Raw genomic sequence first — 57,671 nt, forward strand, 5'->3', positions numbered from 1 at the left:
TTCCCTGCATAGTCTTTTAGCCATTCCAGATAGACAAGATAATCTTCATCGGCAAAGAAACAAGCCTGACAATTATTACCCCGATGGATCAGATGCAGTGGGAAACCGGGTAGATAAACACGGGCGCGACGTGGCATAGGACATTCGAGTAAGTGAGCTCACTGGAAAAATAGACCATAAAACGTGGTCTGTCCCCTATTTTTGTCTATTTTTTTCTTTTTTTCCCCTATTTTTTGCCTATTTTTTGTTTTGCGTTAAACCGGATTTTTCGGTGACTTCAACGCCACCCTTTACGCTATGCTTGATCCTGCTTCCCAAGTTGCCGCGCCCCAACCCAAGTTGAATTGATATGAATGATCTGATCGAATTGTTGCCATGGCTATTCATCGCCCTGCTGTTTACGCCGCTACCGCTTTTGCTGGTGCTGTTTTATAACCTGCTGCAGGTGGTTGAGTACCCGTGCATCACGCAAATCGATGATCAGCCCCTCGTGCAGCAGGCCGACGAACAGGTTGCTGTGGATGAGTTGGCTGCGCTTGGCTTCAGCATCGTCCGGCACGGGTCATTTTCGCTGGCCAGCCTGTCGCGGCGCTGGGTGCTTTTTCGGCATGAAAATCAGATTGCATTCGCTTCGCTGATGTTCAGCCTTGGCCATGGCGGCAGCTATCCGGTTACATTTTGTAGTTTTACTGCAGAGGGTACTGCACTGCTTACCCATAACCGGTTGCTGCATTTGCTGGCAACACATCCGGCGGGGATCGAGGCTGCAGACCCGTATGCCGATAGCTTGCAAGCACATTGGCAAGCGCACCTGGCAAGGCTGGAGGGGCGTTCGCTGAAACGGCCCGATGATGAAGAAATCTGCCGGCTTGCGCTGCAACAATGGCAGGATGCCTTTCCCGCACGCGTTGCAGCAGGCATGCTGGTGCAGCGTGCTGGTGCATGGTTTTATACCGTCAGGCAGGCGTGGCGCATGGCGTGGAATACTGCGCGCGTACGCCGGAAAATGGCCAAACCCTATCTATCTGCATTGTCCGGTAGCCCGCACATCCCTGAGTTTTATACCTGTTGCTCGATGCAATTGGCCGAGCTGCAGCTGTTGCGGGGCAATCGGCCTTATTTGAATCTGCTGCTATTGCTTGGCACTGGCCTGGTGGCGTTGCTGGGCTGGGCACTGTACGCCAACTGGCAGACCGGTTTGGCGTTGATCATCATCCTGTTGGTGCACGAGGCAGGCCATGCGCTGGCAATGCGCCTGTTTGGTTACGGTGATGTGAAGATGTTCTTCCTGCCTTTCCTGGGCGCGGTGGTTACCGGGCAGCCCAAGTCGGTGGCAGCGTGGAAGCAGGCCGTCATGTATCTGGCCGGACCGTTGCCGGGGCTGATTGCTGGGGTGGTCTTGTTGCTGACGCTGGGCCCGGTCCAGCAAGCATTGCCAGCGGTGAACTGGCACCTGGTGGCCAGCATGGCGGTGTTCATCAATCTGTTCAATTTGCTGCCGGTTACACCGCTCGATGGTGGTCGCCTGGTCGAGCTGGCCCTGCTGCAGCGCTGGCCTTGGGCCAGGCTGGCATTCACCTTGCTCAGCGCCATCGGTATGGCGGTTGCTGCACGGTTCCTGCAGGCGCCGCTGTTGTGGGTATTACCAGTATTCCTGCTGCTGGGCATCCGGCAGCAATGGCGGCAGGTACAGCTGATGCGCATGGCTGACCGCAACCAGCCGGAAGATGCCCAGCTACTGAAGCTGTTTACCCACGCCCGCCAATTGGCGCCGCAGCAACCCTTTGCCAAGCTCAATGCGCTGGTGCGCGGGGTACTGGCCAGCCACAAGGTCCATACCGCGCGCTGGTGGGAAAGCTGCGCCATCGTACTGTTGCTGATCGCACCATGGAGCGTTGCCGCCTGGGCCGTTTACGATGCGATGTGGACGCGCACTGATGTTCCACAATTTACCGAACAGCCAGCGCCCAGGCAGCGTACCCAGCTGCAGCGGGAGTTCGATGCCTATTTCGAAGATGAAGAAGACAACTACGATCTTGAGCCGGCCAAATGGCGCGACCGGCATCAGCAACTGGCGAAAATAGCGGCCAAGCTGCCGGCAGATGATCCCCGTCAGGTTGATCTGGCGGTGGATCAGGTTGCAGGGTCGCCGGTGTCTGAACGTGTCGCCGCGCTCGATGCCATTCTCGCCTCGGGCAAACAGGGCGAGTTCAACGGGCGTGATGTGCTGGTCCAGATGGAGCTGCAATATGCCACCGCTTCCTATGGCCAGGAGCCAGCCCAGCAGGTGCAGACATTGCAGGCTGCCCTTGCCAACATCGAGCACCTCGCGCCCGGCCGGCTTTTGGCAACGCTGGATACGCGCATTGCGCTGGCACATGCCAAAGACCTGGCTGGCGATAGCCCCGCAGCGCAAAGCATGCTGGTGGATTTGCTGGGCAGGGCTGAAGTCAAACGTGACCCGGATGCTTATGACTTGGTTGGCAGCAAACTCACCTGGTTCCATATCGCCCACCAGCAATACGGCAAAGCGCAGCAACTGCAGCACCAGATCAGGCAGTTTGGGAACGCCCAGCCCAAGCCGTGGCGGCGATTCAATGCTGATCTGGATCTGGCATGGCTGCAGTTATTGTCTGGCGACAAAGCCACCGGCTTGGCCACTATGGGCAATGCCGCCTATAGCCACCCCAAGCCACCCCGCTTGAGCCAGCGCCTGTTGGGCGTCGGTTATGTGCGGCCACATTTGCGGTTGCCGGCCGATATGGCGTATGCGCTGGCAGCCAACGGCCAGACTGCAGAGGCACGTGCTTTGCTTGGCAAAACCGACTGGGAATGTCGGCTGTTCCAGGAGCATGAAACCTATCGCGATAGCGCGCCATGGCAACAGGCCCGTACCGGGGCGTTATTCAAAACGCTGAAAGAACTCTGCCCGCAGGCTGTAGCGGGCAAGGCAGTCGGGCCGGCCATCATGATGATGGCCGCTCGCTGCGCTGGCACGGCAACGCATTGATCGCAAATTGACGGCAGGCGCGCTGCATGTGATTCAAAGCCAGCCTGAATGGGGCAATGCCGGATCAACAATGCCCCGAACTTGGGGCGTTGTTGATGCAAACGCTGCAATGGCATTACCAGGCCAGCTTTTCCTCCTCCAGTAGCTTCTGCAATTGTGCGGCAATCAGCTCGTGGTCTTTGGCGGATGGGTGCCATTCACAACCCAGCGCATCCAGCCCGCCATATTCAAAGTAGCGCACCTGTTTGTCGCCAGCAGCTTGTGCTTCGGCCACCACTTCCTTTACCGCGGGGATGAAGTCATCGGCTTGCCAGATTGGTGTGGCACTGGGGATCAGCAGCGTTTGCGGGCCGTATTGCTGGCGCAGTTTGGCCAGAAAGGCGTGGTAGGCCGCCTTGTACTGCTGCTTGCGCGTCGCAGCAGTCCATGCTTCGCCGGTTTTTACCGGGCGTGAGAAATCGTTGATGCCAAGGCCGATCACCACCACTTGCGGTTTCCAGCTCGCCGGGCGTACCCAGGTGCTGCCGGGTGTGCCGGGCAGTGCCAGATCGTAATAGCTGCGGTAATGGGTTGGGGCCAATGCGCCATCGAAGTTGCGGATCATCCCCAAGCCGGAGTAGCCGTTGATCTGGAAATCTGCGCCATAGTGTTGTGCTGTGATTGCGCCAAAGCTGCGTGTGGCATCGGTGGTGGCAAAAATCTGCTGTGGCGTGCATTCGCGCCCGGCACTGCGGCTGCCATAGCCCACCGTGTATGAATCACCGATGAATTCCATCTGCCGCGCTGCCGCTGCGGGCGGTGCCAGCAGCTTGCCATCTTCCGCAGCCACAAAGCCCAGAAAGCGCGCTACGTAATCCGGCGCTTCGGTACGGCGTGCCACACGTACCGTGTGCTCGCCGGGCTGCAGGTTTTTCACCCACACCGTGGTGTTGCCCGGCTTGATCACGTCGGCAGCCAGTTTGCCGTCCACCAGCACGTCATAATGGTTGAGCGTATCGTTGAATTTGACCCCGATGCTGCTGCCACTGAAGCGGCCGTCAAAGTACACGCCCGGCCAGCCATGCTGCGCGCTCGTTTTCTCCAGCGCCACCTTGCCGGCGGTCCGCACGTAATCCATCGGGCTGATGCTCAGGCCATCGTGAATGATCTTCAGCAAATCCTGATCACGGTCGGCAGTGATCTCCCAGATCATTGCGCCGCCCAGCCGGTTTTCCTTCAGGAAAGCCACCTTGGTTGCAATCGATTGCGGGTCTTCGTAGCTGATCGATGCCTGCTTGGCCGCGTTGTACAGATACGGCACCTTGGCGCTGTCAGACCAGTAGCGTGTATAGCCGTTCTTGTTGATGTAGTTGGCTTTCAAATCCTGATAATCCAGGTTGCCCTCGGTATCGCCTTTCCAGGTGCCTGCGCCCATGCCGGTGCAATGCACATACATGCCGTTATTGCTGGCCGGGCAGCCGGTCCAGATATGGCCCGGTAGCTCGAACCCCATCACCAGCTTCTCTGGCGCCACGCCCAGCGACAGATACGTCTTGATCGAATTGGCAATGTTGAAGATACCGGCATTCGGGCCCGGGTTGGCGGCATCGGCATACAGCGGGGCGATATGGCCGCTATCCAGGTTCCATGCCCCGGCATATTCGTAGGTCATCACGTTCAGCCAGTCCGCCGATTGCAGTACCGCCTGCCAGTTGATCTTGGGCAGGTTGTGCGGGTTCACCTCGGTGGCCAGCGTCAGCAGGTAGGGCTTGCCGTCGGCCTTGCCGGCTTCATCCAGCCGCGCCCGCACGGTCTTGAACAGCAATGGAAAATTGGCCGGGTCTTCCGCGCGCATGGTGTTGCCCGGCCAGCCATAATGGGTAGGGAATTCCCAATCGATATCCGCGCCATCAAAGCCATATTTGCGGATAAACGCAACCACGCTGTCGGCAAACACGCTGCGGTTGGCTTCAGTCAGCGCAATGGTCGAAAAATCCTTGGACCAGGCCGCGCCGCCAATCGAAATCAGTGTTTTCAGATGCGGGTGTTTCCGCTTCAGCCGCAGCAAATCCGGAAAGTTCTTTTCGTCCGACCAGCGATCACCCAACACCACTTTGCCATCGACGATATTGGCAAAAGCGTAATTGATATGGGTGAGTTTTTCTGCAGGAATCGATAGCGGCGAGTAATCACGGTACATCGCCCAGGATACGTAATACGCTACCTTTTTGTATTCCAGCGGCGCGGCGGTTGAGGTTGCCGGTAACTGTGCTGCTTCTACCAACTGCCACAAGCCCGGTGCGCTCGCAGGGTTGACACCACTGTTTGCCTGCGTGGCCTGCAACGCAGCGTATTGCTTGCCATCAAACTCGACTTTCGCTGCTGCCGGATAGCTGGCGCCAGCTTGCCATGTTGCTGCCTGTGCGCCTGCAGCCAGCATCAGCCCGGCGGCCAGTATTGCAAGCAGCGCCCATCGCGTTCTTCCTGCGTTCATGTGGTCTCCCCGTGGATCGTTGTGCGAGCTATGCTGTCAATCCGTTTTTATCTGCCGCGCTATCAATGCAGCGGGGCTGATCGAGTATATGGAGCAGGCACGAAACGCAACAACAAGCTCAACAATGCACGAATTTAATTACATGCTTATCCGGGTGTTTGTTGTTGTCAGTTTACAAGGGGAAATGATTGGCGCCGCTCGACAAAAACAAAATGCCTTTCCTGGGTAATGAGTCGCATGGGGTCGTGCATGCGCTGCCCATCGGGATTCAAAGAAGAATTTTTACGATTGCCGCATAAACTTGCTTACCAATACCGAATGCTTTCCAGCAGGCCACCACTGTGAGTGGCAGGTGTTGTTTCAGCCCCCGATTGCCGGGCTGGAACGGGATTCAGACAAAATCTGCAATGGGATGCCCCCGCGCTGGCTTGCATTGGATCATTGCAAAGCAGAATACATGGGCGGGTAGGGGGCGGTATGCTCAGCGCCCCAGCAATGCATCCAGCTGCGCCAGACGGCTTGCCACGTCACCGGTCACTTGCACATAAGGGATGCCGCGTTCGGCCAACTCACGCTGGTACCACGCATGCTGCAACTGCCGGAATGCATCGCCTTGGCGGGTGCCATCCTGCACGAAGGGGAAATCTGCCGCGCATAGCACCACCAACGCATACGGGCGCAAGGCCAGCTCGAACAGCGCAGCCTCGGCCTGGCCGAAGTAGTGCAGGCAATAGAACAGCGTGGTCAGTGGCGAGGTATCGCATACCACGTAGCGGTGTGCTCGCCGGCTGGCCGCTTCTTCATGCCGGATTTGCGTTTGTGCGATCAGCAGCAGATCTTCATAACGCAGGTCTCCGGCTTTTTCTTCCCACAGTGTACGGCCATATTCCGCCACATACGTGGTGCCCAGGTGGACGGCTAGCGCGGCGCTCAGCGTGCTCTTGCCGGATGATTCACCGCCCAGCAGGCAGATTCGGCCAATGAAATCACCGTATACCTCGGGCGCAAGATGCTGGCGGTGCGCATGGATGTCCTGGCGCAGCAAGGTGCCGGAAACCCGGTCCGGTGCTTGCGGGCGTGGCAGGTAAACATGGGCAACGGCATGGGGCGCGCGCAGGTGCTGGCTGAAATCGGCAGCCAACACTGCGGCAAAGCCATCGCCATAATCCTCGCCGGTAAACACCGCATCCATCGTATTGTGCAGGACGTGCAGGCAAAGCTGCGCCACGAAATGCCGGTGCACATCGTCTGGCGCATCATTGTGCGGAAATGGTTCGATCTGCAGGCCGGCCGCGCGCCATTGCAAGACTTTCCCTGTCGTTACCACCAACCGCGTGGCAGCGGGGAAGCGTGCCGCCAGCCATTGTTCGCGCCGTTCCGGTTCATGGCCGGCAAACTCCGGCAGGGTATAGCTGATGATGAATAGCTGTTCGCACTGCGCTTGCGCGGCATGCAGCAGGCGTTCGTGCCCCGCATGCAGCGGTGCAAACTTGCCCACCACCAAGCCGTACCGGAAGCGCGTCATCATTGCAGCGCAAGCTCACGGCGCCAGCGGTACAGGCCGTACCACGCGTTAAACCAGAAAATCAGGTACAGCCCGGCAGTGATATACAGCCCCCGCGAGGCATACAGCGGCACTGCAATGGTGTTGACCAGCAGCCATGCATACCAGTTTTCCAGCCGTCGCCCCATCAACAGAAATTGTGCCAGCACGCTGAAGGTCAGCACCAGCGAATCCAGCCAGGGCGACCACGCATCGGTAAAGCGGTGCAGTATCGTCGCATAGGCCACGGCCACAGCAATCGCCAGGCCCGCCACTACCACAGCGTGTGGCCGGGAGGTGCGCCGTATCGGCGTCGGCGCCCCTTGGCTGCCACGCACCCAGTTGATCCAGCCCAGAATGCTGCTGACGATGAAAAACGCCTGCAAGGTCACATCGGCATAGAGTTTGGCCTCGAAGAACACCCAGCCATACAGTACACAGCCGAGCAGCCCTATCCACCAAGTGTGCACATTATTGCGGGCCGCCAGCCAGACGGATGCGGCATAGCTGATGCTGGCGGCGAGTTCGGGGGTGGAAAACATGGGTTTCAGTCCGGGTTGATGGTGGCGGCAGAACGTTCGTTGAACAGGCGCATTGCCAATTGACTGATTTCCTCTCCCATCACCAGCCTGGATAGCCAGTGTAGCGGGATGGCCTTTACGCCGTAATGCGCGCCAGCAATCTGGCCGCAGATTGCAGCGGTGGTATCCGCATCATCCCCAAGGTTCGCAGCGGCCAGAATGGCTGATTCAAAATCCGTGGTGTGCCAGAAGCACCACAATGCGGCCTCCAGCGAATCAACAACATAACCATTGCCACGTATTTCGTTGATGGACTTATCGCGCCAATCGCCCGCCGCGAGCGGGACCACTTTTTTGGCGATTGCCTTGTAGCCGGTGCCAAACAGTATGGTTTCCTTGCTTTCACCTGCAAGGCCCGCGCGCAATTGCGCTGCAAACAGGCGTGTGCATTCGATGGCTTCTTCCGCGCCATGTGTGGTCCTGGCGCTCTCCCCGGCATATCGAATGACTTGCGCCGGGTTTTCAAAGAAATACATGGGAACGGGGGCAAGCCGCATCAGTGAACCGTTGCCTGCCGTATCGGGCTCGATAGAACCGCTGAACGGATCGCCGCTGCTGCGATAGCGCTGCAATGCGCGTGCCACCGTCATGCCGATATCAAAGCATTCACCGGTGCTGCTCATATAGCCATAGCTGGCCCAATTGCAGTAGCGGTTCATCTGGTCTTCTGCATTGAACCCATGGCGGTGCAACAAGCTGTGTACCAAGCACAGTGCCATCGAGCAATCGTCCGTCCACGCCCCGGCGGGCAGATCAAACGGCCCCCCGCCTACCATGTCGGTAACAGGTGCAAACGTGCCGCGCGGGCTGAATTCAACCGTAGTGCCTACCGCATCGCCGCAGGCCAGCCCCAGCAGGCAGCCGCGGTATCGTTCCAGTTCTGTGGGCATGTGGTTCTCACACGGTCTTGTTGAACAACGCCAGCCGCGCATCATCGCGTAGCCGGTATAACTGCGCCGGGCGGTGCTTGCCCAGGCGCATGGCATCCGGGATGGCTTCCAGAAAATCCATCTCGCCCAGCTTGCGGCGGAATACGCTCTTGTCGAGCGAGATGCCCAGCACCTGTTCATAGGTATGTTGCAGCTCGGTCAGCGTGAATTGCCCGGGCAGCAAATGGCAGGGCAGGGAGGAATAGGTGGATTTGTCCCGCAGCCGTTTTACCGCATGCGTGGTGATGCGCTGATGATCGAACGGTAAATCCGGCAGTGCATCCACCGGCAGCAGCTCGAAGCGATGTTCGTCATCACTGATCAGCACGCTTTCATGCACCAATGCGTAATAGGCAATGCTGGCAGACCAGCCGCGCGGGTCGCGCACGCCGCCGGTAAAGGTGAACAACTGCTCCAGATAAGGGGAGATCAGGCCGGTTTTTTGCCGCAGCACGCGCTCGGCGGCTGCCAGGCTGTCGCGGTCTTCCTCCGGGTGAATATAGCCGCCCGGCAAGGCCAGCTGTTGCGCATACGGGTCGTGCTCGCGCCGCAGCAGCACGATCTTCAGCACTCCTGCGCTGAGTGTGAACAGGACGATATCAACAGTAACAATCAACGGTGCTTGCATGGCTGGCCTTTAGTTAGTTCGATAATAGAACTAAGTGTGCAGCGAGAGCAAGGCTGGCAGAAAGGTGCGTGATCCTGTGCGATATGCCGATCGTTCCCCGTTTGCAACAGCTGTTTTTCTTTCGTTTCTTGTTAGTTGCAAATCAAATATAAGTCTGCCAAGATGGCCTAACCGCATCACCCATACCGGGAGAACACCATGGCCAGCCAGCAAGCAAACGTGCAGCTCTTGATCATCGATCCACAAAACGACTTCTGCGATATTGCGGGCGCCGCGTTGCCGGTGCCGGGTGCCAGTACCGATATGAAATGGCTAACAACGCTGGTGAGGGATTACGGGGATGCATTGTCGGCCATTCACGTCACGCTGGATTCGCACAACCCGTTCGATATCGCGCATCCAGCGTGGTGGCGTGATCAGAATGGCCGGAACCCGACGCCATTCACTGTGATCAGCGTCGCCGATGTAGAGGAAGGCCTCTGGAAGGCCAGCGATCCAGCCCTGCAAGCTGCCAGTCTGAATTATGTGCAGGTGTTGGCGCAGCGCGGCCGTTATCAGCTCATCATCTGGCCGGAGCACTGCCTGATCGGTGGCTGGGGCCACAACGTGCAGCAACAGTTGGCCGATGAGCTCGCCGCCTGGAGCCGCCGCGAACTGAAGGCGGTGAACTATGTGGTTAAAGGCACCAATCCGCTGACTGAGCACTATTCGGCCATCCAGGCCGAAGTGCCCGATGCCGATGACCCGCGCACGCTGCCCGATCCTCGCTGGATCGCCCAACTGGCACAAGCCGATACCATTCTGATTGGCGGTGAAGCGCTGTCACATTGTGTGGCGAGTACGGTGCGCGATCTGGCCGAGCAATTGGGCGAAGCCAATGTGCACAAGCTGATACTGTTGACCGACTGCACCAGTCCGGTGGCTGGTTTTGAGGCATTGGGCCAAATCTTTATCGACGAAATGGTGGCGCGCGGGATGCGCATATCCAATGTCGTCGCGTATGTGAAATAAAGTACTTACGACCACTTGGATTGAAATCATGACCCAATTCGTACCCGTGATCGAGTCATTGCTCGATACCGATCTCTACAAGTTCACCATGATGCAGGAAATCCTGCATCACCAGCCTGAAACGCAGTCCGAATACGCATTCAAGTGCCGCAATCGCCCGGCCACGCCGTTATCTTCATTCAAGGACGAAATCGAAGCGCAGCTCGATCACCTGTGCCAGTTGCGCTTTGCCGATGACGAGCTCGCCTACTTGGGCAGCCTGCGCTTCATCAAATCGGATTTCGTCGATTTCCTGCGGCTGTTCCAGTTGCAGCGGCGCTTCATTACCGTATCGGTGGCGGCAGGGCGGCCGGATGATCTGGATATCCGCGTGAAGGGGCCGATGCTCCACTGCATGCTGTTCGAGATCTATCTGCTGGCCATCGTCAACGAAGTGTATTTCCGCCAGTTTCCGCAAGCGCCCGCGCTGGCTACCGGCCGCGCCAGGCTGGCGGCCAAGGTGGCGCAATTGCAGCAGCTGGGCGATCAGCCATTGCATCGCTTTCCGTTCGTGTTTTTCGATTTCGGTACCCGCCGCCGTTACTCGCGCACCTGGCATGAAGAAATGGTGCAAACGCTGGCGCGCGATGTCGGTCATTTCATGCGGGGCACCAGCAACGTGCTGCTGGCCAAGCGCCATGGCCTTACGCCCATCGGCACCATGGCGCACGAGTACCTGCAGGCGTTCCAGTGCTTTGGCTCCCGCCTGCGGGATTTCCAGAAGAACGCGCTGGAGCACTGGGTGCGCGAGTACCGCGGCGACCTTGGCATTGCGCTGACCGATGTGGTGGGCACCGATGCCTTCCTGCGTGATTTCGATCTCTATTTCTGCAAGCTGTTCGATGGCGTACGCCACGATTCGGGGGATCCATTCGAGTGGGGCGAGAAAATCATCGCCCACTACCAGAAGATGAAAATCGACCCCAGCACCAAGCAACTGGTGTTCAGCGACGGTCTCAACCTGGAGCGCGCCATTGCGCTATACCGCCGCTTTGCCGACCGCGCGCGCACCGGCTTCGGCATCGGTACCGATCTATCCAACGATTGCGGGCAGGAGCCACTGCAGATCGTGATGAAGCTGGTGTCTTGCAACGGCCAGCCGGTGGCCAAGGTCAGCGATACCCCCGGCAAGGGCATGTGCGAGGACGAAAACTTCCTCAACTATCTGTGTGATGTATTCAAGATCGAACGCCAGTAAGGCAATGAAGGGCAAATCATGAGTAAACACACCCTCAAGATCGCCATGGCACAGCTCAACTACAAACTGTGCGATTTTGCCGGCAACCTCGCGCAGATCCGCGCTGCTGTCACCACTGCCGCGGGCGCAGACCTGATCGTTTTTTCCGAGCTGTGCCTGTCCGGCTACTACCCACAGGATATGGTGGAGGAGCCCGATTTCCTTGCCCGCCAGCAAGTAGCGCTGGATGAGGTGCTGGCCATCTCGCGCGGTACGTCTGCCGCGCTGGTGATTGGCGCCGTTACCCGCAACAGCGGTATCGGCAAGCCGCTGCACAACAGCCTGCTGGTGCTGCAGCACGGCGCAATCGCGCTGCAGTATCACAAGCAACTGCTGCCTACCTACAACATCTTCGACGAGCGCCGCCACTTTGAACCCGGCCCCAGCCAGCCCGCATTGCTGACCGTGGGCAGGGTAAAGATCGGCTTCGTGATCTGCGAAGATGCCTGGAACAACAGCGGCGCCGATTACGCCATCGATCCGGTGCAGGGCGTGGTGGCGGCCGGGGCCGCGCTCATCGTCAGCATCAATGCCAGCCCGTCCAACGTCGGCAAGCTGGCGCAGCGCGATGAGCTGTTTGCCGGCATCAGCCAGCACTGGAACGTGCCGCTGGTGTATGTGAACCAGGTGGGCGCCAACGACCAGATCGTGTTCGACGGCGCCTCGTTTGTTGCCCATCCGCAGCACGGTATCGTCAAGCAACTGCCGCTGTTCGAACCCGCTGTGCAGCAGGTGGATTTCATCGCCGGCAGCGCAGTGCTGCCCGGCCATTTCGCCGATAACGGCCAGCCGCTTGCCAGTGCCGTGACGCAAACGCTGGCAGACAGCGAATTCTATTACCGGCAGATCGTGCTGGGCCTGCGTGACTACGCGGCCAAGATCGGCTTCACCAAGGTGGTGATCGGGAGCTCCGGCGGCATCGACAGCGCACTCACGCTGGCGCTGGCTGCCGATGCGCTGGGGGCAGAAAACGTCTGCGGCATCACCATGCCATCGCAGTATTCCAGCGCCGGCAGTGTGGGGGATTCGGTCGATCTGTGCCGCAATCTGGGTGTGCAGTTGCTGGAGCATCCGATTGCCGATCTGGTTGGCGGCTACCGCAGCAGCTTCGAGCGCGATTTTGGCGCCGCGCCATCCCGGCTGACGGTGGAAAACCTGCAGGCGCGCATCCGCGGCACCATCCTGATGGAGTACTCCAATCACTTCGGCCATCTGCTGCTGACCACCGGCAACAAATCGGAGATTTCCGTCGGCTATTGCACGTTGTATGGCGATACCAACGGTGGCCTCAACATCATCGGCGATCTGTACAAGACAGAGGTGTTCGCGCTGGCACGGCACTTCAATGCCCGCCACGGCCGCGCGCTGATTCCGCAAGTGATCATCGACAAGGAGCCCTCTGCCGAGCTATCGGAAGGCCAACGCGATACCGACAGCCTGCCGCCGTATCCGGTGCTCGATGAAATCCTCAAGCTGCATATCGAAGGCACGCGCCTGCGCGCGGATGAATACGCCACTGCCAATGCATTCGTGGCCGATCTGCAGGCCGCGGGCGAGCAAGCCACCATCAGCCGCATTCTGGGCCTCGTTGCCAAGTCCGAATTCAAGCGCCGTCAGGCCCCACCCATCATCCGCGTGCGCAACCGCGCGTTCGGCAATGGCCGGCAAATGCCCATCGCCGCGCAATACGCAACGCAAGGCCAGGGGGCATAGTGCAAACCGATACGCTGGTTTACATCGGCCGCTTCCAGCCTTTCCACAACGGCCACCTGGCCATGCTGCAACAGGCGTTGTCACTGGCCGGCAAGGTAGTGCTGGTGCTGGGTTCCGCAGGCGCTGCGCGCAGCAGCAAGAACCCGTTCAGCTTTGATGAGCGCAAGGCCATGATCACCGCCGCGCTTGCCGCGTGGGATGCCAGCCGCGTGGCGGATATCCGGTTTGTTGGCGTGCGTGATTACTACGACGGCCAGCGCTGGGTGGCTGCGGTGCAGCAGGCGGTGGCCGCCGTTGTGCCGGCCGTTGCAAGCGTCGGCCTGTTCGGGCACTTCAAGGATGCATCGTCCAGCTACCTGGGCGATTTCCCCGCCTGGCCGCTGGTGCATCAAGCCAGTTTTGGCCAGCTCAACGCCGCCGATCTACGCCGCCAGTGGTTTGAGGTCGGTGGCGATACGGCTGCCATCGCTACGCAACTGCCGGCGGCATTGGTGTCTTTCCTGCAGCAATTTGCCGGCAGTACTGCCTTTGCCGATCTGCAGGCGGAATACCGCTACCTGCAGCATTACCGGCAAGTATGGTCTGCCGCGCCGTATCCGCCGGTTTTCGTCACTGTCGATGCCGTCGTGCATTGCTGCGGCCACGTCTTGCTGATCCGGCGCGCCGGCCAGCCCGGCCGTGGCAACTGGGCGCTGCCCGGCGGTTTTCTCGACCAGCACGAGCGCGTGTTCGATGCGGCAGTGCGCGAGCTGAACGAAGAAACCCGCCTTGACGTTACGCCGGCTGCATTGCGCAGCGCATGTGCCGATCAGGCGCTGTTCGATCACCCGGACCGCAGCCTGCGCGGCCGCACGCTATCGCATGCGTTTTACTTCAAGCTGCCATTGGCGCAGTTGCCCGCCATCACCGCCGCAGATGACGCCGCCAGCGCGCAGTGGATGCCGGTGCAGCAGCTTGTCGCCATGGAAAGCACCCTGTTCGAAGATCACCTGATGATCCTCGACCGCTTTTTGCATTTATTTGATACGGCCTGAACCAGGTCTGTATCGCCATTGAAAGAGAATAAAAATGGAGCTGGAAAAAACCAGTAAATTCCTCAGTTATGTATTGCGCCACCGGCCTGACAGCATCGGCCTCACGCTGGATGAAAACGGCTGGGCCGATGTCGATGCGCTGATCGCTTGCGCGGCGCAAAACGGTACCGTGCTCACGCATGCGCTCATCCGCGAACTGGTCATCAGCAACGACAAGCAGCGCTTTGCGCTGGATGAAACACCCGGGCGCATCCGCGCCAACCAGGGGCATTCCGTTGCGGTCGATCTGGGCCTGCAGCCCATCACGCCGCCGGACACGCTTTATCACGGCACTGCCACTCGGTTTGTCGAATCAATCCGTGTCGAAGGCCTGCTGCCGCGTTCACGCCAGCATGTGCATCTGTCCGCTACCGTTGATACTGCCCGCAATGTTGGAGCGCGGCATGGGGTGGTCATCATCCTGCCAGTGCGTGCGGCAGCGCTGGCCGAAACCGGCATACATTTCTACCGCTCGGAAAATGGCGTGTGGCTGGCGGATCATATCCCGGCTGCCTTTATCGACTTTGCCGATGCCATTGCATGAAGCGGCCCAATCCCGACTGCTATTGGGTAGAGCCCGGCCGGTTGCTGGCAGGCGAATACCCGCGCAATGCCGACGACGCCAGCTCGCAAGCCAAGCTGCAGGCGTATCTGGATGCCGGAGTCAGTTGCTTCATCGATCTGACGGAAGAGGGCGAACTGGCACCCTATGCACAGATGCTGCACGCAGCCGTTTCGTCCCGTCCTCTCACGCATCACCGCTTTGCCATCAAGGATAAATCGGTACCGAATGGCCGCGAACAGATGCAAGCCATTCTGGCCACCATCCACAGGGCGCTGCTGCACGGTCAAATCGTCTATGTGCATTGCTGGGGCGGCATCGGGCGCACCGGTACGGTGATCGCCTGCCACCTGATCGAACAAGGCATGTCGCCACAGCAGGCGTTGGCAGCGCTCGATACTGCTGGGCGCGGTTGCAAGCGAAATGCCATGGCGATTGATCAGCCGACACGACGGGATAGTGCGTGCAAAGATCGACTGGCCCGCTGGTAGCGCATGCCAGTTGCGGGCCATGGACGATGCCTGCCTGATATTCGATCAGCAGGGGCGCGTGCTGTGCGTGGAGATGGCAAGCGGCCGTGTCAGCCAGTTTGCCGTGCACTGAGCAGCATCTTGGTGAATGGCAATTTCGCTGACTTTCTTTGTCAAATAATGGATTGGATTGCTTGTTGCAAATTTGCTTGCCGGGTAGGTTTCAGTCGCCGCCTATGCTAATTTCTGCCCTTTACCCAAGCACGCCCGCCGCAATGCAACTGACCGAACAACAAGTGCTGGCGCTCGCGCCCGACAACGGCGCTGCCAGCAATGGCAAGAAGCTTGCACAGGCCAAGAACTGGCCACTGCTGGGGCGCAGCCCGCGCGCGCTGTGGGGCGAATGCCAGGGCAGCGGGTCAAAACCGTATCAGGTGCGTGTGGATCTGGCGGATTTTGCCAGCAAGTGCTCTTGCCCCAGCTTCAAGTTCCCCTGCAAGCACGCGCTGGGCTTGCTGGTGCTCACCGCCAACCAGCCCGATCTGGTGCAGGAAAATGGTGAACCCGAATGGGTGGGCGACTGGCTGGACAAGCGCGTGGATACCGCCGCCAAAAAGGAAGCCAAGGCCATCGCCAAAGCGGATGCGCCGGTGGACGAAGCCGCCCAGCAAAAACGCGCGGAAAAGCGCAGTGAACGCGTGGCCGATGGCCTGGCCGCATTGCAGGTGTGGCTGGAAGACCTGGTGCGCAACGGCCTGGCTCGCCTGCCGGCCGAAGGTCCCGGCATCTGGGATCAACAGGCTGCCCGGCTGGTGGATGCGCAGGCCCCGGCGCTGGCGGCCCGACTGCGCGCGCTGGCTGATCTGCCCGGCAGCGGTGCGGATTGGCCCGAACAGCTGTTGGCAGAACTGGGCCGCATTGCAGTGGCGGTGCGCGCGTTCGAGCGCATCGATCAGCTCACCCCTGATCTGCAGCACGCGCTGCGCCAGTACATCGGCTACACGGTGCGCGAGGAAGACGTGCTCGCTGCTGGCCAGCCGGTGCAGGATACCTGGCAGGTGATCGGCCAGATGGTTGAAGACAACGAACGCGTGCGCGTGCAGCGCACGTGGGTCAAGGGGCAGCATACCGGCCGCCACGCGTTGTTGCTGCAATTTGCAGTGGGCGCCCAGCCTTTCGGGCAGAGCTGGCTGCCCGGTAGCAGTTTCAATGCGGAACTGGTGTTCTGGCCCGGCGCCGCCGCGCAACGTGCATTGCTCAAAGGGACGGCCAGCCCGGCGGCGGCCAGCAGCCAGTTCCTGCATGGCGTGGACTTTGCCCGCTTGCTCGATGCTGCCAGTACCACCCTTGCGCAATATCCGTGGGTAGAGCGCTGCGCCGCGGTGCTGACCGGCATCACGCCGGTGTTGCATGCCGGGCGCTGGTTTGCCGTGGCTGCGGACGGGCAGGCGTTGCCGCTGGCAGCCGGGGATCACTGGCACTGGCTGGCGCTATCTGGCGGGCAGGCCTTCGACGTGGCGGTGGAGTGGGATGGCACGCTGCTGCGACCACTGGGCCTGTTCATTGCCGGTTGCTATCAGCCGCTGAGTGGAGGCCAGCTATGGACGAACTGACCCGGCTGGCCTTGGTGGGCACGGCCAATCTGCCGGCTGATGCCGCCAGTATCGCCGCCATCGATGCGCTGCTGCCCGAAGCTACGCGTGAACAACGGCTGCTCTGGCAGGCGGGCGCGCAGGCGGTGTACCGCCAGGCCGGGCTGCAAACGCAGCCCATCATGCTGCCGCCAGCTGCACCTGTTGAATTGCAGCAGCAAGTTCCCGCCGCGCTGCACCCGTTGCTGGGCGATCTGCTGGCCGGCCAGCTGGACGAACTGTTGCCGTGGGCCACCGCACATTTTGCTGCCCGCCATTACCACTTGCCGGCAGTGCTGCTACCTATGGCACTCAGGCTGAACAACAAGGCCAGCCGGCAACGCTGGCTGCCGCTACTGGGCGAGCGTGGCCGCTGGCTGGCCGCGCAGAATGCCGACTGGCACTGGGCGATACAGCCACAACAAGCCCCGGCGGATGATGCGTTGCTCGCGGCGCATTGGCACGAGGGCACATTTGCCGTACGCCGCCGCGCGCTGGCGCAAACCCGCCAGCGTGATCCTGCGCTGGCGCGGGATTGGCTGGCCGCTGCGCTGCCGCAGGAAAAAGCCGAGCAGAGGCTGGCGCTGGCGGAAGTGCTGGCAGATGGCCTGTGCAACGATGACGAAGCCCTCCTCAGCAGCCTGCTGGCCGATCGCAGCCAGGCCGTGCGCCAGCTTGCCGCTGGCCTGCTGGCGCAGCTGCCGGAATCCGCATTTGCATTGCGCATGAGCGAGCGGGCACACGCCACCCTGCAATGGGCGCAGCCCGAAACGCAGGGCGCATTCGCCAAAGTGGCCAGTTGGCTGGGCAAGGGCAATGCGCCCCAACTGGTCGTAGATCCGCCGCTGGAGCTACCCAGGGATTGGGAGAAAGACGGCATTGTGGCCAACCCGTCTGCCGGGGAGGGCAAGCGTGCGTGGTGGTTGCGCCAGTTGCTGGCGCTGGTGCCCCCGTCGCGCTGGGGCCAGCTCACCGGCGCCACGCCGGCCACCTTGCTGCCGGTGCTGCAAAGGAGCGACTGGGCAGAGGCTTTGTTGTCCGGCCTGGCCGAAGCCAGCTGCCGCTTTGCCGATGCCGATTGGGCGGCGGTGCTGGTCGAGCAATCATTGCTGGCGCCAGGCGGCAGCATGGCCGATTACGGCGCGCGCCTGTGGCAAACGCTCGCCGTGGCAGACCAGCAAGCGGTGCTGCTGCGCCTGCTGGGCGCAGACCAGCTCGACATCGTGGTGGCGGTGCTCAGCCGGCAGGATGGCCCGTGGCCGGCCGCCGTGCAGCAGGCAGTGGAAACCATGCTGGCTGCCCGGCAATTTGCCGACCATGCGCCCGGCAAGATCGAACCCTGCCTTACCCTTACCGCCTTGCTGATGCTGCAGATCAGCGATGCGCGCCTTGCCGCATTGATTGCTGTGCTGGAGCGCAATGTGGCGGCCTTTGCCGACCGCCAGGAATGGATCTACCGGCACTTGACCGACCGCGCCGCGCGCATCGTTGCGCTGGCCCATACCCGACAAACCATCATCCAGGAGACTGCCCCGTGACCGCCCCATCGAACGCCAGCCTGAACGCGGTGCTGCGCCAGCACGCCGAGCAGCAATATGCCGAAGAACTCGCCGAGCTGGTCCGCCAGGACAGCAAGCCCAAGCCACCCAACTGGCGGCTGTCGCCCTGGGCGGTCAAAATCTACCTGCTGGGCGGCAAGCTGGCGGATGGTTTCGAGGTCAGCGCCAAATATATCGGCAGCGCACGGCTGATCGAAATTGCCGTTGCCACGCTGGCCACCGATCGCGCGCTGCTGCTGTACGGCGTGCCGGGCACCGCCAAAAGCTGGGTGTCCGAGCATTTGGCCGCCGCCATCTGCGGTGATTCCACGCTGCTGATCCAGGGCACCGCCGGCACCGATGAATCCGCGCTGCGCTACGGCTGGAACTACGCCCGGCTGCTGGCCGAAGGCCCGTCCGAAGCCGCGCTGGTCGCCAGCCCCATGCTCAAGGCACTGCGTGATGGCAAGCTGGCACGGCTGGAAGAAATGACCCGCGTGCCGAGCGAAGTACAGGACACGCTGATCACGCTGCTGTCGGAAAAAACCCTGCCGGTGCCGGAGCTGGGCATCGAGGTGCAGGCGCAACGCGGTTTCAACGTGATTGCCACCGCCAACAACCGCGATAAGGGCGTGAACGAAATGTCGTCCGCGCTGATGCGCCGCTTCAATACCGTCATCCTGCCCACGCCAGACAGCTTCGATGAAGAAGTCAGCATCGTCACCCGCCGCGTGGCCGAGCTGGGCCAGGCATTGGCACTGCCGGCAGAAAAACCCGCGCTGGAAGAAGTCCGCCGCGTGGTGGCCATTTTCCGCGAGCTGCGCAATGGCGTGACCGAAGACGGCAAGACCAAACTCAAGTCGCCCAGCGGCACACTGTCCACCGCAGAGGCCATTTCGGTGCTCGGGCACGGCATGGCGGTGGCGGGCTATTACAGCGACGGCATCCTGCGCGCGGCGGACATTGCCGCCGGCATCACCGGCGCCATCGTCAAGGATCCGGTGCAGGACAAACTGGTGTGGCTGGAATACCTGAAAACGGTCGCCAAGGAGCGCGACGGGTGGAAAGACCTGTACCGCGCCTGCATGGACGTGGTTTGAGGGGGCCGCCATGACAACGCTCAACCCCATCCACGCCGACCGCTGGCTGGCGCTGGCGAACCGTAGCGCGCAATGGCAGGACGAAGAAGAAGGCGAGATCAACTACCGCTTCCACACCGTCGATTGTGGCGAGCTGTGGTTGAAAAGCGGCCGGCTGGTGCCGTGCGATCCCTTCGTCACGCTCGCGCACGCCGATAACGTCGAAATCGCCGTACCGCCCGGCCGCTATCCGGTACGGGCCACCATTGCAGACGTCAGCGACGAGCAGGACGGCTCGCATGAGCGCGAAGCGTACCTGTCGCTGGTGCTGTCCGATGTGCCTGCGGTGGGCTGGCGCTTCCTGGCGCCGTTGCAACCCGGCGATACCGCGCCGGAAGCCGAAGAAGACGAATTCGTCGGCATCCCGGTCGATGCCGGCACCGTGGGTTTTGTCGATGCCGATGCCGTAGCGCGGCTGATGCCGGACCCGGCCAGCACCGACTGGTACGAAACGCTGGTCGATAGCGGTGGCGACGACAGCTGGTTTGCGCAGATGGATGACGAAACCCGCTTGCGCGCCGGTTGCGCCAACATTGCCTTGCCCGGCGCCAGCGATGGCGAAAACCTCATCCTTGCGCATTCCGGCTGGGGCGATGGCATCTATGCGGTGATCGGTACCTACGCGGCAGATGGCGCACTTACCGGCGTGCATATCGATCTGGCGGTGGTGCCTGCGGCACTGCTGCCGGAGTGGGATTGATGGCAACGCATTACTTCGGCATCCGCCACCATGGCCCCGGTTGCGCCCGTGCGCTGGAAGCCGCGCTTGCCACGCTGGCGCCGGACATCATCCTGCTGGAAGGCCCACCGGAAGCCGACGATATCGTCGCACTGGCCGCTGATCCGGCCATGCGCCCGCCGGTGGCGTTGCTGGTGTACCCGAGCGATGCGCCGGAGCATGGCGTGTTCTTCCCGTTTGCCGAGTTCTCGCCTGAGTGGCGCGCCATCCGTTATGCGGCCGGGCAGGGCATTCCACTCAACTTCATGGATTTGCCGCCCACGCATGGCTTTGCCGAGACCATGGCCAAGGCGTCGCCAGCGGTCGAGGAGGATGCGGAGCAAGGCGCTGCAGTGCCCGCAGCAGAGGGTGATGATCAGCCGGCTGGCGCGGATGCGGAATCATCGGATACCGGCGAATTGACGGATGAGGCCGCAGCCGGTGACAACATGGCCAACTGGCGCATGGATCCGATCGGCGAGCTGTCCCGCGCAGCCGGCTACGATGACCACGAACTGTGGTGGGAAATCGAAATCGAGCAGCGGCGTGATGCCACCGAGCTGTTTGCCGCCATTGCCGAAGCCATGACCGCCTTGCGCGAACATGCACCGCCGCCAGACCTGCGCGAAGCCCGCCGCGAAGCACACATGCGCTGCCGCGTGCGTGAAGCGCAGAAAGCCGGTTATCAGCGTATTGCCGTGGTGTCCGGCGCATGGCATGTGCCGGCGCTGATTCAGCCGGCCACCACGAAGGATGACCAGGCCTTGCTCAAGGGCTTGCCCAAAACCCGTGTTGCCAGTACCTGGGTGCCGTGGAGCGATGACCGCCTGGCGTTCGAAAGCGGCTACGGCGCCGGGGTCACCTCACCAGGCTGGTACCGGCATCTGTGGCAAAGCCCGGACCGTGCCGGCCTGCGCTGGATTACCGAAGCCGCGCGCGTGATGCGTGAACACGGGCTGGATGCATCGTCCGCCAGCGTGATCGAAACCGTACGGTTGGCCGATGCGCTGGCTGCCTTGCGGGGCCTGCCCTTGCCTGGCCTGGCGGAAAACCGCGAAGCCATTCTTACCGTGCTGTGCCACGGCGAGCCATCGCCACTGGCGCTGATCCGTAGCCGGCTGGAAATCGGCCACGGCATTGGCCGGGTACCCGCCAATGCGGCTGCCGCCCCGCTGCAGCGTGATCTGGAGGCACAACAGAAGCGCCTGCGCCTCAAGCCCGGCACCGAAATCAAGCGCATCGATCTGGACCTGCGCGAGGAGGGCGGCCGGGCTCGCAGCCGCTTGCTGCATCGTCTGAATATCCTCGGCGTGGATTGGGGCGAACTGCAGCACGATGCCAACCGCACCGGCACCTTCCGCGAAGCGTGGGAACTGCACTGGCAGCCGGAGCTGGCGGTCAGCCTGATTGGCGCCAGCCGCTACGGCAACAGCATCGTGGAAGCCGCCAGCAACATGCTGTGCGAGCAGGCACGCCAGAATGCCGATCTGCCGGTGCTTACCAGCATGCTCGATAGCGCCGTGCTGGCCGGCCTGCCCAAGGCCATCAACGTGCTTCTGGCCTGCGTGCAGAACCAGGCGGCAGTTGCTGCCGATATCACCCACCTGATGGATGCGTTGCCGCCGTTGGTGTACGTGGCGCGTTACGGTGATGTGCGTGGCACCGCGGCCGCCAGCGTGCAGCCCATCGTGGAATCGCTGGTCGAGCGCATCATCGTCGGCCTGGGGCCGGCCGCCAGCGGCATCGACGAGCAGGCGGCAGAAGCATTGATGCGGCGCGTCGACGACGTGCAGGTGGCGCTCGATACGCTGGACCTGGCGCCACTGCGCGAAGACTGGTTCGATTGCCTGGCACAGCTGCTCGATCTGGATACGGCTGCCCCCATGGTGCGCGGGGGCGCGCTGCGGCTGGCGTTCGATCGCCAGCGCATCGATGCCGCTACGCTGGCTACCCGGGCACGGCTGGCTCTGGCGCCCGCGGTGGCACCGGCGCTATCCACTGGCTGGCTGACCGGGCTGCTGCGCGGCAGCGGCCTGCTGCTGCTGCATCACGATGCGCTGTGGCGCGTGATCGATGAGTGGCTGTTTGCGCTGGGCCACGATGTATTCATGGAACGCTTGCCGCTGCTGCGCCGTGCGTTTGCCGATTTCACCCCTGCAGAACGCCGCCAGATGGGCGGCAAGGTGCGCAATCTGGGTGATGCCTCGCCGCAGCAGCAAGCTGATCTGTCACTGGACGAAGCCCGAGCCGCGCGCGTATTGCCGGTGCTGGCCGCCATACTGGGAACCTGAACGTATGAATCCTGCTCTTGATACCGATCGCATGCAGCGCTGGCGCCTGGTACTGGGGGAAGCCGCTGGCGAAACCTGCGGTGCTGCGCTCAGCCCGGATCTGCAGCGTGCCGATGCTGCGCTGGCTGCGCTGTACGAAAGCGAGCGCAGCGCCGGCCTGGGTGCATCCAACCCCAATGTGGCGCGCTGGCTGGGCGATATCCGCGAATTCTTCCCCACGCCGGTGGTGCAGGTGATGCAGCAGGATGCGATCACCCGCCTCAACCTGCAGAAAATGCTGCTGGAGCCCGAGCTGCTGGAAGCGGTGGAGCCCGATGTGCACCTGGTGGCCAGCCTGGTATCGCTATCGCGCGTGATGCCGGCCAAAACGCGCGATACCGCACGCCGTGTGGTACGCCGCGTGGTGGACGAACTGGAAAAGCGCCTGAAGGAACCGATGCGCCAGGCGATCACCGGCAGCCTCAACCGCGCCGAGCGCAACCGTCGCCCCAAGCTCAATGAGATCGACTGGCACCGCACCATACAGGCCAACCTGGGCCGCTACCTGCCGGAAAAGAAAACCGTGGTGGCAGAAAAACTGATCGGCCATGGCCGCAAGCGCAGTGCGCTGCGTGACGTGGTGCTGTGCGTGGATCAGAGTGGCTCGATGGCGGCATCGCTGGTGTACGCGGGCATCTTTGCCGCAGTGATGGCATCGCTGCGCGCGGTGCGTACCCGCATGGTGGTATTCGATACCCAGGTGGCGGATCTGACCGAAGAAGCGGAAGACCCGGTTGACCTGCTGTTCGGCGTGCAACTGGGCGGCGGCACGGATATCAACCTGGCACTGGGCTACTGCCAGCAGGTGATAGACCGCCCGGAAAAAACCATACTGGTGCTGATCACCGATCTATATGAAGGCGGCAATGCCGGCGAGATGCTCAAGCGTGCTGCCGCCCTCAAGGCCGCTGGCGTCAATTTCATCTGCCTGCTGGCGCTGGCGGATAATGGCGCCCCCGGTTACGACCAGCAACATGCCGCGCGCTTTGCCGCGCTGGGCATTCCCACCTTCGCCTGCACCCCGGATCAGTTTCCCGAGCTGATGGCCGCGGCCATCCAGAAACAGGACGTCAACCTGTGGGCAGCCAGGCAGGGTTTTGTCACCCACCGTGCGGATGATCACCAAGTTGGAAGTCCCCTGTCCACAATGACCGGTGGGTGATTCATTCATCTGGCATGCCATGAGCGGGAACTCCGGCAAATTACCGGGCTGCATATCCTGCCATTCAAGCGCATCGATATGTCGTGAGGGTAAATGCAGATGGAATGAATTTGGTCCGCTCGCCTTGTTTTTCCAATGCTTTTCATCGGCTGATGGCGAAATGCTGCAATCAGCCTGTTGCAATCTTCGTCGGTCTCCGTCAGTCCTTTCCTATTAGAAGCTCCGTGGCAGTCCGGTACGCCATGGCGGGGTTTCTCAATATCTTTCTCCTACGCCGCCGCCATTTCGGGGCCGGGCATGTAGCGATGGCAAGAACGGCTGTCGCCAGTGGATTCCAGTGGAATCCCTTGGAACCAATTTGAAGGAGATTCGAAATGACGAGCGCAAAATCGGGTAAGTTCGGGCTGATGGCATGGGCCAAGGCGGCAGTAGCGGTTGCTGGCCTGGGTTCGGTGTTGTTGTTGAGCGCGTGTAACAGTGACGATGCGATCGATGATCGTCTTGGCCTCAGCAAGCCATCGCTGCGTGTGGTGCATGCGTTCCCCAATGGTCCCAAGGTTGACTTCCTGGCCAACGGTAATTCGATAGCGGCTGGCGCTGATTATCTTTATACCAAGCCCTACGGCAATATCGATGATGTCACTACCACGGTGATTGCGAATCTCGCAGGCACCACTACCCAGGTTTCCTCGTCGGGTGAATTCAAGGCCGCTACCGGTCACAAGTACACCTATCTGTTTGTTGCCGGCACCGGCGCTGCCAATGATGGCGTGTTGATTGACGACCCATATGAAAAAGGCCTGTTCTCCGACAAGGCCCGCGTGCGCGCATTCAATGCCGCATTCAATACCGGCAATGTCGATATCTATTTCCTGAAGGAAGGTCAGAGCATTGATACTGCTACACCGCAATTTGCTGCAGTAGGCTTCAAGAAGGCTTTGCCTGAATCAGGCAAGGATTCGTACAACACCGATGGTGGTGTGGTGCGTGTGGTTGTCACCAATGCAGGCTCCAAGCAACCCATCTTTACCTCGCAATCGGTATCGCTCACATCCAATGCCGATTGGCTGGTGACCGTTCTTCCCAAGGAAGGTATTGCATCGGTATTGCCTGACCAGATCAAGGTGCTGATCGTGAAGACCGGCGATACCAGCGGGGTTGAGTTGACGCCGGAAACCGTTATTTCTCCGACACCGGCCCCGACCGTCATTCCGACCCTGACCCCTACAACGACACCGACAGTCACTCCGGTGCCGTAAATGCGCGGTATGGCACGAGGCGCGTGAAATGAAAAGCCGGAAGCCGCAATACAGCGGTTTCCGGCCATCGCCACTGATCGCGTTGCTGATCGGTGGGCTACAAGCGATATCTTGTCAGTCTTATACCTTGCCGCAATACAGGAACATCGCAAAGCGCTTCCATGGCGGTGCGTCATTCAACCCCTGAGTTTTGCCCATGTGGGTGCTGTCCGCCCAATCCAGCGCTGCGGCCAGGTAATCCTCCAGGCTTTGCTGCGGCCAGCTTGCCGCGTGTTCAAGCCGGTCCTGCTGTAATGCGTGGGCAAAAGCCAGGAAGCTGGTGGCATCGGTTACGTTCTGCAGTCGTTCGTACAGCGTCATGCGGGGATTCCGGCAGGGAAGGGGAAATGCTTAGACGTGCTTGCGCGGGGCCGGCTGGTTCAGCGCCAGCCAGTAGCTGCCCAGCTCACGCGATGCGGTGACGAATTGATCGTAATCCACCGGCTTCTGCACGTAACTGTTGGCAAAGTTCTCATACGCGGCCATGCGATCGCGCTCTTCGATGGATGAGGTAAGAATGATCACCGGCAGGTGGCGGATGCGTTCATCCTGGCGTATTGCCTTGAGCACATCGATGCCGGAAAGCCGCGGCATGTTCAGGTCCAGCAGCACGATCGCCGGAATATCCTGCACGTTGCGCCCGGCGTACGCACCCTGTGCAAACAGGTAATCCAGCGCTTCGACGCCATCGCGCGCGCGTATCACCGGGTTGTGGATGCGTGCCTCTACAAAGGCCATCGCGGTGAGTTCGGCATCCGCATCGTTATCGTCCACCAGCAGAATGGCTTGCGGCCCGATCATCGTATGCATTCCATGCGCGTGCCCCTGTAAGGTTTTTGCTGTCGTTTCACAAAATCTAGGGCCTGGCTGGCATAGCGTCAAGCGGGGCGCGTCATGCGGCGCTGGTCCGGGCTGGCTTCGGCCACAGTGACGAGCATCCGCGCAGTTGCGGCCATGCCTGCCAACCTGACGGCACCTATCGTAACGCATCGCGCAGGTGACCGGCGGCAATGCAGCGGGAAAGCATCGCTTTGTGGTCGTCTGCCCGTGCTGCGATCCGGTTGCACAGGCTAGCGCGGGGCCGGCCGTCATGCATGCAAAACTTGCGGCCTGTTCTGACAGCTAGCAGGCCATGAAGCGCCTATGCTGAAGCGGTATCGCAGCCGCGTCTGCAGCAATGCATGCGCGATTTCATTCGGCAGTTCTGGTCAAGGAGTCATCATGGCTACAAAGGTACTTGCGCTGGTAGGCGGCATCAGCAGCACATCGATCAATCAAAGCCTGTTTCGCGCGCTGCAAAAGCTCGCACCGGCCGGCTACGAACTCACGCAGTTCGATATCAAGACCCTGCCTTACTTCAGCCAGGATCTGGAAGCCGATCCGCCCCAAGAAGCAAAAACCCTGCGTGAACAGGTACAGGCAGCGGATGCCATCCTGTTTATCACCCCGGAATACAACCGTTCCATTCCCGGCGTGCTCAAGAATGCCATCGACTGGGCCTCACGTCCGTACGGGCAAAGCAAGTGGGATGGCAAGACCGCTGGTGTGCTAGGGGCATCGGTGGGGGCCATCGGTACTTTTGGCGCACAGCATCACCTGCGCCAGACCCTCGCATACCTGAACCTGCGCGTGCTCGGCCAGCCGGAGGCCTACCTGAACATCAGCCAATCGCTGGAAAACGGCGAAATCACCAACGAGAAAACGCTGGAATTCCTGCGTGGCTACTGGCAAACCTTCAGCGAATGGGTCGAGCACAACCGCGGTTGATCGGCGGCCCGGCATTGCTCAGCGCACGGGCTTTTGCCTGCCCGTGCGTTTTGCCGCACTGCTGCCGGCCTCCGCAACCGGCATCGGTGTTGGCCAGCGGCCCGCATCCGGCAGGTGCATCGCATACGGGTAAAGCCGGCGCACCTTCAGCACGTACTGGCGGGTTTCATCATACGGCGGTACGCCGCGATGCCGGTCCACCGCCTTTTCGCCCGCGTTGTAGCCTGCTACGGCCAGTGCCACATTGCCCTGGTAGCGATCCAGCAGCCAGCGCAGGTAGCGCAGGCCACCACGGATATTCTGGCTGGCGTTATATGCATCCCGCACGTTGAAGCGGTCTGCGGTGGCCGGGATCAGCTGCATCACGCCCATTGCGTAGGCATCGGAGCGCGCGCCGGGCTCGAAGCGTGATTCCACCGTGGCGATGGTCAGCGCCAGCCGCGGGTCTACGTCATACCAGCCTGCCATCCGCTCCACCAGTTCGGCCACCCAGCGCTTGCGTTTGGGCAGCCCGGCAATGATCTCGTCCAGGTCCAGCGTGGCCTGCAGGTTGACCGGCGCATGCGCCGGGTCCACATTGCCCAGCACGCAGGGCGGCAATGCATCCGCGCTGTAGCGTATGGTTTCCAGCATCGACTGGGCCTCGGCATGGCCTTGTTGCGCAGCGATCGAAAACAGGCTGGCTGCGGCCTTGCGGTCTTCCGGCACGCCGGCGCCAAATGCATACAGGATGCCCAGCCGGTATTGCGCCTCTGTCACGCCCAGCCGCGCGGCGCGGCAATAGCGTGCCGCCGCGCCCCACGGGTCGGCGCTTTCCATTTTTGCTGCGATCTGCAGCGCCTGGCGCACCGAAGCCGGCTCGTCAGGATTGAAGTTGGGGGATCCGCCAGCCAGCAGGGCGGCCAGCGCCAGCGTCAGCATGTGCTGTGCTTTGCCGGCCAGGGCCGGCGGTGGGGTGATCCAGGCAGCATACGCGGCCAGCGCGCCAGATCGTAAGCTGATTGCTGTCTGGTATGGACAGAAGGTGGCATCGTGCGCTTTCAGCCCGGGGCTGACAAGGCCGGCAAGCCGTGGCGCCAGCGCGCATCGTTGCAGCGCTCGTCGCCAGCATCGAATTCGCGACAGGTTGACGAACGCGCGGCGTAGATGCTGCAGCCGACCGCCACGCCCACGGTGCCCTGCAGCGCCACGCAATGCACCGGTTTATGTTCGGTACCGCGCATCGCAACATGGTGGGGTGTCACCGGTATGGTCAGGTGGGCGGGCACCGTGCCACCGGGGGCGGCGTCAGTTTCGCCCCAGTAAAAGGACACGCGGTAGCTGGCGCAACATGCGCCACAGCTTTGACAGGCTTCGCTCATTGCTTGTGCCATGAAATGCGAAGCGCTGATTCTAGCCTGTTGCCGCATGCACTCAAACGCTTGTCTTGCGTGACACCCTGATCGGCGTCCGCGGCAGTGCGCTGCCATACTCGCAGCTTGATACCGCAAGGATGCTCTCATGTCGCAAACCCCTCCATTGCTGCGCCTGTGGCGGCGCTTTGCCGGCAAGCCGGCCGGGAAGTGGTTGTTCTCCCGGCTGGTCTGTTTCAAGGCCCCGTATTTCGGCTCGATTTCGCCACGCTTTGTCGATCTGGCGCCGGGCCGCGCCGAACTCACCATCAGGAAACGCCGCGCGGTATGCAACCACATCGGCACCGTGCACGCGATTGCCATGTGCAATATGGCCGAGCTGGCCGCCGGCACCATGACTGATGTGACCATCCCTGCCAGCCACCGCTGGATACCCAGGGGCATGCATGTTGAATACCTGAAAAAGGCCGAAACCGATCTGCGCGCCGTCGCACAGGTCGATGCGCCGGACATATGGGGCGAGGGTTTTGCGCTGCCGGTGCTGGTGGAGGTATTCGATCGTGGCGGCGAAGTGGTGGTGCGCGCCACGATTTCGATGTGGGTATCCCGCAAGCCCGGCCAGGCGGGTTGAACGCGCTGCCCACTGCCGTGCAGGGGCACATGTCCGTATCATGCTCGCTTTGTGGTAGCAGCAGCGGGAAGCAGCGTGGCAGCAATCGATATCGTTTATTTATGGGTGAACGGCGCAGACCCGGCGTGGCAGGCCAGGCGCTCGGCCGCGTGGAGTGCATGGCTTGCCGCCAACCCGGCCATGCTGGCGCGTTACGGCAATGTGGCCGGGCGCTACCGTGATAACGGCGAGCTGCGCTACAGCCTGCGCACGCTGGAGCGCTTTTACCCCGATCATGGCCATGTCTACCTGGTGACGGACGCGCAGCGACCAGACTGGTTGCGCGAGCACCCGCAGCTGACCGTCATCGATCACGCGGATCTCATTCCCGCTGGCCGCCGGCCGGTGTTCGATGCCGGCAATATCGAATCGTATATCCATCATATTCCCGGCTTGTCAGAGCGCTTCATCTACTGCAACGACGACGTGTTCTTTGGTGCGCCGTTTGACGCGGACAGCCTGTTCGGCCCACCCGGCCTCGTCGTATACCGGGAAGTGGCCATGGTGCCCGACTACATGGCGCTGCAGCCGGATGAAACCGCACTGGTGAACGCGGCCGTGCTGTCGCGCCAGTGGCTGTCCATGCAACTGCCCGGATATACCCACGTTGCCGCAGCGTATGCGCATATCCCGCGCGGCCTGCTCCGGAACACGCTGTTCCAGCTGGAGGAACAGGCGGCCGATCTGTTTGCGCGGGTACGCGGCACCACCTTCCGCAGTTGGCAAACCCCGCCGGTACTCACTGATCTGTACCTGCGCTGGATGGCTGCCAGCGGGCAGGCTGCAGAACGGGTGATCGAACCCTGCTACCTGAGTACCGGCGATGCGGATGCCGCTGCACAGTTCGCGCGCCTGGAGGCCGGTTTCGGCCACATCCCGTTTTTCTGCATCAACGATACCAGCGACGATGCACCCGATGATGATCCTGCACTGCTGCGGGTAGCGACTACGCTGCGCCGCCTGTTGCCGCAGCCGTCGCGTTTCGAGCGTTGAACTGCTGCCGCAGCGTCATGGCGCTGTGGTAGCAGGTCAGCGCAATCGCAATCCAGATCGGCACATAGGTGCCCAGGCTGCTGGCGCTGAATGGCTCGCCAAGCAAAACGATGGAAATCACGAACAACAGCGCCGGTTCCACATAACCGAGGATGCCCAGCAGGCCCATGGGTAGCAGCCGGCTGGCTGCCAGGTAGCAGGCAAACGCCAATGCGCTCATCGCGCCCAGGCAAGGCAATAGCCACCATAGCGCCGGCTTGCTCGCCAGTGCTGCAATGGCCGCATGGTGGGTGGCCAAGTGGTAGGCCGCCCACGGCAGTATGCACAAGATCTCCAGCAGAAAACCGCTGACCGGCTCCAGCCGCACCCGGCGGCGCAGCATCAGGTAGGGCGGGTAGCCCAGCGCGGTGAGCAGCGTCACCCACGAGAACGCACGCGTCAGCCAGAGTTCGTGCAATACGCCCGCCAGAGCAAAGGCCACTGCCATCCATTGCAGCGGGCTCAGCTTCTCGCCATAGAACAGCTTGCCAACCAGTACCATCACCAGTGGCAGCAGGAAGTAACCCAGCGATACTTCCAGCAGCCGGCCTTCCAGCGGCGCCCACATGAACAGCCATTGCTGTACCGCCAGCAGCGCCGCGCAGGCGGGCAGCGCCAGCCATAGCCGTGGTTCTTTGCCAAAGCGCGCCAGCATCGTCCGGAACCGCGGCCCGTGCCGCAGCAGCGCCAGCACGATCACCATGCCGGGTATGGTCCAGACGATGCGCCAGGCAAAAATGTCCAGCCCGGCCAGCGGGGTAAGCAAAGTGGTGAACCAGCCCAGTGCGGCAAATACGCAGGAAGCGACAACGGAGAGCGCAACGCCCTTGCCGGGCAATGCAGATGGATTTCGATCAGGCATGCCGGATGCTAACAAGTGCTGTAGCCGCTGGCTGTCGTGGCTTTCCACGATGAGCGTTAGACTGACGGTTTTTGCACGGGGTACCCATATGTTTGCAGCAGGCCAGCATTTCCGTCACATGGACGGCGGCTTCTATCGTTTCATCGCGGAAGCGCGCCATAGCGAGGACCTGAGCCCGATGATCGTCTACCAGCACCTGTGGCCGTTCGATCCTGGCGTATGGGTGCGTCCGGCGGGCGAATGGGCGGGGCGCTTCACGCCGGTGGAAGAGAATGTGGTGATCCGGGGCATGCAGGGTGATCGCACCGCTGCACAAGCGGCAGTCGAGATCGCACGGAATACCCGGCGTGCTGGCTGATTGCCGGCAGGCTGGCTCCGGCCGGGGCTGCTGTACGGTCTGCTGCTCTTGTCGCGTTGCACGGTTCGTGCCAGCGTGGGGCAGCGACAGACGTAAAAAAACCCGGATCGCTCCGGGTTTTTCCTGCAGCTACAACTCAAGCGCTGATTAGGCAGCCTTGATGTTGGAAGCTTGCTTGCCCTTCGGGCCGGTGGTGACGTCGAAAGTCACGCGCTGGCCTTCAGCCAGGCTCTTGAAGCCGTTGGACTGAATTTGCGAGAAATGCGCGAACAGGTCATCGCCGCCTTCGTCAGGAGTGATGAAGCCGAAGCCCTTGGAGTCGTTGAACCACTTAACGGTACCGTTAGCCATGATAAATCCTTGGTATGAAATGAGTATTTGAAAAGACGAGCCGAAGCCCGGGTGCATGACAGATCAAGGGAATTGGCAAAACGAGGTAATCGCTACAACGAACACCGCAACTTCACGGCTTGATAAATCCTGCGACGACCTTTTTACGCATGTTTGCTGGGGTGTGCAAGCTTTTTCTTATCCATCGATCGTTGTTTCTGCGGCAACGGTCAATATTTGGCTGCGATAAACGGCAATGCACTGTAGAATATGCGCTTCGCCCGGGTTGGGCGTGTGAGTAGTACCCGTTAGCCAACCCGACAATTTTCGCCGTCGTCTACTATTCTATTGGCAGGACGGCGTGACCCGCGTTGAACTGTTCCTGCATCTGGCTTGCTGTCTCCCAGCTCGCCTGTATCCGGTTTCGTTCATCCTTGCGCCTTATGCCGGCGCCTGGCGCCACATCGTGGCGAGCTCACCGGAGTACCAAACAATGGCAAAAGAAGACCTGCTTGAAATGGAAGGCGTAGTCACCGAACTGCTGCCTGATTCGCGCTTTCGCGTGACGCTCGACAACGGTGTTGAAATCAACGCCTATACCTCGGGCAAGATGAAGAAACACCGTATCCGCGTGCTGGCCGGCGACAAGGTCACCGTGGAGATGTCGCCGTATGACCTGACCAAGGGCCGTGTGAGCTTCCGCCACAAGGACGAGCGTCAGTCCGGCCCGCCGCCGACACGTCCTGGTTACGTGCGTCGCTGATCAAACGCCCCTCGGGGCGTTTTTTTTTTCGTCTTTCCCTGTCGGCCCGGTGGCCTGCCGTCGGTCTGGATGGTTTCTTTTTGCCCGTTGCCCGGTCGTAAACTGGTCTTGCGAAGCACTTAACAAGCTGTCGCAAAGACGGCGTGATCTGATTGTTCAACCAGGCCGGGGTGTGTTGCATCCAGCAATGCGTGCTGGCCAGCTTCGGAGCAAATCATGGAAAAGTACGTCAGTTACCAAGGCCCGCTGCTGCGGGCTGTGGAAGCATTACCGCAACCCCAATCCGGGCGGGAACGCCGCAATGCCGAGCGGCGCATGTTGCCCAGCCCGGATGATGCTTTCTGGCACTGGGCCAATCACTTCCTGAATGGCAATGAACGCCGCGGCGCCAGCGGTCGACGTGAAGAAGATCGCCTGCACTGATTTGATTCTGGATACGCAGGCTTGCCGCAGCTGCGGCGAAACACCGGCGCCATGCCGGTGTTTTCAATCGCAGGCCACGTTCCGAAGCATCAATCGCCTCCGGCAGCGATCCTGGCGCGCCGGGCCAATTCTTTTTCGCTGGGTTCCGTTTCCCCGCCTATGGGGCCAGACCGGATTTCCCCGGCTGGTACATAGGTACTCATCAATACGCCGGTACCCGAGACCTTCGAACCCACCAGCCGCAGTGCAGTTGGCCGTGCACCGTATTCGAACAGCCGCTTGCCATGGCCAAGCACCACCGGATATACCCACACGTTGTATTCGTCGATGAGTGATGCAGCTTGCAAGGTCTGGATCAGGTTGCCGCTGCCGATGATCTGCAGATCAGGCCCGGGCTGTGCCTTGAGTGCGGTGATGGCGGTAACCACATCGCCGTCCAGCAGGGATGCGTTTTGCCAGTCCAGTGATTGCAAGGTGCGCGAGGCCACGTGTTTTTTTGCTGCGTTCAGCGTTGTCGCAATCGGGTTGTCCGCCTGCTGGTAAGGCCAGTACGCTTCGAATATCTGATAGGTTTTGCGGCCAAGCACCAGTTCCCGGTCCTTGCCATCGAAACCTGCTGCAGAGATATCCATCGCCGGATCCCCGAACGCATACAGCCAGCCACCCTGGGTGAAGTTGCCGCCCGGATCTTCGGTCGGCCCGCCGGGGGCCTGCATGATACCGTCCAGCGATACGAATGTGGATGCGATGAGTTTCCGCATATAAGCCTCCCGCGAATGCATGGTTACGGGGCTGGCGCGCAGACCGGCGGGTCTACCCGGGTTTGCCGTCAGCACTAAAGCGGATTATCGCTGGCTGGCCGGAAAGCGCAAAGCCACACTGGGTGGCGTTCAATGGCAAGGGGGCGGTGATCTGTTGGGCGGGAAGTGGCGGCTGTCGTTTGCAGCGGCGGATTGGTGGCGAAGAAAACGGGGTAGGGAGCGTCTTGCGCATCACCGCCTTGCGGATGCGGGCCTGGCGATAGTGGTGGCGGCAAGTTTCCCCGGTCGGCGCTCGCCTTTCCCGGCAAGCGGCCTGCCAAAACAGCCGCGCGTTGCCTTGTCGGCGGCGCGCGCTTCGGAATGGTTCGCTGCACGCAGCGCAGCGGATCAGCCGCCGATCAACCGCATCTTGTAGCGCTTGCCCTTGATATTGCAGTCGGCCAGACGCTTGAGTGCCTTGTGGGCAATGCGCTGGTTGAGCGCCACATAGCTGATGAACTCGGTGATGTTGATCTTGCCGATATCGCTGCCGGCAAGGCCGCCTTCGCCGGTAAATGCTCCCAGGATGTCGCCAGGACGCAGCTTTTCCTTCTTGCCGCCGGAAATGCACAGCGTCACCATCGCCGGTTCGCGTGGTTCGGTGCCCGGCGTCAGCGTATCCAGGCCGAACCATTGTGCCGGCGCATTCTGGTATTCCTCGATCAGCTTCACCCACTTCTTTTCAGCAGCTGAGGCCAGGCTCACCGCCAGGCCACAGTCTTCACCGCGGCCGGTACGACCGATGCGATGGATGTGCACTTCGGTATCGCGCGATACGTCCACGTTGATCACCACATCCAGCGTGCTGATATCCAGCCCGCGTGCCGCCACATCGGTCGCCACCAGCACCGAGCAGCTGCGGTTGGCAAAGCGGATGAGGATTTCATCACGGTCACGCTGCTCCAGGTCGCCATACAGCGCCAGCGCGGCAAAACCCTGTTCCTGCAGCATGGCCGCCAGTTCGCGGCAGTGGATCTTGGTATTGCAGAACACCAGCGCCGATTTGGGACGGAAATGATCCAGCACCAGTGCCACTGCGGCATTACGCTCTTCATGCACCACTTCGTAGAAGCGTTGTTCGATCTGGCCGGAATCGTGTAGTGATTCCACGCGGATTTCCACCGGGCTCTTCAGGAAACGCGCGCTTTCCTTGCGGATGGTATCGGGATAGGTGGCCGAGAACATCAGGGTCTGGCGGCGCTTGGGGCAGGCGCTGACGATGCCGGCAATATCATCGTAGAAGCCCATGTCCACCATACGGTCTGCCTCATCAAGCACCAGCGTGCTGATGGTATTGAGGATGATGGTGCCGCGGCCCAGGTGATCGCGGATGCGGCCCGGCGTGCCGACAACGATGTGCGCGCCATGCTCCAGCGAGCCGATTTGCGGCCCCATGGGTGAACCGCCGCACAGGCTGAGGATCTTGATGTTCTCGATATGGCGGGCCAGCCGGCGCAGTTCCTTGGCCACCTGATCGGCCAGTTCGCGCGTGGGGCAGAGCACCAGCGCCTGGATACCGAAGAATTTGGGGTTCACATGCGACAGGATGCCGATGCCGAAGGCGGCGGTTTTACCGCTGCCGGTCTTGGCTTGCGCAATCAGGTCATGACCATCAAGCACGATGGGCAGGCTCTTGGCCTGGATCGGCGTCATGTTCTGATAACCCAGGCTGTCGAGGTTGGCGAGAAACGCTGGCGGCAAGTCGAGGGCGGAAAAAGGTGCTTTGTTCACAAGGACTTGCCGGTTGATCAGAAGGGGCAATAGTCTAACAGGCGGCGCGCATCGGGGATAGCCGACACACCGGTTTCGCTGCCGCTCATCGCGGCCTCAGGCTGGAATGCTGCGCTGGTTGAGCAGGTGCCGGATCAGTGCGTTGAGCCGCATCAGGTCGATCGGCTTGGCAATGAAGGCATTCATGCCGGCGTCCATGCATTGCGTTTCGTTGTCACTGCCTGCATTGGCGGTCAGCGCAATGATGGGCCAGTCACGGCTGTGCGGATCGCTGCGCAAATGCTGCGCGGCGGTCAGGCCATCCATCCGTGGCATCTGCCAATCCATCAGGACCAGATCGAAGTCGAAACGGCTGGCCAGTTGCACCGCCTCCACGCCATCCTGTGCTACCACTACTTCAAAACCCTGCTTGGCGAGGAAGTAGCTGAGCACACGCTGGTTCACCGTACTGTCTTCCGCCAGCAGGATACGGCGTTGATCCAGCGGCGCATGCGCAGCGCCGGTCAGCGGCACCGCTGGCGGTATCGGCGCCAGCAGCGCGCTCAGTTGCCTGACCAGGTATTGCCGGTTGATCAGCGGCAGCTTCAGCACGCGCGCATTGGGCGGCAGTTCGCGCTGCACGTCCCAACTGAGCAACAGCAGCGCCCTGGCATCCGGCCAATCCAGCGCGCTGCGGCACAACACCACGTCGGCTTCCTCCGGCTTCACCCATTCCACCAGCGCTGCGGTCAGGCATTGCTCGATCTGTTCGCGGTAGGCACTCTCGCAGCCCCAAGCCAGCTTGCGCCCGGCCAGCGTGGCGAGGTCGCGCGTGATGGGCTGCCAGTGTTCCTTCCAGATCGCACCAACAGGTGCGGGATTGGCGGGCAGGGTGAACCAGAATGTTGCACCCCGTTCCTCAAAGCTGGTCACGCCGATTTCGCCGCCCATCTGCTCTACCAGCAGCTTGCAGATTGCCAGCCCCAGCCCGGTACCACCGTAGCGGCGGGTAGAGCTGGAATCGATCTGGTAAAAACGCTGGAAAAGTTGCGGTAATTTATCGGTGGCAATGCCGATGCCGGTATCGCTGACCGTCAGCCGCACACCGGCCGGATCTGGCGCCACATGTACCGCCACTTCGCCGTGCTCGGTAAATTTCAGCGCATTGCCGATCAGGTTGACCAGCACCTGCTTGAGGCGCATCGCATCGCCCAGGTAGCCACTGTTCAGATCGGCAGCGACATCAAGCTTGAGCGCCAGCCGTTTTTCCGCCGCGCGCGCACCCAGCATGGTGCACGCTTCGGCGGCGGCCACGCGCAGGTCGAATGGCTTGCTTTCGAGTACGAACTTGCCTGCTTCGATCTTGGAAAAATCCAGCAGGTCGTTGATCAGAGACAACAGGGTATCGCCCGAATGCGCGATGGTATCCGCGTATTCGATCTGCTCGGCCGAGAGCGGCGTATCGCGCAGCAGCTGGACAAAACCCAGCACGCCATTGAGTGGCGTGCGGATTTCATGGCTGATGGTGGCCAGGAATTCGCTCTTGGCACGGCTGGCGGCTTCGGCGTAGTCACGCGCGCTGGCCAGTTGCTGGTTGAGCGCACGCATTTCCTGTTCCACCCGCTTCACGCCGATCAACTGCGACAGGATGGCGGCAAACAGCTTGAGCATTTCGCGCTGCGACGGTTGCAGCGGCCGGCGGCGCAGGAAATTGTCTGCAGAGATCCAGCCCACCATCTTGCCATCCAGCCACAGTCCGATCAGCGCATTCCAGCCACGGCCCACCACCACCTTGTTGTAGTAGAGCGCTGCATCTTCATTGGCGATGACTTCGCCGGGGCGCTTGAGGCTTTCATCGAACATCGGGTGCACCGGCAAGGTGCTCAGGAACCAGTGCTCGTCGGTCAGCTCGCCATTGTTGTTGGTACCGTAGGTGCCGCGCATTTCGTTCTTGTCGAGGTCTGCCTCGAAAATGGCCATGCGGTCGATATCCAGCTCGGACAGCGAAAACGCCACTGCACGGCGATAGAGGTCATCCAGATCGGTGGCTTCGGTCAGCTTGAGGGTGACCTGGTGCAGCTTTTGCAGCAGCGCGCGGTCTTCCTCCGCGTGCATCAGGCTCACGCGCAGCCGCTCGGTGATTTCATCGGGCGAACTGTCACGCCCGTGCTCGTGGGCAATATGCCGGTCGAGCAGCAGCGTGGCGATGGTGCCGCATTCAAGATGGAACGCAGCGGAATCAAGCAGGCCGGCTACATGATCCAGGTCGATGAATTCAACATACAGCAGCCCTGCCAGTGCAGGGCCCTGCATCAAAGGCAACACCAGCCGGTACAGGGTACTGCCTTCGGTACTGCCATCGCCATCGTTATCCCAGATATCGTGCGGCGGGTAGTCAACGGGCTGGATGGATAGTGCGGGTTCGGTCAGCTGGTGCGCCAGTTCGTCCAGCGCCAGGCCATAAAAATGCTCCGGGGCTTGGGCCACGGTAAACGCCAATGGCCGCTGGCCATTGACCGCTTGCGCATGGATGGCTGCACGCGGGCCATCTGGCAGGATCAGGAACGCGCGCTTGCCGTGGAACGCCGCCAGTGTGCGATTGATCAACTCCAGGCAAAACCGCTCCCAATCGCTGCTGAGCATCCATTGTTCCAGCTGCAGCCATGAGGGTTGCTCAAGGCTGGGCAGGATGCTGCGCTGCGGCGTGACAAGTTCGGTCATGTGTACCCGGTACGAAAGTTTTGAGTAATTGTACTACTTGAATTGCTTATGTTAGCTAGGTGGACAACAAGTTTCCACGTCAGTCGCGCATCGTTTCGCACTGGCCTCTGCGCGAGGGTCAAAGGCGTGCCGCCACAGGCCGGGCCGCGTATAATTGCTGGTTTTTACTCAAGTTTTCAGCAACATGCCCATTGCCAAGATCGAATCGCTAGACTTTGAAGGCCACGGCGTAGCGCACGTTGATGGCAAGACCATTTTCATCGATGGTGCACTGCCGTTCGAAACGGTGACCTACAGCAGCTATCGCAAGAAGCCCAATTTCGAGAACGCCCAGGCGATCACGATCCACAACGACAGCTTCATGCGCACCAAGCCCGCCTGTCCGCACTTTGGCGTGTGTGGCGGCTGTTCGATCCAGCACATGGAGTTCTCGGCCCAGGTAGCGGCCAAGCAGCGTGTGCTGGAAGACAATCTGCAGCGCATCGGCAACGTGCGGGCACAAGCCATGCTACCAGCCATCTACGGTCCGGAATGGGGCTATCGCCATCGTGCGCGGCTGTCCGCGCGCAACGTGGCCAAGAAGGGCACGGTGCTGGTGGGCTTCCACGAAAAGCGTTCCAGCTTCATCGCGGACATGACCGAATGCCGCGTGATGCCCAAGGCCATCTCCGACCAGTTGCCGGCGCTGCGTGAACTGGTGAAAAGCCTGTCCATTTTCGATCGCATGCCGCAGATCGAGCTGGCCGTGGGCGAGAATGTCACGGTGCTGGTGTTCCGCAATATGGAAGACATCAGCCCGGCGGACGAAACACTGTTCAAGGCGTATGCAGATGAATGGAACGTGCAGATCTGGCTGCAGCCCAAGGGCCCGGATACCGCGTACCCGCTGTACCCGCTGGATGCACCGGCGCTGACCTATGTGTTGCCGGAGTTCGGCATCGAAATGCCGTTCAAGCCTACCGAGTTCACGCAGGTGAACCACGCGGTCAACCGCGTGATGGTGGAACGGGCGATCAACCTGCTCGATCCGCAGCCGGGCGAAACCATTGCCGATATGTTCTGTGGCCTGGGTAACTTCACGCTGCCGATTGCGCGCCGTGGCGCCAGGGTGCTGGGCATGGAAGGCAGCAAGCAACTGGTGGAGCGCGCATTCGAAGGTGCGCGCCACAACCGGCTGGAGCACCTGACGGATTTCACTGTGGCCAACCTGTTCGAAATGACCGAGGAATGGCTGGACAAGCTGGGCCGCTTCGACAAGATGCTGATCGACCCGCCGCGCGATGGCGCCATCGAACTGGTGAAAGCCATCAGCGCCGAACACGGCCCCAAGCGCATCGTCTATGTGTCGTGCAGCCCGTCCACGCTGGCGCGCGACGCCAACGTGCTGGTGAATGTGAAGGGCTATACCATGATGTCGGCCGGCATCATCAACATGTTCCCGCATACCGCGCATGTGGAATCGATTGCCTGGTTCGAAAAGACCGGCCCTGGCCTCACGCGTGCCGAAGTGGCGGATATGGAGGCGGCCGAGCTGGCGCAACGCGAAGCCGTGAAGGCCGAGCAGAAAGCGGCGCAAGCCGCTGCGGCAGAAGCCAAGGCGATCAAGGACGCCGCAGCGGCGGCGCTGAAGGAAGAAGCACGCGCCGCCAAGGCCATCGAGAAGCAAGCGCGCCGCGCGCACTACCTTGCCACGCAGGCGGCACTGGCTGCGGGTGAGGCCACGGATGGGCAGGCAGCAGGGCAGGGCGAAGAAGGGTAGTCATTGTCGCTGGCAGGGGAAGGCCCTCGAATGCGGGCAAGGATGTGTACACAATGAAAAACGGCGGATGATTCCGCCGTTTTTCATTGATCAGGCCGTACTTATAGCCCGCCACTGGCCTTGAAGCGTTTTTCCAGGTAATGCACGCCAGATGCCATCAGCAGCGTCAGCACCAGATAGATCACCGAAATGGTCAGGTAGGGCTCCCAGTAGCGCGAGTACGCACCCGCTACCGTGCGCGCCGCATAGGCAAGCTCGGCCAGGCCGATGGCGGAAACCAGCGAGCTATCCTTCAGCAGCATGATCGCCTCGTTGCCCAGAGGCGGCAGCATGCGGCGGAACGCCTGCGGGATGATCACGAAACGCATGGTCTGCCAGTAGTTCATGCCCATCGAGCGGCTGGCTTCGAACTGGCCCTTGGCAATCGACTGGATGCCTGCGCGGAAGATCTCCGTGATATAGGCGCCCGCATTGAGCGTGAGCGCGGTCAGGCCGGACATGAATGCGCCGTATTCCTGGCGCAGCGTGCTGGCAAACTCGCCACTGATGAGGATGCCGTTGTCCGGGTGCACCAGCATGGGCATCAGCGCGAAATGGATCAGCAGGATCTGCACGAACAGCGGCGTGCCGCGGAAGAAGGTCACGTATGCGGTGGATGGCCAGCGCACCAGGAAACGTAGCGGATACTTCCACGGCCCGTGCGGCACATCGGCCAGCCGCGCCATGCCCATCATCAGGCCGATCAGCGTGCCGAACACCACTGCGATCAGCGTGATCAGCAACGTCATCTGTATGCCGTCGATGAACAGCTCGCGGTACTCCCAGATCATTTGCAACTGGAAGTTCTGCAGCGGTGGAACAGCGTGCTGCACGCTTTCCCAGAAATGGATGAAGTCCATTGAGTCTACTTTTCAAACGGTGATGATTGCGGTGCCCAGCATGAAAAGAAGCGCACACCGGTGCGCTTCTTTCAGCTCAGGCCAGATGGCCGGAAGATTTTCAGTTGCCGAAGTACTTCTTGTAGATCTTGGCGTAGCTGCCGTCGGCCTTGATGGCGGCAATGCCCTTGTTCAGCTTTTCCAGCAGCGCCTTGTTCCCCTTCTTAACGGCAAAGCCATAGTATTCCTTGGCAAAGGTGGCGTCGTCGATGGTCTTGAGCTTGTCATTCTTGTTGTTGGCGATAAAGTTGACCACCACGCCATTATCGGCCACTACGGCATCCACGCCGCCGTTCAGCAGCTCCTTGAGTGCCAGCGGGGTCGATTCGAAACGCTTGATGTTCGGGTTGGTCTTGCCCAGCAGCTTCTGCACCACTTCGTCGCCGGTGGTACCGGTTTGCACGCCCACTTTCTTGTCTTTCAGATCGGCAAACTTCACCACCTTGCTCTTGGGGCCAACAGCGATCAGCTGCTTGGCTTCAAAGTACGGATCGGAAAAATCCATGCTTTGCTTGCGTTCGTCGGTAATGGTCACTGCGGAAGCCACCACATCACGGTCGCCAGTACCCAGCGTGGCAAAAATGCCTTCCCATGGGGTATTGATGAATTTGGTCTTCAGGCCGGATTTGGCGGCGGCAGCGGTCAGCACTTCCACATCGAAGCCGACGATTTCCTTTTTCTCGTTCTGGGATTCAAACGGCGCATAGGCGGCGTCAGTTGCCACTTGCAATGGTTTGTCCGCAGCGATGGCGGAATTGGACGCAAGCACGGCGGCACAGAATGCGCCTGCCACCAGACCGAATTGACGCAGCTTCATGATAGATCCCCTCGAGTTTTGACTTTTAACCTTGGTGTGACAACGCTGCATGTTTTTTTGCATGCAGCGCTGCTTACAACTCGTTCGTAGCGTAGGTGGCACTGTAAGCTACAACAATTGGGGCAAACCCTAAACGACTGTTTGATCTCTCAGGCCAGGATTTCTTCCAGCCCATTGGGTTCTGACTTGGCCGTTTCCCACAGCGCGAGCGCCTGCTCGGGTGTGATGCCAAGGATTTCCAGCGTGCCGGCCGGCCACTCCGTAATGGCGTCACCCGCATCGCGCGCTTCCAGCCAGATCGCCAGATGCAGCAATGCGGTGAGCTTGTTGGGCTGGGGTTGTGCCTGTGGATCATTCTGATACTTGATGGCAGCCTGGATTTCTTCGGGGAAGTTCCAGCGGCGGGCCAGCTCTTCACCCACCATCACATAATCGAATCCGATATTGTTGTCTTCCAGCAACACGCGGTTGCCGCCACTTTCCACGAAGCGGTCGATCTTGACGGCAATTTCCGGTGCAACGATATGAATCATCATTTCACCGATGTTGTGGATCATGCCGGAGGCAAAGGCGATTTCGCCGTTATATTTGGCCGCCTTGGCAAAAACGCGCGCGGTATTGGCCACCTTGAAGCTACGCTCCCAGAAGCTTTTGCGGTCAAAGCCGGGGATAGAGACAAAGGCACCGGTCACGCCGGATGCGACCACCAGCGTACGCACGGTGTTGAAGCCCAGTACGATCACCGCTTCATTCACCGAGCCCACCAGGCGCGAGGCGCCAAAGTGCGCAGAGTTGGCAAGGCGCAGCACTTTGGCGGTAATCACCTGGTCCAGTGCAATTTTCTTGGCGACCGATTCGATATCCACATCATCGCGGCTGAAGCTGTCGATCAGTTCCTGCACTACGCGTGGAATGGTCGGCAGTTTGTGGGTTTGTTCAAACAGTTCTTCGAGTTTCATGCTTTTGGCCTCCCTTCAGGCTGGCATCTTTGTGTGCACTGCAAAACCATGCTAGATCAGCATTGCGCAGCCTGCCAGAAGACCTGCACAGCTTTGTGCCCGCATTGTGCATATTTGCAGCGTCAGCGTGCATGAAAAAGCCGCTCCGGAGAGCGGCTTTTTCATCTGCTGGCCCGTTGCCGGGCCAGTGAGGGCGATCAACCGTTGCGGGTTTCGATCTGCACCAGCGATTGCTCGCCAGCCTGATCCGCTGCAGGTTGTGCCACATCGCGGCGGCTTGGGCGGGCCGGTGCAGCGGCTGCTTCAGCCACGGCTTCGGCAGCTATGGCCACGTTCTGTGTTTCCACCAGCACCAGTGCTTCGGCCTCGGCAGCGGCAGCCTTGTTCTCTGCCTGCGTATCGCGACGGCGGCGGCGCTGCGGTGCCGCAGCAACAGCCACTTCCGGCACGGCAACGTCGTTGCGGGTTGCCACCATCACCAGGCCCGCTTCTTCCGGTGTTGCCACCTGCAGTACCGGTGCAGCTGGCTTGGCTGCAGGTGCATCCAGCGCCAGCGATGCCTGCGCAGGCTTGGCAGGGGCAACGGCAGCCGGGGCCGGCGCTGCTTCAACCGCTGCTTCGACTGCAGGTGCGGCCACTGCAGCGGGTGCAGCGGCAACTTCCACCGCTTCTTCCGCTGCAATTTCTGCTACAGCCTCGGGCTGCGGTGCTGCTGCAACTTCGGCAACGGTTTCATTGGCAATGACTTCCGGAGTGGTTACCGGTGCAGTCGCCACGGCAACCACGGGTTCGCCGATTTCCGCTGCTGCAGTTGCTGCGGCAGGCGCTGCGGCTTCAACCACAACCGGCGCTGCAACGACCGGAGCTACCACCACCGGCGCTTCGGCAACCGCTTCCACGCTGGCAACAGCGGCGCGTACTGCTTCGAGCGGTTCGCTGACTGCTTCGAGCGGTTCGCTGACTGCTGGCACCTGCGGTGCAGCAGCTGTATCGGCTGTTGCCAGCCCGGCATCGTCTGTCGTGCCTTCTTCTGCTGATGCGCCATCGTTCACGGCGTTTTCGTTGCGTTCACCACCACGGCCACCACGGCGGCCACGACGACGACGGCTACGGCCTTCGCCACCTTCGGGCGGTGTTGCCGCTTCCAGCGCGCCCTCTTGCGTGGCCACGGCTTCGATCACCGCCGGTTCCAGCAGTTCGTTCTCTACCGGCTTGGCTTCACGCTTCTGTTCGTTACGCGGTGCACGCGGCTCGCGGGGTTCACGCGGTGGGCGCTCGGCGCGCGGGGCGCGTTGCTGGCCTTCAGCGCGTTCTGCCTGTTGCGGGCGTTCTGCCTGGTTGCGCTCCGGGCGCTCGCCACGTTCGGTGCGCTCGCCGCGCTGTTCGCGGTCACGCTCGCGGCCTTGCTGGCGCTCGTTGCGTGCGGCCTGATCTTCCTCGATGCGCGGTTTGCCGCCACGACGGTTGTCGCTGCGTTCACCACGTTCGGCGCGCTCACCGGTTTTTTCGTTGCGGTCGCGGCGATTGTCGCCACGGCCTTCGTTGCGGTCACGGCGGCCATCACGGCGGCCATCACGCGAACGTTCATTGCGCTTGGGCTGCTCGGCAACCGGCGCCGGCGTCGGTTCCGACTTGCCGTTGAACCACGCAACGATCCTGTTCCACAGCGACGGCGGCGTCACCACCACGGGGGCCGGGGCCGGCTTTTCTTCACGGACCGGTGCAGGTTGCGCCGGGGTGATGCCCTTCACGGCGGCCTCAGGGCGCTTGGCCAGGTCTTCCTTGGCCTTGCCCGGCTGGTAACCTTCTTCCACCGGGGTTTCCACCATCTTGTACGACGGCAGCGCTTCCTCGATGTGGTTGAGGTCATCGTGGCGCAGGCGGGTCACGCTGTAGTTCGGTGTTTCCAGGTGCGTATTCGGGATCAGCACCACGCCAACTTTCAGGCGCGCTTCTACCGCGAACAGCTCGGCGCGCTTCTCGTTCAGCAGGAAGGTGGCCACATCGACCGGCACCTGCGCGTGGATCGCGCCGGTGTTGTCCTTCATGGCTTCTTCCTGAATGATGCGCAGGATATGCAGTGCCGACGATTCGGTGCCGCGGATGAAGCCGGTGCCATGGCAGCGCGGGCAGGCGATATGGGTGGTTTCTTCCAGCGACGGCTGCAGGCGCTGGCGCGACAGTTCCATCAGGCCGAAGCGCGAAATCTTGCCGGTCTGCACGCGGGCACGATCATGATGCAGTGCTTCGCGCAGGCGGTTTTCCACTTCGCGCTGGTTCTTGGGATTTTCCATGTCAATGAAGTCGATGACGATCAGGCCGCCGACGTCGCGCAGGCGCATCTGGCGGGCAATTTCGTCTGCCGCTTCAAGGTTGGTGCGTGCGGCGGTTTCCTCGATGTCCGAACCCTTGGTGGCGCGGGCCGAGTTCACATCGATGGAGTACAGCGCTTCGGTCTTGTCGATGACGATGGCGCCGCCGGATGGTAGCGCCACTTCACGGGCAAAAGCGGTTTCAATCTGGTGTTCGATCTGGAAGCGCGAGAACAGCGGCACGTCGTCCTGATACAGCTTCACGCGCTGCACATTGCCCGGCATCACGTGGCTCATGAACTGGCGGGCCTGCTCGTAGATGTCGACCTTGTCGATCAGCAGCTCGCCGATATCGGGCTGGAAGTAATCGCGGATGGCGCGAATGACCAGGCTCGATTCCTGGTAAATCAGGAAAGCGCCCGACTGGCCGGTACCGGCGCCTTCGATGGCACGCCACAGTTGCAGCAGGTAATTCAGGTCCCACTGCAGCTCTTCCACTTCGCGGCCGATGGCGGCGGTGCGGGCGATCAGGCTCATGCCGTGCGGTGTTTCCAGCTGATCCATCGCGGCGCGCAGTTCCTGGCGCTCGTCCCCCTCGATGCGGCGCGATACGCCACCGCCACGCGGGTTGTTCGGCATCAGCACCAGGTAACGGCCCGCCAGGCTGATGTAGGTGGTCAGTGCCGCGCCCTTGTTGCCGCGCTCGTCTTTTTCCACCTGGACGATGACTTCCTGGCCTTCGCGCAGCTGGTCAGCCACGCGGCCACGGCCACCGTCGTCCTGCATGTAGTTGCGGGAGATTTCCTTGAACGGCAAAAAGCCGTGGCGCTCGCAGCCATAGTCTACGAAGCAGGCTTCCAGACTGGGCTCGATGCGGGTGATGACACCCTTGTAGATATTGGACTTCCGTTGTTCTTTGCCAACGGTTTCGATGTCGAGGTCGATCAGCTTCTGACCGTCGACAATGGCCACGCGCAACTCTTCAGCTTGCGTGGCATTAAACAGCATGCGTTTCATGTAGGCTCCTGCACGCACTCATACGGCAGGGGCGCCTCGGCACGGGCACAGCACCCGATCGGGGTCGCAATCCATTCCCGAACCAGCGGGAAGGCGGGATAGCAAAACGGGATCAGGGAAATGTGGCGCGGTTTTTGTACATCCTGATTAACTGGATTAAGCCGAGGCCTTATGGGCCGTTGAACCGTCTTGCCGGGCAACAATGTGCAGAGTAGGGCAAGACAGGGGAAGCCGATCGAGTGCGTTGTATGGTCGAATCAATTACCATCGCTACTTTTTTTGCGGTGAGCTGAAATAACCGCATCCCAGCATTGGTGGGTCGCGACGGACGTCAGGCGGGTCCCGCGCTCGCGCTTCCAAGACTTGATTTGCTTCGGAAGGGGCCCCAGAAACAGGGCGGCGGGAAGGCAGTCGCCGACGTTAACGGCGCAACATGAACCAAAGAGCAGGATAATGGGGGCCGAAACGGCCGACGGCATTCGAAGTATTGACGCCGTCGCGCTGCCTGTCAGAATCGCAGCGCAACACAGAGTATATGTCAACATGACCGAGACGAGCAAAGCGTCTGTCACCTTCGTCGAAATCACCGAAGAAACGGCCGGGCAAAGGCTGGATAACTTCCTGCTGCGCCACCTCAAGGGCGTACCCAAAAGCCACATCTACCGCATCGTGCGCGCCGGCGAAGTGCGCGTGAACAAAGGCCGTGCCGATGTCACCCGCAAGCTCGAAGCGGGTGACGTGGTGCGCGTGCCGCCCGTGCGCGTGGCCGAGAAGCCCAGCAACGCGCCGGCCGAGGCGGCCAGTGGCCAAGTCGAGCTGGAAGTACTGTTCGAGGACGATGCGCTGATTGCTATCAACAAGCCATCGGGCATTGCCGTGCATGGCGGCTCGGGTATTTCCTTCGGTGTGATCGAGCTGATGCGCGCGCAGCGCCCGCAGGCCAAGTTCCTCGAGCTGGTGCACCGGCTGGACCGCGATACTTCCGGCATCCTGCTGATTGCCAAAAAACGTTCCGCCCTCGTTAAACTGCATGAAATGCTGCGGGACAATCATCAGATCGATAAACGCTATCTGGCCATGGTGAAAGGCGTATGGCCGGAACCGCGCAGCCATGTGAAGTTCAAATTGCTCAAATATGAAACGCCCGATGGCGAGCGCCGCGTAAAGAAATCGGCCGATGGCCTGACATCGCATACGGTGGTGAATCGCCGGCAAAGCTTTGCCGGGGCGTCCTTGCTGGAATGTGAATTGAAAACCGGCCGCACGCACCAGATCCGCGTGCACCTGGCGGAAAGTGGCTACCCGATCCTGGGGGATGACAAATATGGCGATCCGGTGTTGAACCGCCAGTTGCCGCGTGCCGGTCTCAAGCGCCTGTTCCTGCATGCGTGGCGCTTGACGCTGATACACCCGCTCAGTGGCGACAAGCTTGAACTCGAAGCTCCGCTGCCCAAAGAACTGCAGTCTTACGTGGATACCCTGAACTGATGAGCGATACGATCACCGCTTCTGCGCCGGTGCAAACCGCCGCTACCGCACGCCGCTTCGATCTGCTGGTGTTCGACTGGGACGGTACGCTGATGGATTCGACCGGCACCATCGCGCAAGCCATCCAGCTGGCGTTTGCCGATCTGGGCCTGCCGGTGCCGTCCGATTACGATGCCCGCTTCGTGATCGGCTATGGCCTCAAGGAGGCCATGCAGTACCTGGCACCCGATGCAGATGATGCGCTGGTGCACGCCATCGTTGATGCCTACCGCACGCATTACCTGCAGCGCGATCAGGCGCTGGTGCTGTTCGATGGGGTGGAGGAGGGGCTGAAGAAACTGGCTGCCGCTGGTTATCAACTGGTGGTGGCCACGGGTAAATCCCGCGTCGGGCTCGACCGGGCGCTGCAGGTAACTGGCCTTGGCGCCCATTTCGTGGCATCGCGCACTGCGGATGAATCTTTTTCCAAGCCACATCCGGCCATGCTCGAGTACCTGCTGGATGTGACCGATATACCGGCCAGCCGCGCGGTGATGATCGGCGATACCACGCACGATCTGCAGCTTGCTATCAATGCCGGCTGCGCCAGCCTTGCCATGAGCTACGGTGCGCACGGTATCGATGAGATGCTGGCGCTGCAGCCGCTGGCGCATTTCGATGATTTCCCCAGTCTGGTCGAGTGGATATTGGCGCATGGCTGACACGCCCGGAACCGGCGCGGCACGCATACGCATCTGCGCCAGCAGCGAGCTTGCTGAGCGTGGCCTGGGCGTGCGTTTTGCCGTTGACGTGGCCGGGCGCGAGCAGCAGGCTTTCGTGGTGCGCTTTCACGGTCATGTGCATGCTTATCTGAATAGCTGTGCACATATCCCGATCGAACTGGATTATCAGCCGGGCGATTTCTTTGATTTGAGCCAGAATTACCTCGTGTGCGCCACGCACGGTGCATACTATGCGCCTCAAACGGGGCTCTGCCTCGGCGGCCCTTGTCCGGGGCGCCACCTGACCAAGCTGACCGTGGTCGAAGAAGATGATCAGGTCTTTTATTGTCCCGCCAGGAATGGATAAACAATGCAAGAAAACTGGGAACGCCAGGTCCTCAACGATTTGCTCAAGGACGGTCTGAAAGAGCAGCGCCGCAAGCGTCGCTGGGGCATCTTTTTCAAACTGCTGGGCTTTGCCTACCTGATCGTGGTGACCACCATGCTGGTGGGCGGCTTCAAGTCCGGCGAGCTGGAAAGCGTCTCCACCGGCCCGCATACCGCCATCGTCAACATGGACGGTGTGATTTCCGCCAACGGCGAGGCCAATGTACAGGTGATCCTCGATGGCCTTGACCGCGCGTTCGACGACAAGAACACCCGTGGCGTGATCCTGGCGGTGAATAGCCCGGGCGGTAGCCCGGTGGAAGCAGGGCAGCTCAATGATGGCATGCTGCGGCTGAAGAAAAAGCACCCCAAGGTACCGCTTTACGTGGTGGTGGGGGACATCTGCGCATCCGGCTGCTACTACGCCGCTGTGGCTGCCGACAAGATCTACGCCGACAAGGCCAGCATCGTCGGTTCCATCGGCGTGCTGATGGATGGCTTCGGCTTTACCGGTGCCATGGAAAAACTGGGCGTCGAGCGTCGTCTGCTCACCGCTGGCAAGAACAAGGGCTTCCTCGATCCGTTCTCGCCAGTCAGCGATGAGCAAAAAGCCAAGGCACAGGACATGCTGACCGAGATCCACCAGCAGTTCATCGACGTAGTGAAAGCTGGCCGTGGCAAGCGCCTTGGCAACGATCCGGATCTCTTTACCGGCCTGGTGTGGAGTGGCGCCAAAAGTGTGCAGATGGGCTTGATCGATGGCTTGGGGTCGGTCGATAGCGTGGCGCGTGATGTGATCAAGGCCGACGATATCGTCGACTTCACCCCGCAACCCGGTTACCTGGATCGCTTCGCCCGCCGCGTGGGCGTGACAGCTGCAGCGCACCTGGGCAGCCAGTTGCGCATGTCGCTGCAATAACGCGACGCAGAGGCAGCGATGGCGAGGCGGCGCAGCAGGCACCCGGAAGAACACGACAACCACGAACGCTGGCTGGTGTCGTATGCCGACTTCATCACGCTGCTGTTTGCATTCTTCGTGGTGATGTACGCGCTGTCGTCGCTGAACGAGGGCAAGTACAAGGTGCTGTCCGAATCGCTGGTCAACGCATTCCGCAATGATCCGACCACTTCGCAGAACCCGGTCCGCCTGCCTAACCAGATCGTGCCCGGGGCGCCGCAGAAGCTGGCGCCGCCGCAGCACGCTACGCCGCCGGTCGCGCAGACCAACCCCAAGCTCGAGCAGGAAGCGCGCAAGATGCAGGGCATGGCCGGCGATATCCGCACGTCGCTGGGCTCGTTGATCGATCAGGGCAAGGTACGGGTTACGCAATCGAAACGCGGTATCGCGGTGGAAATCAGTGATTCGGTGTTGTTCCAGACCGGCCGTGCCGATCTGGAAGCGAATTCGGTGGCGGCCTTGCGTGGCGTGGCCGAACTCGTCAAGAACAGCGACAACCTGATCCAGATCGAAGGTAATACCGATAATCAGCCCATCGCTTCGCCGCAGTTTCCTTCCAACTGGGAGCTGTCTGCCGCGCGCGCTGCCAGTGTGGTGCGCCTGTTCGTGCAGGCCGGCGTGGCGCCACAGCGGCTGGTCGCCATCGGTTACGGCGAGTTCCGCCCGCAGGAAAGCAACGACAGCGTGGAAGGGCGCTCGCGCAATCGCCGCGTCACCCTCAACATCCTGGCCGACAACAAGGACGAAGTGGCGGTGCTGCAAAGCGACACACCGCCGCCGCCAGCGCAGTAAGCATACGTAGCGCCAGCTTACTGACTATACTGCCGCTCGTTGCCCATGATGCATATGCCATGTTCCGCCTGCCAGCCCAGACCCCTGCTGTCCGCCTGCATACCACGCAGCTGCTTTACCGCAATGTAACCATTGGGCAGTGGATGAGCATTGCTAATGCCACCTTGCTGGCGTGCGTGCTGCTGACCCAGTTCCGCTGGCTGCACGTGGGCGCATGGTGGGCATTGGCATTGGCGACGGCGTTTTACCGCATGGCGTTATCGAGAAGCTACCGGCGTGCGACGGTGGACGAACGCAATGTGGATTTCTGGCTCAAACGCTATTTCTTCAGTGCGCCGGTGTCCGGCCTGATCTGGGGCGTGGGCCTGGTGCCTTTCATGGTGGGCGCCAGCGATACGCTGCGCTTTTTCATCGCCTTCGTACTTGGTGGCATGGTGGCCGGCGCTGTGCCCATCCTCTCTGCGGTGCTGCCGGTGCTGCAGATCTATGCAGTGATGATGATCATGCCCGAGACCATTGCCAATCTGTTTGGCGGTGGCAAGTACGGCGGCATTTTCAGTGTGATGTCGCTGCTGTTCCTGTTCGGCATCCTGCGCAGCGCGCAATTCTTCAATGAAACACTCACCGATTCGATCAAGGTGGCGCAGGATCAACGCCGGCTGGTGGCTGACCTGCAGCGCGCGCGCGAGGTGTCCGAATCGGCCAGCCGCGCCAAGAGTGAATTCCTCGCCAATATCAGCCATGAAATCCGCACGCCGATGAATGGCATCGTCGGCATGGCGCAATTGCTTTCGCATCACCCGCTCGATGCCGAATCACGTCAGCAGGTGGCCGTCATCCAGGCCTCTACCGATGCGCTGCTGTCACTGGTGAACGATGTGCTCGATTTCTCGCGCATCGAATCCGGCCACTTCGGCCTCGACCCTGCACCGTTCTCGCCATGCCGGCTGCTGGCAGACCTGGAGCGGATGTTCCAGCCGCAGGCCGGCATGCGCGGCGTTACCTTGTCCATACACCTGAGCGAGCGCACCCCGCCCATGCTGCTGGGCGATGCGGTGCGCCTCAAGCAGGTGCTGGTCAACCTGATCGGCAATGCACTCAAGTTCACACCGGATGGCAGCGTACAGGTGGAAGCCGATTGCTGGCCGGGTAGCGATGGGGCGGTGGTGTGGACCGTGGCGGTCAGGGATACCGGCATCGGCGTACCGCTGGGCAAGCGTACCGATATCTTCGAAGCGTTCGCACAGGCAGACAGTTCGATCACCCGGCGTTTTGGCGGTACCGGACTAGGCCTGTCGATTTCCCGCAAGCTGGTGGAGCTGATGGATGGGCGTATCTGGGTGGATGACAACCCCGCAGGCGGCAGCATCTTCCGCTTTGCGGTGCCCTTGCATGAAGCTGCGGTGGAAGCAGCGCCGCCGATCTTGCCGCGCAAGGACGGCCCGCTCAGGGTGTTGCTGGCGGAAGATAACCCGGTCAACCGGCTGGTGGCCGAGCGCTTCCTGGTATTGGCCGGCCATCAGGTCAGCATGGCGGAAAACGGCGAGCAGGCACTGGGCCTGCTCGCTTACGCAGACGCGAATGCCGAGCCCTTCGATCTGGTGTTCATGGATGTACAGATGCCGGTGCTCGATGGCCTGGCAGCCACCAGCCGGCTGCGCCAGCGCGAACGGCTGCTGCGGCTGCCGCATCTGCCGGTGATCGCCTTGTCGGCCAATGCTGGCCAGGAAGACCGCGAGGCCTGCCTGGCCGCCGGCATGGATGATTTCCTGGCCAAACCGTTCCGGCAGGATGAGCTGGCGCAGGTGCTGGCCCGTGCGGCGGCAGGTGAGTTTGCCGCACGGGCCTGACAGGGGAGCTTGCGCCGGGTGCTTACTTCTTTTCCAGATCCGGTTCCGGCTCGGGCGTGAAGCCCTGGCCGCCGAAGCGGTGGATCAGCGCATCGAAGGTCAGGTACAGCACTGGCGTCACATAGAGCGTGATCAGCTGCGAGAACAGCAGACCACCCACCACCGCCACGCCCAGCGGCTGACGCAGTTCCGCACCGGCGCCCAGGCCCAGCGCAATCGGTAGTGCACCCATGATGGCGGCAAAGGTGGTCATCATGATGGGGCGGAAGCGCAGCTCGCACGATTTGCGGATGGCCTCCAGCGGCGACAGGCCCTGTGTGCGCTGCGCATCCAGCGCGAAGTCGATCATCATGATGGCGTTCTTCTTCACGATGCCCACCAGCAGCAGAATGCCCACCATCGCGATGAAGGTCAGCTCCAGCCCCACGATATGCAGGCTGAGGAAGGCACCGATCGCCGCAGACGGAATACCCGCCAGGATGGTCACCGGGTGGATCCAGCTCTCGTACAGGATGCCGAGGATCACGTAAATCACCGCGATGGCGATCACGATCAGCCACAACTGGCTCGATTGCGACGACTGGAACACCGCAGCTTCACCGGCAAAGGCGCCGAATACATAGGCAGGCAAGGCGATCTCGCGCTTGGCTGCCTCGATGGCGGCACCGGCATCAGACAGCGATTTGCCCGGCTGCAGATTGAAAGACAGCGTCACCGCAGGCAATTGCCCCTGGTGGTTGACCGAGGTGGTCACCCGCTCGCGCTCCACGTGGGCAATCGCATTCACCGGTACCAGCGCGCCGCTCTTGCTGGTCACATATAGCTTGTCCAGCGCCGATTCATCGCGGCGCTGTTCCGGCGCCAGCTCCATGATCACTGCGTAGCTGTCCTCCGGGTCATAGATGGTGGAAACCTGCCGGCCACCATACGCGGCGTACAGCGTATCCTGCAGCGATTGCGTATCCACGCCCAGCAACTGGGCTTTCTCGTGATCGATCTTCACGCTGGCCTGCAAGCCGTTCTTCTGCGCGTCGCTGTTCACGTCGGTCACCACGTCCGACTTGTGCAACGCGGCCAGCAGCTTGTCGCCCCACTGGTCCAGTTCATCCGCATGCACCGATTGCAGCGTGTACTGGTACGAGCTCTTCGATGAACGGCCACCTACCGACAAGTTTTGCGTCGGCCGGAAGTAAACATTGAAGCCCGGCAGCCCGCCGGTCACCTTGCGCATGCTGGCCAGCACTTCGTCCATCTTCGGGCGCTGGTCGCGCGGTTTCAGCATGATGAACATGCGGCCGCTATTGCCGCTGTTGACGTTGGACACTACGGTTTCCACCGCCGGGTTGGCTTTCACGCGCGCGGCAATTCTCTGCTGCGCCGCCAGCATGGCAGGGTAGGCGATGTCTTGCGGGCCTTCCACCGTGACCTGGATCTGGCCGATGTCTTCCTGCGGGAAAAAGCCTTTGGGCGCAATCATGTACAGCCATACGGTGCCCACCACGGTGGCCAATGCCACCAGCAGCACCAGGCCACGGCGTTTCAGCCCCCATTCCAGCGAGCTGGTGTAGCCATGCAGCACCTTGTTGAAGCCCGCTTCGAACAGCCTGCTCCATGCCGGTACTTTCTCGTGCGGGTCTTCATGTTTGAGGAAGCGGCTGGCAAACAGCGGGATCAGCGTCAGTGATACTACGGCGGATACCGCAATCGCCAGCGTCACCACCACGGCAAATTCATGGAACAGCTTGCCGATGGTGCCGGGCATGAAGAAGATCGGAATGAATACCGCCACCAGCGAAATCGAGATCGAGATCACCGTGAAGCCTACTTCGCGTGCGCCCTTGATGGCCGCATCCATCGGTTTCATGCCTTCTTCCACATGGCGCACGATGTTTTCCAGCACCACGATGGCATCGTCGACCACCAGGCCGATGGCAATGGTCAGCCCCATCAGCGAGATGTTGTCCAGGCTGAACCCCAGCGCCAGCATCAGCGCAAACGTGCCCAGCAAGGAGATCGGCAAGCTGGCGGACGGGATCAGCGTGGCGCTGGCACGGCGCAGGAACAGCAGGATCACCAGCACCACCAGCACGATGGTCAGCAGCATGGTGAGCGTGACGTCGTGGATGGCCTCGCGGATCGACGTCGAGCGGTCGTTCAGCACCTTGATGTTGATCGAATCCGGCATCTGCGCCTGCAGTTGCGGCAGCATCTTGCGGATGGCATCCACGGTGGCTACGGTGTTGGCACCCGGTTGGCGCTGCACCGCCATCACGATGGAGCGCTCGCCGTTGATCCAGCCGCTGGTGCGCAGGTTTTCCACGCTGTCTTCCACCTTGGCCACGTCGGACAGCCGCACCGGCTGGCCATCCTTGCTGGCCACGATCAGCCTGGCAAAGTCATCCGCGCGCTTGAGGTTGGCATCGGCATTGAGGATCAGCGTCTGGCGCTTGCCATCCAGCTGGCCCACCGGTGCATTGGCGTTGGCATCCTGCAGTGCGGTGGCCACCTGGGTAAGGCTCAGCCCGCGCGTGGTCAGTTGGTCCGGATCTACCGATACGCGCACCGCGTAACGCATCTGGCCAAAGATCTGCACCTGCGCCACGCCGTTGATGGTGGAGAGCGCCGGCGAAATTAGGTTGTCGCCATAGCTGTTGAGGTCGGCCAGGCTCAGCGATGGCGAGTTGATGCCGATCAGCAGGATGGGCGCATCCGCCGGGTTTACCTTGCGGTAGCTCGGCGGGCTGGTCATGTCCTTGGGCAAGCCGCGGCTGGCGCGGAACAATGCCGCCTGTACGTCTACCGCCGCGGCATCGATATTGCGGTCCGCGTCGAACTCCAGCGTGATCGACGTACTGCCGAGCGAGCTGCTGGAGGTGATGGTGGCGACACCGGGAATGGTGGAAAACTGCTTTTCCAGCGGCGTGGCTACCGATGTCGCCATGGTTTCCGGGCTGGCCCCGGGCAGGTTGGCCGATACGCTGATGGTGGGCGTGTCGTAGTTGGGCAGCGCGGCAATCGGCAGCTGGAACCAGGCGGCGATGCCGGCAACGACGACGGCAATCCAGACCAGCAGCGTTGCGACCGGGCGATGGATGCAAAGGGAAGAAATATTCATGGCAGCTCGATATCAAACGGGCGGAGCAGGGCTGCCAGCCAGGCTGGCAGCACGCGAATCAGGTCAGGCGGCGCGGTGGCCGGCCCCGGGTCATTCACCCTTGGGCTGGCTGGCGTCCTGGCCGCCCTTGTCTTTCTGGTCGCCATGCTGGCCACCACGCTTGCCGGCTGGTGCGCTCGCTTCCTGTACCTGGGCACCCGGTCGCAGGTTCTGGCCGCCTTCCGATACCACCTTGGTACCCGGCGCAACGCCGGTCACGATGGCGCGCTCGTCAAACACGCGCACCAGTTGCACCGGCTGGCTGGCTACCTTCTGCTCGGCGCCCACCCGGTAGATGAAGCGCCCGCTCGGGCCGTTCTGCACCGCTTGGGCCGGCAGCACCACGGCATCGTGGGTTACGCCCGCATCGATGCTGACCGGCGTATACATGCCGGGCCACAGCAGATGCTTGGGGTTGGCAAACTCGGCCTTCATCACGATGGTGCCGCTGGCACTGTCGATGGCGTTGTCGATGAAGGTGAGCTTGCCTTGCAGCTTACCCGCCTTGCCCAGGTCGGCAGAAACGATCACCGCGCCCTGCAACTGCGCACTGCGCACTGCGGCCAGATCGGTTTCCGGCACGGTAAAGCGGATGGCAATCGGGTCCAGCTGGGTGATGATCACCAGCGGTAGCGCGCTGCCGGGCTGCACCAGGCTGCCCGGATAGGCGTTGAGTGCACCGGTACGGCCGGAAAACGGTGCGTCGATACGTCGATCACCCAGGGTGACGCGTGCGCCGCTGGCATCGGCACGGGCGGCGGCAATCTGCGCCTTCAGTGCATCGACCTTGGCTTGCGCGGTATCGATCACCGATGCGGATACGAAGCCCTTGGCGGCCAGCTCCTTGGAGCGGGAAAGATCGCGCTCGGCTTCGGTCAGTTGTGCCTGGTACTGGACGATGGTGGCGTCCATCTTCTGCAGGCTGCTGGCGGCGTCGCGGTTATCCAGGCTGAACAGCAACTGCCCGGCCTTGACGTCATCGCCTTCCTTGAAATGGATGCCGCGCAGGATGCCGCTGGTTTGCGGGCGCAGCTCCACCTGGTTGAGCGAGACCACATGGCCTTGCGCGGTGAGGATCACCGGCACATCACTGGTTTCCGCCTTGACGGTGCGTACCTGGGCGGCACGCGGCTTTTTTGCATCCGTGTTTTCTGTTTTGCGCCCGCAAGCGGACAGGCCGGTGACCAGCAGCGCTGAAACGGACAGGGTGAGCAGCAGGGGTGAAACTGTTTTAGTCATGCATGATTCCAGCGCGAGTACCGCGGCGATAGCGCCAGATCACCAGCACCATGCTCACCGCAACGAAAAGACCAAAGCCGAGCACGATAACGTGCATGGGTGGCAAGCCGTTTACAGCGAACAGGTTTCGCACCTCTTGCGTTGCATCGGCGGGCAATGCGCTGCTGAAGTGTTTGATCAGCCACGCATGCAATCCGACCATCACCAGGATGCCCAAGTTCTCGTTGAAGTTCTGAACGGCAATGGAATGCCCTGCACCCATCAGCAAATAACCGCGATGTTGCAGCATGGCATTCAGCGGTACCACGAAGAAACCGGACAATGCCCCCACGATGAACATCAGCAGTGCGGCAATCATGGCGTTGTGGATCAGCAGCATGCTCATTACCAGCACGCCCATGGCAACCCCAGCCGGCAGCACGTTGAATGCTTTCTTCAAGGGGATATAGCGCCCGGCAAGCACGGCGCCAAACGCAGTGCCGAATGCCACGGTTGCCACCAGCAAGGTTCCTTCCTGCATGGTGTAGTTGAGCCAGATCACGGCCCAGTTGAGCACGACTAGGCGCATGGTCGCGCCTGCGCCCCAGAACAATGTGGTCACCGCCAGCGAGAGCTGGCCTTGCGGGTCTTGCCACAGGCGCTTCAGGCATTCCGCAAACTCATGTATCAGCGCGAACGGGCGCCATTCCAGCTTCTTGAGCTGTACATTGAGCTTGGGGATATAGAGATTGAGCCAGCCAGCCGCCAGATAAATTACCAGGATGGTGAAGATTGCGCATTCGGCCGGCGAGAGCCAGCTTGGGCTGAACGACAGTCCGTCCAGCCAGTTGCCCATGGAATGCCCGGTGAGCAGGCCGCCCAGCACGCTGCCGAAAATGATGGCGGCCACGGTGGCCCCTTCCAGCCAGCCATTAGCTTCAACCAGTTTTTCATGCGGCAGGTATTCGGTAATCAAGCCATATTTGGCGGGGCTGTACGCGGCAGCGCCAAAACCGACGATCGCATAGGCAACGATGGGCGGGGCGCCGGTCAGCATGCCGATACAGCCCAGCAGCTTGATGCCGTTGCATATCATCATCGCCTTGCCCTTGTGCATCGAATCGGCAAACGATCCTGCGAACGGGGCCAGCACGACGTAGGAGACGGTAAACCACACCAGCAGCATCGATAGATGCCACTCCGGCGCTTGTTGTTCGCGCAACAGTGCGAGGGCGGCGATGAAGAGGGCGTTGTCAGCCAGTGCCGACAAAAATTGCGCGCCGAGTATCAGGAAAAAACCGCGGTCCATAGAGATGTCGGGCTGATCGAATCACGGCGTTATATCACGTTTATCCGACCGTTGATGCTTGCATGAACCGATTCAATCCGGGATTGTCCGAACGGGAGGCTGTAAGCTGCATGCTACTATGAAGCGCGGCCATCCCCTG

General features: G+C 61.2%; 48 protein-coding genes. 27 read left to right on the top strand and 21 right to left on the bottom strand.

Features of this window, described 5'->3' with window-relative positions; translation table 11 throughout:
* Positions 1-349 precede the first annotated feature (349 nt).
* Positions 350-3,010, top strand: a complete 2,661-nt coding sequence (locus IGB42_RS19580) for a site-2 protease family protein (protein WP_159674899.1) — start codon at positions 350-352, stop codon at positions 3,008-3,010.
* Between the two features lie 115 nt (positions 3,011-3,125).
* Here the strand turns inward: IGB42_RS19580 and IGB42_RS19585 are convergent, their stop codons facing one another.
* From IGB42_RS19585 to IGB42_RS19605, 5 genes are all read right to left on the bottom strand, one after another.
* Complete coding sequence (locus tag IGB42_RS19585; RefSeq protein ID WP_159674901.1) at positions 3,126-5,483, bottom strand: glycosyl hydrolase family 18 protein; 2,358 nt, start codon at positions 5,481-5,483, stop codon at positions 3,126-3,128.
* Between the two features lie 481 nt (positions 5,484-5,964).
* Positions 5,965-7,011 carry an AAA family ATPase gene (locus tag IGB42_RS19590; RefSeq protein ID WP_201800018.1) on the bottom strand — a complete coding sequence of 349 codons (1,047 nt, stop codon included), beginning with the start codon at positions 7,009-7,011 and terminating at the stop codon, positions 5,965-5,967.
* Positions 7,008-7,568 (bottom strand): nicotinamide riboside transporter PnuC, encoded by a 561-nt coding sequence (pnuC, locus tag IGB42_RS19595; RefSeq protein ID WP_159674903.1) that lies wholly within the window; start codon positions 7,566-7,568, stop codon positions 7,008-7,010. The genes IGB42_RS19590 and pnuC overlap by 4 nt, the downstream gene beginning before the upstream one ends.
* 5 nt (positions 7,569-7,573) lie before the next feature.
* The gene (locus tag IGB42_RS19600; RefSeq protein WP_159674905.1) at positions 7,574-8,497 is read right to left on the bottom strand and encodes an ADP-ribosylglycohydrolase family protein; all 924 of its coding nucleotides are present in this window, start codon (positions 8,495-8,497) and stop codon (positions 7,574-7,576) included.
* 7 nt (positions 8,498-8,504) lie between these two features.
* Positions 8,505-9,152 carry an NUDIX hydrolase gene (locus IGB42_RS19605; protein ID WP_201800019.1) on the bottom strand — a complete coding sequence of 216 codons (648 nt, stop codon included), beginning with the start codon at positions 9,150-9,152 and terminating at the stop codon, positions 8,505-8,507.
* 210 nt (positions 9,153-9,362) lie between these two features.
* Here IGB42_RS19605 and IGB42_RS19610 point away from each other — a divergent pair, with 210 nt between their 5' ends.
* The 13 genes from IGB42_RS19610 to IGB42_RS19670 all read left to right on the top strand — a co-directional run bounded on the left by IGB42_RS19610 (position 9,363) and on the right by IGB42_RS19670 (position 25,046).
* Positions 9,363-10,175, top strand: a complete 813-nt coding sequence (locus IGB42_RS19610) for a hypothetical protein (RefSeq protein WP_159674909.1) — start codon at positions 9,363-9,365, stop codon at positions 10,173-10,175.
* Positions 10,176-10,203: 28 nt separating this feature from the next.
* On the top strand, positions 10,204-11,412 hold the full coding sequence (gene pncB / locus IGB42_RS19615; protein ID WP_159674911.1) for a nicotinate phosphoribosyltransferase: 1,209 nt from the start codon (positions 10,204-10,206) through the stop codon (positions 11,410-11,412).
* 18 nt (positions 11,413-11,430) lie between these two features.
* Positions 11,431-13,164 (top strand): NAD+ synthase, encoded by a 1,734-nt coding sequence (locus tag IGB42_RS19620; protein ID WP_159674913.1) that lies wholly within the window; start codon positions 11,431-11,433, stop codon positions 13,162-13,164.
* On the top strand, positions 13,164-14,198 hold the full coding sequence (locus tag IGB42_RS19625) for a bifunctional nicotinamide-nucleotide adenylyltransferase/Nudix hydroxylase (RefSeq protein WP_236822655.1): 1,035 nt from the start codon (positions 13,164-13,166) through the stop codon (positions 14,196-14,198). The genes IGB42_RS19620 and IGB42_RS19625 overlap by 1 nt, the downstream gene beginning before the upstream one ends.
* 34 nt (positions 14,199-14,232) lie before the next feature.
* The gene (locus IGB42_RS19630) at positions 14,233-14,781 is read left to right on the top strand and encodes an RNA 2'-phosphotransferase (RefSeq protein WP_174764241.1); all 549 of its coding nucleotides are present in this window, start codon (positions 14,233-14,235) and stop codon (positions 14,779-14,781) included.
* Positions 14,778-15,290, top strand: a complete 513-nt coding sequence (locus IGB42_RS19635) for a protein-tyrosine phosphatase family protein (protein ID WP_159674915.1) — start codon at positions 14,778-14,780, stop codon at positions 15,288-15,290. Before IGB42_RS19630 ends, IGB42_RS19635 begins: the two co-directional genes overlap by 4 nt.
* 254 nt (positions 15,291-15,544) lie before the next feature.
* Positions 15,545-16,882: an SWIM zinc finger domain-containing protein gene (locus IGB42_RS19640; RefSeq protein WP_159674917.1), complete on the top strand. Its 1,338-nt coding sequence runs from the start codon at positions 15,545-15,547 to the stop codon at positions 16,880-16,882.
* A complete protein-coding gene (locus IGB42_RS19645) occupies positions 16,870-18,438 on the top strand; it encodes a DUF5691 domain-containing protein (protein WP_159674919.1) in 1,569 nt (522 codons plus the stop codon). The genes IGB42_RS19640 and IGB42_RS19645 overlap by 13 nt, the downstream gene beginning before the upstream one ends.
* The gene (locus tag IGB42_RS19650) at positions 18,435-19,538 is read left to right on the top strand and encodes an AAA family ATPase (RefSeq protein WP_236822657.1); all 1,104 of its coding nucleotides are present in this window, start codon (positions 18,435-18,437) and stop codon (positions 19,536-19,538) included. The genes IGB42_RS19645 and IGB42_RS19650 overlap by 4 nt, the downstream gene beginning before the upstream one ends.
* Positions 19,539-19,548: 10 nt before the next feature.
* Positions 19,549-20,277 carry a DUF4241 domain-containing protein gene (locus IGB42_RS19655; protein WP_159674921.1) on the top strand — a complete coding sequence of 243 codons (729 nt, stop codon included), beginning with the start codon at positions 19,549-19,551 and terminating at the stop codon, positions 20,275-20,277.
* On the top strand, positions 20,277-22,586 hold the full coding sequence (locus tag IGB42_RS19660; RefSeq protein ID WP_159674923.1) for a DUF5682 family protein: 2,310 nt from the start codon (positions 20,277-20,279) through the stop codon (positions 22,584-22,586). Before IGB42_RS19655 ends, IGB42_RS19660 begins: the two co-directional genes overlap by 1 nt.
* 4 nt (positions 22,587-22,590) lie before the next feature.
* Complete coding sequence (locus IGB42_RS19665; RefSeq protein ID WP_159674925.1) at positions 22,591-23,787, top strand: VWA domain-containing protein; 1,197 nt, start codon at positions 22,591-22,593, stop codon at positions 23,785-23,787.
* 374 nt (positions 23,788-24,161) lie between these two features.
* Positions 24,162-25,046, top strand: coding sequence for a DUF4397 domain-containing protein (locus IGB42_RS19670; RefSeq protein WP_159674927.1), 885 nt, complete (start codon positions 24,162-24,164; stop codon positions 25,044-25,046).
* A 120-nt stretch (positions 25,047-25,166) separates the two neighbouring features.
* Here the strand turns inward: IGB42_RS19670 and IGB42_RS19675 are convergent, their stop codons facing one another.
* Together IGB42_RS19675 and IGB42_RS19680 are read right to left on the bottom strand one after the other, a co-directional pair.
* The gene (locus IGB42_RS19675) at positions 25,167-25,406 is read right to left on the bottom strand and encodes a hypothetical protein (RefSeq protein ID WP_159674929.1); all 240 of its coding nucleotides are present in this window, start codon (positions 25,404-25,406) and stop codon (positions 25,167-25,169) included.
* Positions 25,407-25,436: 30 nt separating this feature from the next.
* Positions 25,437-25,886 carry a response regulator gene (locus IGB42_RS19680; protein ID WP_159674931.1) on the bottom strand — a complete coding sequence of 150 codons (450 nt, stop codon included), beginning with the start codon at positions 25,884-25,886 and terminating at the stop codon, positions 25,437-25,439.
* A gap of 420 nt (positions 25,887-26,306) precedes the next feature.
* Here IGB42_RS19680 and IGB42_RS19685 point away from each other — a divergent pair, with 420 nt between their 5' ends.
* A complete protein-coding gene (locus IGB42_RS19685; RefSeq protein ID WP_159674933.1) occupies positions 26,307-26,852 on the top strand; it encodes an NADPH-dependent FMN reductase in 546 nt (181 codons plus the stop codon).
* Positions 26,853-26,870: 18 nt separating this feature from the next.
* Here the strand turns inward: IGB42_RS19685 and IGB42_RS19690 are convergent, their stop codons facing one another.
* Together IGB42_RS19690 and IGB42_RS19695 are read right to left on the bottom strand one after the other, a co-directional pair.
* Entirely contained in the window at positions 26,871-27,773 is a 903-nt protein-coding gene (locus tag IGB42_RS19690) for a transglycosylase SLT domain-containing protein (RefSeq protein ID WP_159674935.1), read from the bottom strand.
* 119 nt (positions 27,774-27,892) lie between these two features.
* Positions 27,893-28,213 (bottom strand): YkgJ family cysteine cluster protein, encoded by a 321-nt coding sequence (locus IGB42_RS19695; protein ID WP_159674937.1) that lies wholly within the window; start codon positions 28,211-28,213, stop codon positions 27,893-27,895.
* A gap of 139 nt (positions 28,214-28,352) precedes the next feature.
* Between IGB42_RS19695 and IGB42_RS19700 the strand changes: the two genes are divergently transcribed.
* Complete coding sequence (locus tag IGB42_RS19700; RefSeq protein ID WP_159674939.1) at positions 28,353-28,835, top strand: hotdog fold domain-containing protein; 483 nt, start codon at positions 28,353-28,355, stop codon at positions 28,833-28,835.
* 75 nt (positions 28,836-28,910) lie between these two features.
* Positions 28,911-29,867 carry a stealth family protein gene (locus IGB42_RS19705; protein ID WP_201800020.1) on the top strand — a complete coding sequence of 319 codons (957 nt, stop codon included), beginning with the start codon at positions 28,911-28,913 and terminating at the stop codon, positions 29,865-29,867.
* Here IGB42_RS19705 and rarD read toward each other — a convergent pair.
* Positions 29,821-30,768 carry an EamA family transporter RarD gene (gene rarD / locus IGB42_RS19710; protein WP_159674943.1) on the bottom strand — a complete coding sequence of 316 codons (948 nt, stop codon included), beginning with the start codon at positions 30,766-30,768 and terminating at the stop codon, positions 29,821-29,823. The genes IGB42_RS19705 and rarD overlap by 47 nt on opposite strands.
* An 88-nt stretch (positions 30,769-30,856) precedes the next feature.
* Here rarD and IGB42_RS19715 point away from each other — a divergent pair, with 88 nt between their 5' ends.
* Positions 30,857-31,126 carry a DUF1653 domain-containing protein gene (locus IGB42_RS19715; protein WP_159674945.1) on the top strand — a complete coding sequence of 90 codons (270 nt, stop codon included), beginning with the start codon at positions 30,857-30,859 and terminating at the stop codon, positions 31,124-31,126.
* Positions 31,127-31,273: 147 nt separating this feature from the next.
* Here the strand turns inward: IGB42_RS19715 and IGB42_RS19720 are convergent, their stop codons facing one another.
* Complete coding sequence (locus IGB42_RS19720; protein WP_159674947.1) at positions 31,274-31,477, bottom strand: cold-shock protein; 204 nt, start codon at positions 31,475-31,477, stop codon at positions 31,274-31,276.
* A gap of 472 nt (positions 31,478-31,949) precedes the next feature.
* Between IGB42_RS19720 and infA the strand changes: the two genes are divergently transcribed.
* On the top strand, positions 31,950-32,219 hold the full coding sequence (gene infA / locus IGB42_RS19725; RefSeq protein ID WP_159674949.1) for a translation initiation factor IF-1: 270 nt from the start codon (positions 31,950-31,952) through the stop codon (positions 32,217-32,219).
* Positions 32,220-32,435: 216 nt separating this feature from the next.
* On the top strand, positions 32,436-32,642 hold the full coding sequence (locus IGB42_RS19730) for a hypothetical protein (protein ID WP_159674951.1): 207 nt from the start codon (positions 32,436-32,438) through the stop codon (positions 32,640-32,642).
* A gap of 89 nt (positions 32,643-32,731) precedes the next feature.
* Here IGB42_RS19730 and IGB42_RS19735 read toward each other — a convergent pair whose 3' ends face one another.
* The 3 genes from IGB42_RS19735 to IGB42_RS19745 form a co-directional block, all read right to left on the bottom strand.
* Complete coding sequence (locus IGB42_RS19735; protein ID WP_159674953.1) at positions 32,732-33,403, bottom strand: dihydrofolate reductase family protein; 672 nt, start codon at positions 33,401-33,403, stop codon at positions 32,732-32,734.
* Between the two features lie 387 nt (positions 33,404-33,790).
* Positions 33,791-35,173 carry an ATP-dependent RNA helicase DbpA gene (gene dbpA / locus IGB42_RS19740; protein WP_159674955.1) on the bottom strand — a complete coding sequence of 461 codons (1,383 nt, stop codon included), beginning with the start codon at positions 35,171-35,173 and terminating at the stop codon, positions 33,791-33,793.
* A 96-nt stretch (positions 35,174-35,269) separates the two neighbouring features.
* A complete protein-coding gene (locus tag IGB42_RS19745; protein ID WP_159674957.1) occupies positions 35,270-37,873 on the bottom strand; it encodes an ATP-binding protein in 2,604 nt (867 codons plus the stop codon).
* A 184-nt stretch (positions 37,874-38,057) separates the two neighbouring features.
* On the opposite strand from IGB42_RS19745, the gene rlmD reads away from it, so the two are divergent.
* On the top strand, positions 38,058-39,632 hold the full coding sequence (gene rlmD / locus IGB42_RS19750; RefSeq protein WP_159674959.1) for a 23S rRNA (uracil(1939)-C(5))-methyltransferase RlmD: 1,575 nt from the start codon (positions 38,058-38,060) through the stop codon (positions 39,630-39,632).
* 101 nt (positions 39,633-39,733) lie between these two features.
* On the opposite strand, the gene IGB42_RS19755 is transcribed toward rlmD, so the two are convergent.
* The 4 genes from IGB42_RS19755 to IGB42_RS19770 all read right to left on the bottom strand — a co-directional run bounded on the left by IGB42_RS19755 (position 39,734) and on the right by IGB42_RS19770 (position 45,675).
* Positions 39,734-40,531 (bottom strand): amino acid ABC transporter permease, encoded by a 798-nt coding sequence (locus IGB42_RS19755; protein WP_159674961.1) that lies wholly within the window; start codon positions 40,529-40,531, stop codon positions 39,734-39,736.
* Between the two features lie 100 nt (positions 40,532-40,631).
* Positions 40,632-41,387, bottom strand: coding sequence for a basic amino acid ABC transporter substrate-binding protein (locus IGB42_RS19760; protein WP_159674963.1), 756 nt, complete (start codon positions 41,385-41,387; stop codon positions 40,632-40,634).
* Between the two features lie 149 nt (positions 41,388-41,536).
* Positions 41,537-42,346, bottom strand: coding sequence for an HDOD domain-containing protein (locus IGB42_RS19765; RefSeq protein ID WP_159674965.1), 810 nt, complete (start codon positions 42,344-42,346; stop codon positions 41,537-41,539).
* Positions 42,347-42,543: 197 nt separating this feature from the next.
* Positions 42,544-45,675 carry an Rne/Rng family ribonuclease gene (locus tag IGB42_RS19770; protein WP_159674967.1) on the bottom strand — a complete coding sequence of 1,044 codons (3,132 nt, stop codon included), beginning with the start codon at positions 45,673-45,675 and terminating at the stop codon, positions 42,544-42,546.
* Between the two features lie 543 nt (positions 45,676-46,218).
* Between IGB42_RS19770 and IGB42_RS19775 the strand changes: the two genes are divergently transcribed.
* The 6 genes from IGB42_RS19775 to IGB42_RS19800 are packed head-to-tail and all read left to right on the top strand — an operon-like array spanning position 46,219 to position 51,851.
* A complete protein-coding gene (locus IGB42_RS19775) occupies positions 46,219-47,163 on the top strand; it encodes an RluA family pseudouridine synthase (protein ID WP_159674969.1) in 945 nt (314 codons plus the stop codon).
* A complete protein-coding gene (locus IGB42_RS19780; RefSeq protein WP_159674971.1) occupies positions 47,163-47,864 on the top strand; it encodes an HAD-IIIA family hydrolase in 702 nt (233 codons plus the stop codon). Before IGB42_RS19775 ends, IGB42_RS19780 begins: the two co-directional genes overlap by 1 nt.
* Positions 47,857-48,231 carry a Rieske 2Fe-2S domain-containing protein gene (locus tag IGB42_RS19785; protein WP_159674973.1) on the top strand — a complete coding sequence of 125 codons (375 nt, stop codon included), beginning with the start codon at positions 47,857-47,859 and terminating at the stop codon, positions 48,229-48,231. Before IGB42_RS19780 ends, IGB42_RS19785 begins: the two co-directional genes overlap by 8 nt.
* A gap of 3 nt (positions 48,232-48,234) precedes the next feature.
* Positions 48,235-49,170, top strand: coding sequence for a S49 family peptidase (locus IGB42_RS19790; RefSeq protein ID WP_159674975.1), 936 nt, complete (start codon positions 48,235-48,237; stop codon positions 49,168-49,170).
* Positions 49,171-49,188: 18 nt separating this feature from the next.
* Positions 49,189-50,001 carry a flagellar motor protein MotD gene (motD, locus tag IGB42_RS19795; RefSeq protein WP_159674977.1) on the top strand — a complete coding sequence of 271 codons (813 nt, stop codon included), beginning with the start codon at positions 49,189-49,191 and terminating at the stop codon, positions 49,999-50,001.
* Between the two features lie 59 nt (positions 50,002-50,060).
* Positions 50,061-51,851, top strand: coding sequence for an ATP-binding protein (locus IGB42_RS19800; RefSeq protein ID WP_159674979.1), 1,791 nt, complete (start codon positions 50,061-50,063; stop codon positions 51,849-51,851).
* 22 nt (positions 51,852-51,873) lie between these two features.
* Here IGB42_RS19800 and IGB42_RS19805 read toward each other — a convergent pair whose 3' ends face one another.
* From IGB42_RS19805 to lplT, 3 genes are all read right to left on the bottom strand, one after another.
* The gene (locus IGB42_RS19805) at positions 51,874-54,966 is read right to left on the bottom strand and encodes an efflux RND transporter permease subunit (RefSeq protein ID WP_159674981.1); all 3,093 of its coding nucleotides are present in this window, start codon (positions 54,964-54,966) and stop codon (positions 51,874-51,876) included.
* A gap of 90 nt (positions 54,967-55,056) precedes the next feature.
* Positions 55,057-56,244, bottom strand: a complete 1,188-nt coding sequence (locus IGB42_RS19810) for an efflux RND transporter periplasmic adaptor subunit (protein ID WP_159674983.1) — start codon at positions 56,242-56,244, stop codon at positions 55,057-55,059.
* Entirely contained in the window at positions 56,237-57,532 is a 1,296-nt protein-coding gene (lplT, locus tag IGB42_RS19815; protein ID WP_159674985.1) for a lysophospholipid transporter LplT, read from the bottom strand. Before lplT ends, IGB42_RS19810 begins: the two co-directional genes overlap by 8 nt.
* Positions 57,533-57,671: the final 139 nt, after the last annotated feature.

The sequence above is a fragment of the Andreprevotia sp. IGB-42 genome, assembly GCF_009848685.1.
GTDB lineage: Bacteria > Pseudomonadota > Gammaproteobacteria > Burkholderiales > Chitinibacteraceae > Andreprevotia.

Coding starts and splice junctions, on each gene's coding strand:
- IGB42_RS19610 (WP_159674909.1), top strand. CDS start 9,363: ATGGCCAGCCAGCAAGCAAACGTGCAGCTCTTGATCATCGATCCACAA.
- IGB42_RS19755 (WP_159674961.1), bottom strand. CDS start 40,531: ATGGACTTCATCCATTTCTGGGAAAGCGTGCAGCACGCTGTTCCACCG.
- IGB42_RS19685 (WP_159674933.1), top strand. CDS start 26,307: ATGGCTACAAAGGTACTTGCGCTGGTAGGCGGCATCAGCAGCACATCG.
- IGB42_RS19780 (WP_159674971.1), top strand. CDS start 47,163: ATGAGCGATACGATCACCGCTTCTGCGCCGGTGCAAACCGCCGCTACC.
- IGB42_RS19600 (WP_159674905.1), bottom strand. CDS start 8,497: ATGCCCACAGAACTGGAACGATACCGCGGCTGCCTGCTGGGGCTGGCC.
- IGB42_RS19590 (WP_201800018.1), bottom strand. CDS start 7,011: ATGATGACGCGCTTCCGGTACGGCTTGGTGGTGGGCAAGTTTGCACCG.
- IGB42_RS19805 (WP_159674981.1), bottom strand. CDS start 54,966: ATGAATATTTCTTCCCTTTGCATCCATCGCCCGGTCGCAACGCTGCTG.
- IGB42_RS19660 (WP_159674923.1), top strand. CDS start 20,277: ATGGCAACGCATTACTTCGGCATCCGCCACCATGGCCCCGGTTGCGCC.
- IGB42_RS19790 (WP_159674975.1), top strand. CDS start 48,235: ATGCAAGAAAACTGGGAACGCCAGGTCCTCAACGATTTGCTCAAGGAC.
- IGB42_RS19765 (WP_159674965.1), bottom strand. CDS start 42,346: ATGAAACTCGAAGAACTGTTTGAACAAACCCACAAACTGCCGACCATT.
- IGB42_RS19580 (WP_159674899.1), top strand. CDS start 350: ATGAATGATCTGATCGAATTGTTGCCATGGCTATTCATCGCCCTGCTG.
- IGB42_RS19585 (WP_159674901.1), bottom strand. CDS start 5,483: ATGAACGCAGGAAGAACGCGATGGGCGCTGCTTGCAATACTGGCCGCC.
- IGB42_RS19675 (WP_159674929.1), bottom strand. CDS start 25,406: ATGACGCTGTACGAACGACTGCAGAACGTAACCGATGCCACCAGCTTC.
- IGB42_RS19745 (WP_159674957.1), bottom strand. CDS start 37,873: ATGACCGAACTTGTCACGCCGCAGCGCAGCATCCTGCCCAGCCTTGAG.
- IGB42_RS19645 (WP_159674919.1), top strand. CDS start 16,870: ATGGACGAACTGACCCGGCTGGCCTTGGTGGGCACGGCCAATCTGCCG.
- IGB42_RS19720 (WP_159674947.1), bottom strand. CDS start 31,477: ATGGCTAACGGTACCGTTAAGTGGTTCAACGACTCCAAGGGCTTCGGC.
- IGB42_RS19640 (WP_159674917.1), top strand. CDS start 15,545: ATGCAACTGACCGAACAACAAGTGCTGGCGCTCGCGCCCGACAACGGC.
- infA (WP_159674949.1), top strand. CDS start 31,950: ATGGCAAAAGAAGACCTGCTTGAAATGGAAGGCGTAGTCACCGAACTG.
- IGB42_RS19715 (WP_159674945.1), top strand. CDS start 30,857: ATGTTTGCAGCAGGCCAGCATTTCCGTCACATGGACGGCGGCTTCTAT.
- IGB42_RS19630 (WP_174764241.1), top strand. CDS start 14,233: ATGGAGCTGGAAAAAACCAGTAAATTCCTCAGTTATGTATTGCGCCAC.
- IGB42_RS19620 (WP_159674913.1), top strand. CDS start 11,431: ATGAGTAAACACACCCTCAAGATCGCCATGGCACAGCTCAACTACAAA.
- IGB42_RS19760 (WP_159674963.1), bottom strand. CDS start 41,387: ATGAAGCTGCGTCAATTCGGTCTGGTGGCAGGCGCATTCTGTGCCGCC.
- IGB42_RS19665 (WP_159674925.1), top strand. CDS start 22,591: ATGAATCCTGCTCTTGATACCGATCGCATGCAGCGCTGGCGCCTGGTA.
- IGB42_RS19680 (WP_159674931.1), bottom strand. CDS start 25,886: ATGATCGGGCCGCAAGCCATTCTGCTGGTGGACGATAACGATGCGGAT.
- lplT (WP_159674985.1), bottom strand. CDS start 57,532: ATGGACCGCGGTTTTTTCCTGATACTCGGCGCGCAATTTTTGTCGGCA.
- pncB (WP_159674911.1), top strand. CDS start 10,204: ATGACCCAATTCGTACCCGTGATCGAGTCATTGCTCGATACCGATCTC.
- rlmD (WP_159674959.1), top strand. CDS start 38,058: ATGCCCATTGCCAAGATCGAATCGCTAGACTTTGAAGGCCACGGCGTA.
- motD (WP_159674977.1), top strand. CDS start 49,189: ATGGCGAGGCGGCGCAGCAGGCACCCGGAAGAACACGACAACCACGAA.
- IGB42_RS19700 (WP_159674939.1), top strand. CDS start 28,353: ATGTCGCAAACCCCTCCATTGCTGCGCCTGTGGCGGCGCTTTGCCGGC.
- IGB42_RS19690 (WP_159674935.1), bottom strand. CDS start 27,773: ATGCTGACGCTGGCGCTGGCCGCCCTGCTGGCTGGCGGATCCCCCAAC.
- pnuC (WP_159674903.1), bottom strand. CDS start 7,568: ATGTTTTCCACCCCCGAACTCGCCGCCAGCATCAGCTATGCCGCATCC.
- IGB42_RS19730 (WP_159674951.1), top strand. CDS start 32,436: ATGGAAAAGTACGTCAGTTACCAAGGCCCGCTGCTGCGGGCTGTGGAA.
- IGB42_RS19670 (WP_159674927.1), top strand. CDS start 24,162: ATGACGAGCGCAAAATCGGGTAAGTTCGGGCTGATGGCATGGGCCAAG.
- IGB42_RS19785 (WP_159674973.1), top strand. CDS start 47,857: ATGGCTGACACGCCCGGAACCGGCGCGGCACGCATACGCATCTGCGCC.
- IGB42_RS19635 (WP_159674915.1), top strand. CDS start 14,778: ATGAAGCGGCCCAATCCCGACTGCTATTGGGTAGAGCCCGGCCGGTTG.
- IGB42_RS19800 (WP_159674979.1), top strand. CDS start 50,061: ATGTTCCGCCTGCCAGCCCAGACCCCTGCTGTCCGCCTGCATACCACG.
- IGB42_RS19810 (WP_159674983.1), bottom strand. CDS start 56,244: ATGACTAAAACAGTTTCACCCCTGCTGCTCACCCTGTCCGTTTCAGCG.
- IGB42_RS19655 (WP_159674921.1), top strand. CDS start 19,549: ATGACAACGCTCAACCCCATCCACGCCGACCGCTGGCTGGCGCTGGCG.
- rarD (WP_159674943.1), bottom strand. CDS start 30,768: ATGCCTGATCGAAATCCATCTGCATTGCCCGGCAAGGGCGTTGCGCTC.
- IGB42_RS19770 (WP_159674967.1), bottom strand. CDS start 45,675: ATGAAACGCATGCTGTTTAATGCCACGCAAGCTGAAGAGTTGCGCGTG.
- IGB42_RS19695 (WP_159674937.1), bottom strand. CDS start 28,213: ATGAGCGAAGCCTGTCAAAGCTGTGGCGCATGTTGCGCCAGCTACCGC.
- IGB42_RS19775 (WP_159674969.1), top strand. CDS start 46,219: ATGACCGAGACGAGCAAAGCGTCTGTCACCTTCGTCGAAATCACCGAA.
- IGB42_RS19735 (WP_159674953.1), bottom strand. CDS start 33,403: ATGCGGAAACTCATCGCATCCACATTCGTATCGCTGGACGGTATCATG.